The sequence below is a fragment of the Propionigenium maris DSM 9537 genome, assembly GCF_027925155.1.
Taxonomy (GTDB): Bacteria; Fusobacteriota; Fusobacteriia; order Fusobacteriales; family Fusobacteriaceae; genus Propionigenium; species Propionigenium maris.
Genome location: NZ_BSDY01000002.1, coordinates 1 through 57,671, shown reverse-complemented (window position 1 = coordinate 57,671; position 57,671 = coordinate 1). Strand labels below are relative to the sequence as shown.

Below are 57,671 nucleotides of genomic sequence, written 5' to 3'. Positions count from 1 at the left end.
ACCTCCCCCTCTCGAGGATCTGACCGCTGGGGTAGTAGAAGGTGAACTCCCCGTGGGGTTCATTTTCAACAAAGAACTCCCTGGATCTCAGCTGACCGTTTTCATAGTAGAAGAGGAACTCCCCCTCCCTGTTGTTATCTGTAAATTGTCCCCTTCCCTCTATCTGTCCATTTTCATAGTAGGCTACCCAGTCCCCCTGAAGTTTACCCCTGGAGTAGGTTTCAGTTGACTGGATCTGACCATTTTCAAAGAAGTAGATCCACCTTCCCTCCTCCATATCCTGGGAGTAGTTCTTGTGGATAGAGGGGCTGCCGCTCTCATAGTACTCTGTGAAGACTCCCTCCTTCTTACCCCTGTTGTAGTTACCTATGAGCTCCACCTGACCATTTTCATAGTAGCTCACAGCCTCCCCCTGGAGGACTCCCTCCTGGTTTATGGCAGTGGACTTAACTTTTCCGCTCTCATAGTAGATGGTAAACTTGCCGTGGAGCTTTCCCTTCTTGTGGGTGGTCTTTATGCTCAGGTTGCCGCTAGGGGAGTAGAAGAGAAACTTTCCGTCAACTATTCCGTCCCTGTACTGGATGATATCCCTGATACCTCCGTCCTTATAGGAGGACACCACAAGCCCTGAGTAGGGTTTGTTTTCTCCAATTATATAGACCAAGCCCTTCTCTACCCTGGTGTTGCTCTGGGCTTCGCTCCTCTCATCGGTGTGGACCCCCTTAAGGGGAGAGAATATAATAAAAATCATTATAAAAATGGATATTACTCTCTTCATCTTAAAAGCCTCCTTAAAAACTCTCTATATAAAAGGTTTACCGTGTGAAGAAGTGAATACCTCCTTGTTCGTTCTCAAGGGGGTATTAAAGTTTGTTTCTTGGTGGTTTTAGTAATTAGTTGTCTATTTATGCCTGCAATGAAGAAGAGGTTTTGCACCTTTCTCTTGAAAAAAGGGTGCCCAAAGTTCAAGACTTTCGGTAATAGTCTTTCTGAGCAGAGCAGGTTTTCCGTTTCTTCTACGGACTCTGGATAGGACCTAATAAGTCCGACGAAACGAAGTCATATAATTCTGTGGTGCTCGACGACTACCTGCAGTCGACTATAAAAAATCTCATAATCTATAAAAAGCTAGATAAGGAATTGCTTTTACTAAGACTTTGAAAGTAATCCACATAGTTTTGTACTGATATGAAGTTGAATTAGAATGGCTGTCTGCAGGCAGTCGTCTGGCTTCACAACAGCAGCCTACTTCATTGTGTTTAACTACTTTAGGCTCTGTAGAGAGCCCAGGAGGGCAATGGAATATCTGTATTACCTTTAAAGGCAATTGCCGGAAGACTTGATTTTCGTGGAAATCAACGAGGCACCAAGTGACGACTATGATTTGCCGCAACGCAGTGTTTCTTTGCGTTGTGCGGTTACTTTTGTATCAAGACAAAAGTATCGAAGTTCTTTGGAGATTTTCTTACATCATGGCAAGAAAGTACCATAACCAATAAAAAAAGGATGACCATAGGTCATCCTTAAATATCTTTAATTATCCCTTGTTAGTTACAGCCTGTGCTGCTGTATCCTTTTTTAGGTAAAGAGTGTAGTAGATTCCTGGAATGAATAATCCACCAGCAAGAGCGTTACCAATTGTTACTGGAATGAAGTTACCCATAAATGCTTCAGCGATTGTGAAAGCAGAAGGATCTAGAACCCATCCCATAGAGATAACGAACATGTTTGCAACAACGTGCTGGTATCCAGAGAATGCGAACATCATAATTGGGAACCAAGCTGCCATGATCTTACCACCAGCATCTGTAGCTGAGAATGAGATCCATACACCTAGTGCAACTACAACGTTACATAGGAATCCGCTGAATAGAGCAGATGTAAATGTCATGTGAGCCTTGTGTGTAGCAAGGTGAACAGTAGCATCGATCATAGCTTCACTCTTGAAGATACCTGCCATAGAAACAACAAATACAAGGAATAGTGATCCTGCAAAGTTACCTAACCATACAAATACCCAGTTTCTCATAACGTCTGAAAGCTTAGCGTCTCCAGTCATCCAAGCAAGTGTAGCCAGGTTGTTTCCAGTAAATAGTGATGCTCCAGCAAGAAGTACAAGTATTACCGCAGTAGGGAAGATAGCCGATCCGATAAACTTACCTACAACTGGGTTGATAGCAGGTCCTGCGAAAGAAGTAGCAGTGATGTATGCCACATAAGCAAGTCCTACAAACATTCCCGCCATAAATCCAAGGGTAAATACTTTAGAAGGTTTTGTATTTGCCTTCTTTACACCCATCTTAACTACAGCTTCAGCACATTCCACTGTATTCATAAAAGTTTTCATCTTAAAAAAGTCCTCCTGTATAAAATTTATAAAATTAACTAAAATTAAGAACTACTAAACAGTATCTGAAATCCTCGGTAATTCACTTTTAATGAGAATTTAAGATAGCCGATTAATTATATAAAAAATTATTGAGAATGTCAAGGATTTTACAGAATTGTCCAGTTGTGGGAATTTTTAATAGTAAACAAAGGGAAATTAACCTAAAAGAGCCCTTATTACTTGCTCTTTAAGTAAAAACGTTGTATAAAGTATATTAGTGAAATTGTAATGATTACAGATAATACGATATAGAGGGTGGTATGGATGAATTTCAATGTAATAAAGCACATGAATAAGAGTTACGATAAAAATTTAATGCTCTACTTTGAGGGAGAGATAGAGCCGTGCAGATGTATCTCAGAGGAGAACATGATCCTTGTAAATGAGGTGCTTAAAAAAAATGAGTTTACAGGTAAGGAGGGGGAGAAGGCAGAGGTAAGCATCCTTCAGGGAGGTAAACTTCTAAACCTTATCTACCTGGGAGCGGGAAGGAAGGAGGAGTTTAACCCGGAGGTTCTGAGAAGGGTTGTCTTCAAGGCTCTTAAGGGAGAGAAGGGGGATATCCTTATCTCAGCAGATGACTCTGAGCTTCTTCTCACAGATGCCCTTGCAGAGGTGGCGTGCTACCTGAACTACGACTTTGATAAGTATAAGGAGAAGAAGGAAGAGAAGGTTATCAACCTGGATCTCTTCAAACCAGAGGGTGAGGAGACTGGAGATGAGGGAGTTGTCCTAGGGGAAGCTGTGTGTATCACCAGAGACCTTATAAATGAGCCTGCCAATGTTATCTATCCTGAGTCACTGGCTGAGATCACAAGGGAACTCGGGGAAAGATACGGGTTCCTAGTAGATGTAAAGGACGAAGAGGAGATAGAAGCCCTTGGAATGGTTTCCTACCTTTCAGTGGCAAGAGCAGCTGAAAAGAGACCTAAGCTCATCCTAATGAGATATATGGGGGACCCTTCAAATCCAGAGGAGATAAGCGGACTTATCGGAAAGGGACTTACCTATGACACTGGAGGTCTTTCTCTGAAGCCTACAGACGGTATGGTGGGAATGAAGAGTGACATGGGGGGAGCAGCTACTGTAATAGGAGCTATGACTGCTGTGGCCAGAATGAAGGTAAGAAAGAACATCGTAGCTGTGGTGGCAGCCTGCGAAAACTCCATAGGGGGAAATGCCTACAGACCTGGGGATGTAATAGGAAGTATGAATGGTAAGAGTATAGAGGTGACAAATACAGATGCCGAGGGAAGACTTACCCTAATAGATGCCATTACCTATGCCATCAGAAATGAAAAGGTATCCGAGGTAATAGATGTTGCTACCCTTACAGGAGGGGTAATTGTAGCCCTTGGATTTGATGCTACAGGTACATTTACCAACACAGATGAGATGTATGAAAAGATTGAAGGAGCTTCAGGTGATTACGGAGAGCTGGTATGGAGGATGCCTCTCTTCGATAAATATAAAGAGATACTGAAGTCCGATATAGCTGACCTGGTAAACTCAGGGGGAAGATGGGCAAGTGCTGCAAGTGCTGCCAAGTTCTTAGAGGAGTTTGTAGAAGGAAAGCCTTGGATGCACCTGGATATAGCGGGAACATCCTTTGCAAAGAAGGCAGAGGACTACTATCCTAAGGGGGGAACTGGTAGAGTGGTGAGAGCTATCTACGGTTACTTCAAGGGGTAGTGTGGTCAAAATAGTCCATATATGATATACTAGAAGAGTAATAAATTATACGGGGGTTTCATATGGGTTACGGCTACATGTTTCACCTGCTAATACTAATGACAATACTTACAATCTTTAAGGTAACAGGTGGATTAATAAGTTAAAAAAGTTAAAGCTCAATCTTCAGATGAAGGTTGAGCTTTTTTCTTTTCTTACATTCCTTTTTAATTTTTCATTCTCTTGCTTCCTACTGGTCTTCCCACCTCTTAATTATACGGGCAGGGTTTCCTCCCACCACTACATTGGCAGGTATATCCTTGGTCACTACACTTCCTGCTCCTATAACCACATTGTCCCCCACAGAGACCCCTGGCAGGATTATGGCTCCTCCCCCTATCCATACATCATTTCCTATCCTTATCTCCCTGGCAAACTCCATACCGCTTCTTCTTGTAACCGGATCCAGAGGGTGTGCTGCTGTGTAGATCTGTACATTTGGAGCACAGAGGACATTGTCTCCAATAATTACCCTAGCACAGTCCAGGATAGTGAGGTTGTGGTTGGCATAGAACCCCTTTCCCAGGGTTATATTGTAACCGTAGTCGCACCAGAAGTTTGGCTCAATATGAGCGTCGGTCTTCCTTCTAAATAGTTCCTTCAGAACCTCTTTTCTCCTCGCCTCATCCTCAAAGGCCATAAGGTTATATTCACGACAAAGTTTCTTAGCTTTTTTTCTGTCTCCTGCAAGCTCCTCATCCCATGGCTGATAGTCCATCTGAGCTATCATTTTTTCCCTTTCCGTCATAGTTCCTCCTCTTTCCGAAAACGTTTTCGCAGATTTCATTTAGAGGATTATACTTAAAAAAAATCCAGATGTCAATGGAGTTTATCTCGATAAAGGGAGGGTGATCCTCTACCCCTTCTAGTCTTATGAAATGAAATTTTATAGTGGCAATCATCTATAATTTTATGCTTTCCTCAATAATAAAAAAGCAGCCCCAGTGGACTGCTTTCAAAATTACATCTCAGTGAAGTGCTCCTTACCTACAGCACATGGAGGGCATACCCAGTCATCGTTAATATCTTCAAAGGCTGTTCCTGGTGCTACTCCGTTTTCTACATCTCCTACTGCTGGATCGTAAACATATCCGCAGATATCGCATACATACATCTTCATATATCCTCCTACTCTTCATTTTTGTAATGGTTTTAAACTTGTATTGTACTCAGAGTATATTACCTTATCTTAAATTTGTCAATACTTTATATGGAGAATTTTATTAAATAAATATTTATTTAATGAAGGGGGGAGGAAGGTTAATATTTTAAAGGGAGTATAGTAATAGTGAGGGGAGGGATTGCTTTGGAGAATATAATATTATTTTGGTTTATAATTTTCGGACTCATATATATATTTACAAAAGAGGAGAGGGAGGAGCCTGAAGAAAGAGCAGATTCCCAGGATGAACCTACCCTGGAGATCCCCCACAGGAGGGATGAGATAGCCAGCCTTTTAAAGGACGGCCTGGGGGAGGAGGAGAAGAGGACTGAGCTTAAGAGGTTCAGACACAGGTGCTTCAACTGTGAAAGTGAGAAGGATCTGGAGTTTGATCACCACCTGCCACTGTCCAAGGGGTATGCCCTTAGGTCGAGGGAGACGGGATCCAATACAGTGGTTCTCTGCAGAAGGTGCAACAGGGAGAAGGGGAATAAGCTTCCCTATGAGTATTACTCCAGGGATAAGCTGCGAAAGCTTGAGGAGATGGGGATAAGGAGCCACCTCTACTACTCCTCAGCAAGGATAGTGGAGATAGAAAAACTCCTCATAGGAAGGAAGATAGAGAGACTGCAAAGATCCATAGAGAGGGGAGAGAGGATAAGGTTCTCCTACTACGATCAGAGTAAGATAATGTTTCTTATGGAGGAGATAGAGGATGTGCCCCTTAAGGTTTACAGCAGGCGAAGGATAGAGAAGTATAGCTCGGGATGGGAGTGGTATTTAGAAGGAGAGAACGAAAGGCTCTACAATATTGCCTGGATCTACAGGCTTGAGAGGGGCCAGGAGAGAAAGAAATCCTACAACAAGGTAGAGCACCTTAAGATTAAGAAGGGGGGCAATCCGGGATAGATATAATAAAAAAATCCCTGAAACTATAAATTAGTTTCAGGGATTTTGTCTTGGATGGTTGTTTTTTTATCGTAGCTGTAGAAATACCTTCCGATAAGAAAGAATGCTAAAAACACACTGACTATATAGGCTACATAGCTGTAGAAGAGGATCCCCATGGTGATGAGGGCCGTCACCGGAATGAGGTAGCCTCCAGGAAGGCTTAGAGACCCCTTGATTCCACGTTTCCTGAAAATAATCACAGCTATACAGGTAAGGAGATACTGGGAGATCCTTGAAATCACAGAAAATGATGCCAGGGTATTGAAGTTCCCAATAAGAACTATGAGGAGGGAAAGCCCCCCAGTGAGGATAATTGCTGCCCCTGGAGTACCATACTTATTTTTCCTGGAGAGAAACTCCGGCATGGTATTTTTCTCTGAGAGGGCCACTATGGACCTAGGACTTGTAAAGGAGGAGGCAATGTTGATACCTATTACAGACATTATTATCCCAGAGGAGAAGAAGCTTCCTCCCAGGGGCCCAAGCAGGAGGTAGGCTGCATGAAATATAGGATAGGAATCTGGATCGATATTTCCCCTAAGAACTCCCAAGATAACTAAGATAAGTATAGTATAGAGTATTGTTATGGCTGCCATTACACAGATGATCCCCTTGGGAAGGTTTTTAAGGGGGGTTCTCATATCCCTGGCTGCTACTGCAATGGACTCAAATCCTGTAAATGCATAGAAGAGGATGAGGATGGGATCCTGAATTCCCCTGACAAACCCGTCAGACTCTACTCCTGTAAAGACAAGGTCGGTTCTTCCTATATACTTAATCCCTATAAAGACAAATAGGAGGATGGGAACCATCTTTCCCAGGGTAACGATGTTGTTGAGACTTTTGGTCAGCTCCACCCCTAAAAAGTTAACATAGGAGAGGACGAGGATTAGGGCTCCAGCAAGGATTTTCTGAATATAGGGGATGTGACCGATATCCAAAAAGGATACCAGGAGGTTGGCAAAGGCAACGGCCATAGTGGCCCAGGCCAGAAGGGAGATAACCCACTTCATAAACCCCACCTGAAATCCCATGAACTCTCCCATGGCTTCCCTTACATAGATGTAGGGACCTCCATACCCCTCAAAGATTCCCGAGGCCTCTGCAAAGCAAAGAGAGATAGCCAGAACAGTGGCAACAACGATGAGAGGGGAAAGAAATCCCCCTTCATTTAAGGCTATATAAAAGGTTCCAGGAAGGAGGAAGATTCCCGATCCGAGAATGGTATTTATTCCAAGTAATACAATACTCCAAAATCCCAGCTTATTTGTCATCTTCTTCCCTCCCTTCCTAGTTTATTTCAATAATATCTAGATAGTATATCATCTGTATCTGTAATTTGAAAGAGGGCCTCCACTGAAGCCCTCCCCCTTAAAACTTTTATTTCACTCTGAAACTACTTAAGCAGGAACCTGAAGATATTTTCCATCTCATTGTTCCCCTCAGCAAACATCATCTCAGGGTGCCACTGTATTCCAAGGATCCTTCTGTCATCTACAGACTCATATGCCTCGATGATCCCGTCCGACGGAGATGTAGCTGAAACTGCAAGGCCTTCTCCCAGCTTGTTGATAGCCTGATGGTGCACAGAGTTTACCTTCTGCTTTTCTCCGATAAGGGTGCAGAGAGTGGAGTCCTTCTCTATCTCAACAAGGTGAACAGCTTCGTGGTGGCTGGATTTCTGCACATGCTGAATCCTAGTCTCTCCATAGTATTTAAGGTCCTGATGAAGGGATCCCCCAAGGTATACATTCATTATCTGCATCCCCCTGCATATTCCCAGGATAGGGATATCTTTCTCCAGAGCAGCCTCGATGAGCAGGTAATCAAAGGTGTCTCTCTCTACAAAGGGAGCCTCTGTCTCTGCTGCGAACTCCTCTCCATAGAGGAAGGGATTTACATCTACCCCTCCAGTCATTATGAGGGCATCTATCCTATCCACATATGTTTTAGCCACCTCTTTATTGGTAGTGATAGGAAGGATCAGAGGAGCTCCCCCTACCTTTTCTATACACCTGGCGTAGTGATCGAAGACATAGTCTCTGTTAAAACCATCTAGAAACTTTCTGTTTCCAGAGATACCGATTACTTTCATTAATTAGCACCTCCCAGTGCAACCTTTTCATCCATCTTCTGCATCCTCTCCTTGGAGAACCTGTAGAATGGCGCAACTACAACCAGTCCACCTAGACCATAAACTATCTTATGAGGAGTAGCTATACCAGCCTTAATCAGTAGGATAATACTTACAACAAGGGCGATAATAGGTACAGTAGAACCAAATGGAATTGTAAATCCGTCATACTTTATTCCATTTTCCCGATCTCTCTTTCTGAAGATCAGTACTGCAGCACATGTAGGGATATACTGGATAAATCTTACGATTACTCCTATAGATGCAAGGGCAGCAAAACTTCCACTCATTGCCAGGATTATTGTTCCAAACATAGAAGCAAGAACAGCGTTGTAGTGAACTCCCTTACTGTTTGTCTTCAGGAAGAACTCAGGAACAAGACCAGTCTCAGCAAGGGCTACCCCAGACTTAGTAGAGGTATAGGAACCAGCCATATTTATTCCTATTATTGAGATTAAGATTCCAGTCATGATAAATGATTTTCCACCTTTCCCCAGAAGGACACCAGCAGCTTCTGCAACAGGAGCCTTACTTACAGCAAGAGATGGCCCAAGAACCTTCATACAGATAAGAAGGATAGCAATATAAACAGCAGATACAATTAACATTACCACTACAATGGCCTTTGGAAGGTTTTTCTGAGGATCCACCATATCTCCTGCTGCGATACCAATAGCTTCAAAACCTGTAAAGGCGAAGAAGAAGAGGATCGCTGCTTCTACCAGGGTATTTCCATTGGGTGAAGCAATTGCAGCTCCTTCAGCTAGAGTAGCTGTATCAACCTTACCAAAGAGGAAGATTCCAGCAAAGATAAATAAAAATAGCGGCAGAAGTTTTCCAAGAGTTACTATATTATTAACTATCTTAGAGGATCTAACTCCCATTAAGTTAACGACACTCCAGAAGAGAATACTGAAGATTGCAATGGCCATTCTTCCAGTGGGTGTGTCAAACATCGGGAAAACCAGAGCAAGCCTGTTACCTAAAAATACTGCAAAGGTAGCCCAACCTATAATTCCCATAAGCCACTTCATAAGACCTACCTCATATCCAAAGAATGTTCCAAAGGCTTCCTTGGCATAGATATATGGACCTCCATTTACCTTAAAACGACCAGCAGCCTCTGCAAAACAAAGAGCAATGGAAATAACCAGTAAAGCGTCAAAAATAATTACCCCAACACTTGCTTCCCCAATCATAGCATAAGCTTTATTGGGTAATCCAAAGATACCAGTACCAATGATACAGTTGATACCTAAAAGCACAATACTCCAAAAACCTAACTTCTCTTTCATAAATTGCCTCCCTAAATATTATATGTAATGAGTTATCGGGTGCCCTAGGGTGTAGTTCAGACTCCCATAGAGACACTGAATACCATAACCGCCAAAAGCTCCTCCATTACGAATTGTTTAAGAACCCTAAGTTCGAAATAAGTATATTACCCCCTTGTTAACATACTGTTAATTTTGATTTTATTTTTTAAAAAAGCTATAATGCTTCTGAGGGGGAGAAGATGAAGAGAATAATTATGTTTCTATATATAGTGGTATGCATAGGAGTATTGGGGGCAGAGTCTCCAATGGATATAGCAGAGGAAGGGTGGGAGGATCTCCACCCTATAGAGGCTTTCTTTGAAAGGGTGGTTCACCTTCAGCCTGCAGTGGAGAGGATATATCTTTTGGGTTTTACAGGGAAGGAGAGAGCTGCCCTGAGGAAGGATTTTTCCAGAATAGAGTTTTCAGAATTTTCCATGGAGGAGAACGCCGGAGAGGGGGGAGAGAGCAGAGCCCTTGTTGTTAAGGGAGGGAGGAATACCAGGGAATTGAATGATCTGGACTATCCCGTTTACGGTTACAGGCATACCCCTAAGGATGAATTTACCATGGTACTCTACCCTGAGGAGAGGTCAAGTGGTGGAGAGAGGCTTTTCTTTAACTATCCCAAGGCAAAGAAGTACAGGTTGAACTATTTTCTTCTGGAGGGAGGGTACTCCTTCTACAATATGGATGGTCACTTCTTTGTAATAGATAAGAGAAACCTCAATAAGATAATAATCTCCTTTCACCTGACCATAATAGTTTCCTTTATTATGTTCTACCTGATAATAAGCAGAAGAAAGCTTGTGAGGGAGCTTGTGGAGACAAGGGAGAGGGCAGAGGAGGCCAGCCTGGAGAAGGGGCGATTCTTAGCCAATATGTCCCATGAGATAAGGACACCCCTCAGCGGAATAATAGGTACAGTGGAGATCCTTAAGGACCTTCCCATGGAGAGAAAGATCTGGGAGAGAATAGAGGTTATAGGGGGAGCTTCCCACCACCTGCTGGAGATAATAAATGATATCCTGGACTTTTCCAAGATAGAAGCCAATAGGGTAGAGATCCACAGGAAGGAGTTTTCCCTGAGGGAAATCCTCACAGAGGTGCTACAGATATTTGAGAGTCTGGTTAACAGGAAGGGGTTGAAGCTAACCTGCAGGTGCTCAAGAGATCTACCTCATATAGTTGTGGGAGACAGGCTGGCTCTGAGAAAGGTCCTTATAAACCTGGTGGGGAATGCAGTTAAGTTCACTTCAGAGGGGGAGGTTGTAATTGATGTTGAGCTAGATGAGGGAGGAGAGATCCTCTTTAGGGTAAGGGACACTGGAATAGGTATTCCAGAGGAGATCCTTGGCAGGATAACCGAGGATTTTATCCAGGGACAGCAGGGTAACTCCAGGGAGTATGAGGGTACCGGACTTGGCCTTGCAATAACATCTAAGTTCCTCCACCTAATGGGATCAAAGCTTGAGGTCGAGAGTACCCATGGTCTTGGGAGCACCTTCTCCTTTAAGCTACAACTTCCAGAGGGAGAGGAAAAGGTGCACCTGAGCAGCAGAGGCTTTATCCTCTATACGACCTGTAAAGAGATAAGGGATATCTTCAAGGGCTTTGGGGATGACTATATCCTTCCCTATATAATCGTTTCCGACGAAGAGGAGTTTATGGAGCTCATAGAGGATGAGGAGGTAGCCCGAGATTACCCACATACCTTTATAGGGGAGGAGAGCTACTCCCCTGAAAGACATACTATGGAGTGTACAGTGGTGTGCATCTCCCCTGTGGAGATGGAGGGAGTTCCGATTATCTGCCTGAATCCCCTCTTTAACTGGAAGATCTATAGGAGCATGGAGAAGGTAGGAAGGAAGCAGGAGGAGAGTAGTGGAAGGGGCATCAAGGCACTTATTGTAGATGACAGCAGGCTAAACCTGAATGTCCTGAGGGAACTGCTAGAGGGAATGGGGGTATCTGTTATTTCAGCTGAAAGAGGAGCCCAGGCTCTGGAACTCCTCACAGATGAGGTTGATATTGTATTTACAGATATACAGATGCCCGAGATGGACGGGTATGAGTTGGCCAGGAGGATAAAGGATATAGATAGAAAGCTCCCGGTGGTGGCCATAACTGCCAATGCATTCATAGAGGACAGGGTGGAAGCCCTCAAGGGACCTCTGGATGCCTATGTGACAAAGCCCTTTCAGAGGGATGACCTCATAGAGGCTGTGGAAAACCTTGTACCCCAGATAAAGGTCGAGAGACTTGTGGACAAGATGGAAGATGAGGGGATAATAGCCGACTGCCTCAAGGAGATCCCAGAGGGGCTTATAGGGCTTAGAGAGGCCATAGAGGTTAGAGCACCTGAGAAGATAAGATACTACGCCCACAAGCTCAAGGGAGAGTTTTCCTACCTCAGGGAGGACAAGGTAAGGATTCTTCTGGAGGAGATAGAAGGGAACCCAGAAAGCTTTGAGAAAAATATCCGGTATTTAGATGTTATAGAGGTTAGATGGGAGAGTTTAAAGGAGAGAATTGGAGAGGGATTATGAAGATACTTGTAGTAGAGGATAGTTTGGTAACGAGAAATCACCTGGAGAAAAGTTTACAGAGGGAGGGCTTTGATGTGTGTACAGCTTCATCTGGGGAAGCTGCTCTCCAGACCATAGTGAATCAGGGGCCCCAGGTGATCCTGCTGGACCTCTACCTTCCAGGAATAGATGGCCTGGAGGTGTGTGAAAGGATAAGGGAGCACCCCAAGGTATACGGGACCCCCCATATAATAATGCTCACTGGAAAGACGGAGCAGGAGGATATAGTGGAGGGCTTTGTGAGGGGGGCAGATGACTATGTAAAAAAGCCCTTCAATATAGAGGAGGTAATCCTCAGGATAAGAGCTGTAGAGCGTAAGAGTGCTGTTAAGGCGGAGATGCTCAAGATAGGGGAGATAGCCATAAACCTCTCAGCCAACAGTGTGAGGGAGGGGGAAGCGGAGATAAAACTCTCTAAAACCGAGTACAACCTCCTCGTTTTTCTCGCTGAGAACAGGGGGGTAGCCCTTTCCAGGATGAAGATCTATGAGATGGTGTGGAGGGATGAGTTTATCCAGGGGAATAGGATAATAGACGTATATATAAGAAAGCTCAAGAATAAGATATCCACCTTTGAGGATCACATAGAGTCCCTTCAGGGAAGGGGATATATCCTCAGATAGAGAAAAGAAAAAAATTATGATCCATTTGACTCTCTACCAGCTTTAGAGTTTATACTTAAGGAAGATAAATCTAGGAGAGCAGGGAGTGGTAAAATGAAGTTTAAGGTGAGTAGAGAGATATTTGAGATGCAGCCTGATCTATGCTTTGGTGTAGTTGTGGCAAGGGGAGTGGAAAATAGGGAGATCTCCACAGGCCTTGCGGAGGCAGCTAAGACCCTGGAGGAGAGGTATTCTGGGAAAAAAGCAAGGGATATAGAGGAGATAGCTCCCTACAGGGAGGCTTTTAGAGAGATGGGGTATAATCCCAATAAGTTTATGCCCTCTATAGAAGCCCTTGCAAGCAGGGTACTTAAGGGAAGGGGAGTTCCAAACATCCTTCCAGTGGTGGACCTATATAACAGTATCTCCCTGAAGTATATTCTTCCCATAGGGGGACACGATATGGATTCAGGAGAGGGGGATATAGAGGTGAGACTCTCTGGAGAAGAAGATAAATTTACCCCTTTTGGAGGTTTAGAGGCTGAGGAGATGCCCCTGGGAGAGGTAGTCTACTCTGTGGGGAGTGAGGTTAAAACAAGAAGGTGGATCTGGAGGCAGGGGGAGCTGGGGAAGTTGACTCAGGATAGCAGAAATATCTTCTTTCCCATAGATGGTTTTGAGGGAATGAATGATCACAAGGTGAGGGAGGCAGCTGAGGAATTTGCTAGCAAGTTAAAGGAACTTTTTCAGTGTGAGGTCGCAGTGGGTTATGTTAACAGAGAGAATATGGAGATGGAACTATAAAATAAAGCGGTACTCCCAAAGGGAATACCGCTTTATTTTTGTGAAGTTTGATAACATATGGAGCCGGTTATTTTCTAAAAAATAATTTTATAATAAAGTTTTTTTTGTATTAAGTAGAAGTGTAGAGTTGTATTTATCTACCAAAGTTAAAAACACTCCCTTTCAGGATCTACCTCATATACATCTGTCACAAGGAAGACCCTCTCCAGTCCCTCACCGTCCATTTTGGGGGTCATCTCATAGTGTCCTCCGATCTCTACATAGACCTTATCCATAACTTCTTTACGGGCAGAGAGGTATCTTCTTTCCAGCTCTATATTTCCATCTCCCCCTCTTATAAAGATTTTCTCGCCGTTGTCACATGAAAAAAGTATTGCAGCATCGGCGTAGTACATATACATTCCCGTCAATTTTGTTCTATCTTCTCTTAAATTTTCATTAAATGAACACCCGACCAGAAAAACCAACATAGAAAAAACTATAATTTTTTTCATCTTGAAAAAACCTCCCTCATGTATTTTTTTAAAAATTTTTGTTAAAATTCGACGAAATACAGCTTTTTATACTAGGAATCACAATAAAAGAGAAAAAAATATTGATAACTATGACAGCTGTCCTATCTTAAATTTCATTATTTTGATATTATAACTTTGTCTTAAGAACACATTAAATTCTTCAACTTGAAAAAGACGTGAAAACTTTAAAAGTGTTATTAATATTTCTTAATTATAGTAAATGCTGTAACGATTTTCAATGTTAATCTTATGTATTTAACATCAACAACCTTATAAATCCTAAACCTTTAATTAACTTTTCCCCAAAAAGTATAATTAGAATTCTCTTTAATAATAGAACTTGACAAAGTTCATAAATTTTTATAAGATTAAGTTGAAAATTGAAAGACCCATATATACCTCTAATACGGTGAGGAGTTTCTACGGACTACCATAAATAGTCTGCTATGGGCCAGACGGCGTTACAATTTATTCTGAAACCAGTTGGCCCGATTGTAAAGATCAGGGTTTTTTTGATTTTTTGGAAAAATTAGGAGGTTTTAGGATGTTAGAAAAGGTTTTTAGGTTGAAGGAACACAATACGACGGCAAGGCAGGAGATAACTGCCGGGGTGACTACATTTCTTACAATGGCATATGTGATATTTGTTCACCCAGATATGTTGGCTCAGACAGGTATGGATAAAGGAGCGCTGATTACAGTGACCTGTCTTTCTGCATTTATTGGTACTATGATTACAGCACTCTGGGTAAATGCTCCCCTTGCAATGGCACCGGGGATGGGGCTAAATGCCTTCTTTACTTATACCCTTGTGTTTGGTCAGGGAGCTAGCTGGGAGGAAGCTCTGGGAGTTGTATTTATATCTGGTCTTGTATTTTTAATACTTACACTAACCGGTGTAAGGGAGATGATAATTGAGGCCATTCCAAGTCAGCTGAGACTGGCTGTGGGAGCGGGGATCGGGTTATTTATAGCCTTTATAGGTCTTCAAAGTCTTGGTCTTGTTGTGGGGAATCCGGCTACCCTAGTGGGGCTTGGAAAGGTTAATATCTCTGTGGCTTTAGGTCTTGTGGGATTTGCTGTTATCGGCTTTCTTGAGATGAGGGGAATAAAGGGAGGAATCCTTATTGGTATCCTTGTTACCACTATTCTAGGGGTTATACTGGGACAGGTAAGCCTTCCTGCAAGCTTTATATCTACCCCGCCAAGTATTGCACCGGTAGCTCTTAAGTTTGATATTTTGGGAGCACTGAAAATATCTATGATTGGTCCTATCTTTTCATTTATGTTTGTGGACCTCTTTGATTCAGTGGGAACTATCATGGCCTGCGCCCATGAAGCGGAGATGATAGATGAGCACGGCAGAATAGAGAATGCAAGTAAGATACTGGAAGCAGATGCAGTGGCTACAGTTGTGGGATCTGCTCTGGGAACATCTACAACAACAACATTTATCGAATCGGCTTCTGGAATTGCTGATGGAGGAAGAACAGGTCTGACAGCTATGACTACAGCCCTTCTTTTCCTAGTAGCTCCGTTATTTACTCCGATCATCGGTATCGTGCCGGCATTTGCTACAGCACCTGCCCTTATGATAGTGGGAGTTTACATGTTTAAGAACCTTCTGGATATAGATTTTCATGATATAGAGGTAGCTATTCCAGCCTTCCTTACGATAATCCTTATGCCTCTTACATACAGTATATCGGTGGGAATCTCTTTTGGATTTATCTCTTATATCCTGGTATCTATCTTTTCAGGGGATGCAGGGAAGATAAAGCCTATCATGTGGATTATTGGTGCTCTGTCTCTAGTTGAAATAATATTTTAATTACATCTATCCAATAATAAGTCACCTCTTAGAGGTGACTTATTATTTTTTTTTTAGTATACTGTTACTAAAGAGATGAAACAGGAGAGGGAGTAGGAATGACAGCAAATATAGGTGAAAAGATAAAGGAATTAAGGGTAGGAAAGGGGATGACCCTGAAGGATCTAGGGGAGAAGGTGGAACTTTCCACTGGTTTTCTCTCACAGCTTGAAAGGGGCCTTACTACCATCTCAGTAGATGTACTCCAGAGGATATCTTTGGAGCTAGGTGTGGAACTCACCTACTTTTTCAGGGAGATAAAGAAGGAAAAGAAGATAGTTATGCGTGGGTATGAAAAGGAGGTCTATGAGGTCGTGAACTCTCAGTTTATCCACTATCACCTGAGTAATGATCTCACCGACAAGACCATGGTTCCCAGAATAATAGATATTCTTCCCAGGGAGAAGCAGGAGAGGATAAAGGGATACTCCCACGAGGGGGAGGAGTTTGTCTATGTGCTAGAGGGGATATTGACCCTGGTAATGGATGACAGGGAGGAGATCCTCTATCCAGGGGACAGTGCTCACTACAGCTCAGCTTCCCTGCATAACTGGGGAAATGATACCAGTAAGAAAACAAGGATTATAGCTGTGGGAACTCCCAACAGCTATAAGGAATAAAAAAGAGAAACCTGTTATGAAAACAGGTTTCTCTTTTTTTAATAGCTTTAGCTAAAAAAATAATTTAAAGATATAGTTAGCAAAAACTCCAGCGGCTACTCCTCCAATAAGGTGGGTAACCATAGCTTTTCCAGCAAGCTTTCTAGATCCAAGAGCATCCATGAGCCCCACATGGGTGCTCATAAAGCCGGCCCAGCAGATTCCCATAGCTGAAAATACTGCAATATCGTGGGCATCCATGAGTCCCTTATCTAAAAGTCCCTTTGCCATTCCCATGGCAGCTCCCACTGCTCCCAGGGAGGTTATTGGCAATGCCAGAGCCTCGGTACTCTGAAACCCGAAGAGGGGAGTGAGAATAAAGGAGAAGAACTCCCCTATTTTTGGCAGAAGACCAATACCCTCATAGGCAGCTCCAGTGTATACAGCTACCCCGTTCTCCACACCGCTGGGACCAAAGGTGAGCATCATCACTATGGTACATACCACAAGGATACCTGGAATTACACTTAAACCAAGATCCACTCCGCTCTTTCCTCCTTCCAGCATAGCTCCCAAGACTCTCTGGAAGGTGCTGCCCTCACGGATAGTCCTGTACTCGATAAATTCTTCGGTATCAAGGTATCCCTTCTCCTCCTTAAACTCTTTTTGGCCCACAATAAGCATAAGCCTCACACTGATAACTCCCCCAAGGATAGCAGCAATATTTCCCACAATTATTGCTGGAATATATTCACTTCCGAGCCCCAGTACGTAACTTGTAACTATGAGACCCATTCCAAAAACTGTTCCCAAATTCACGAGAGAAACCAGCTGATACTTCTTAAAGTACTTGGAGAACCCCTCGTCTTCAACCAGGGAGAGGATAGCGGGATTATCTGAGATATAGGTGGTAATAGCTCCCAGGGAAGCAGCTCCAGGTAATCCAAAGAGGGGCTTCATTACCGGTGAGAGAAGCTTGTTTACAAGAGCAATTACACCAAATTCTGAGAGGAGTGCAGCCACAGCCCCTGCAAGGACAGCTACTCCCATTATAAATATAGCTGTGTTGAGAATCAGGTCGTGGGCCGTCTTCATCATAATGCTGAACATGATTCCTATTCCCATCTGACTTCCTAAAAAACCAAATATAATACACGTAACACCTAAAAAAATATAAGTTTCACTAGATACTGCCCTTCTTCTTAAGTGGTCCTCTGAGGGGATTCCTTTAGCTGTCTCCATAACTTCCTCCTTTGGATTAAAAAAATGATATAAATAGACCCGTAAACTTATTTTTTTGTGTCTGGATGTTAATTTAAGAGGAGTATACTATTCATATTTATAAAAATCAATTTATTTTTATAAATATTATTATAGACTTAGTGAAAAAAATGTTATATACTCCCATTGAAAAGAAAAAATGTTGAAAAAAATTTATATCTATGAAAAGAGGAGGGGAGAATGGAGGCTACTATAATTAATATTCAAAAATACTCTGTTCACGATGGTCCTGGAATCAGAACGACAGTATTTTTTAAGGGATGTCCCCTAAAGTGCTGGTGGTGTCACAATCCCGAGAGTATAGATCCCCAGGAGGAGATGATGCTCTGTCAGGATAAGTGTACCAGCTGCGGCAGGTGTGTGAAAAGGTGTGCCCAGGAGGCCATTGAACTAAAAAATGGTGACCCCTTTGTAGATCTGGAAAAATGCATCAGCTGCGGGAAGTGTGCTGAATTCTGTATAAGTGAGGCCAAGGAGCATGTGGGAAGAAGAGTTCATGTAGATGAACTGATGATTCAGATAAAAAAGGATATGACCTTTTATGAGGAATCGGGAGGGGGAGTAACCTTCTCCGGTGGAGAACCCATGATGCACTCGGATTTCTTGAGGGAAGTCCTTATAAGGTGCAGGGATCTGAGGATCAATGCCACTATGGATACCTGTGGTTATACAAGCTGGGAAAACTTTGAAAAGATAGCCCACATGGTAGACCTCTTCCTCTATGATCTGAAGATATATGACGATGAAAAGCATATTAAGTATACGGGAGTTTCCAACAAGCTTATACTGGAGAATCTGAAAAAGCTCTCGGATCTGGGGAAAAACATCTACGTGAGGATGCCTATCATCAGAGGAATAAATGATGACGATGAACATATAGACAAGAGTATAGATTTTCTTTCAAGCCTAAATATACTTCAGGTGAATATCCTTCCCTACCATAAGCTGGGAATGGATAAATACGATAAACTTACCATGGAATACAAGCTTTCAGGAGGGGAGAAACCTGAGGCTAAAAGGATGGCAGAGATAGAAGAAAAGTTTAAAGCTGCAGGAATAAAAGTGAAGATAGGGGGATGATAGAGGATGATGACTGAAAGAGTGAGAAAACTTAGAAAGCAGAGTGTAGAGGCTGTTCCCAGGATATCCATGGAGAGAGCTATAATTGTGGATGAGGTATATAAAAGATATGAGGGAAGCATTCCAAATCCTGTACTTAGAGCCCTGGTTCTTAAGGAGATCATGAGCAGGAAGGAACTCTGTATAAATGACGGAGAGCTAATCGTAGGGGAGAGGGGAGAGGCGCCAGCAGCTACCCCAACCTATCCTGAGCTCTGCTGTCATACTATAGAGGATTTTGAGATTATGGACAAAAGGGAGAAGATATCCTTTAAGGTTTCAGAGGAAGCCAAAGAGATCCAAAGGGAGCAGATAATCCCCCACTGGGAAGGAAGATCCATGCGTAGCTGGATCCTGGGTAGCGTGACAGAGAAGTGGAAGTCCTGCTATGAAGCTGGTGTATTTACAGAGTTTATGGAGCAGAGGGGTCCCGGTCATACTGTTGCTGATGAGAAGATATACAAAAAGGGGTTCCTGGAGTTTAAGAGGGAGATAGAGGAAGCTATCTCCAAACTGGACTTCCACTCAGATGATGAAGCTCTGGATAGGAAACACCAGCTGGAGGCTATGGGTATAGCCTGTGATGCAATAATGATACTTGGGGAACGTTATGCTGAGAAGGCCAGAGAGATGGCGGAGGTTGAAGAGGATGAGGTAAGAAAGGCTGAGCTTGAGAGGATAGGAGAGATCTGCAGCAGGGTGCCTGCCCATGCCCCTCAGACCTTTGAGGAAGCTTTGCAGATGTACTGGTTTGTTCACCTGTGTGTAATATCTGAGTTAAACCCTTGGGATTCCTTCTGTCCAGGAAGGTTGGACCAGCACCTGAACCCATTCTATGAGAGGGAGGTAGCAGCGGGAACCCTTACCAGGGAGAAAGCCAAGGAGCTTCTGCAGTGTTTCTGGGTGAAGTTTAACAATCAGCCGGCACCTCCCAAGGTGGGAATCACCCTTAAGGAGAGCGGAACCTATACGGACTTCTCCAACATCAACAGCGGAGGTCTGAAGGCAGACGGCTCCGACGGAGTAAATGAGGTGAGCTATCTGGTGCTGGATGTAATAGATGAGATGAAGCTCCTACAGCCAAGCTCTAATGTACAGATAAGCAAGCAGACTCCCCAGGCATTCCTAAAGAGAGCCCTTGAAGTTGTCAGAAAGGGGTGGGGACAGCCATCACTCTTTAACACAGATGCTGTAATCCAGGAGATGCTCATAGCCGGTAAGGATATAGTCGACGCAAGATGCGGTGGAAACAGCGGGTGTATCGAGACGGGAGCCTTTGGTAAAGAGGCCTATATACTAACTGGATATATGAACCTTCCCAAGATCCTGGAGATTACCCTGAATAATGGTCTGGATCCTGTAAGTGGGAAAATACTGGGGATAGAGACTGGAAAACCTGAGGAATTTAAAACCTATGAGGAGCTCTTTGAGGCTTATAAAAAGCAGCTGCAGTACTTTGTGGATATCAAGGTAGAGGGGAACAGGATAATAGAGAGGCTCTATGCCACAAAGATGCCGGTGCCATTCCTCTCAGTGATTATAGATGACTGTATAAGTGAGGGGAGGGACTATAACTCCGGGGGAGCAAGATACAATACCTCCTATATCCAGGGAGTGGGGATTGGAAATATCACGGATATGCTGACCTCCCTCAAGTACAATGTCTTTGAAAATAACAGATTTACCATGGAGGAGATCCTGGAAGCTATGAAGGCAGACTTTGATGGGCATGAGGAGATCCACCATCTGGTAAAGAACAGGACTCCTAAGTATGGAAATGACGATGATTATGCCGACGATGTTATGAAGGAGATCTTCTATGCATACTACAATGAGGTTACAGGAAGACCCAACGGCAAGGGTGGAGAGCACAGGATAAATATGCTTCCTACCACATGTCACGTATACTTTGGTTCTGTAATTGGTGCTACTCCAGACGGAAGAAGGGCCACTAAGCCCCTGGCAGACGGAATATCCCCATCTAAGGGAGTGGACAGAGTGGGACCTACAGGGGTTATTAAGTCAGCTTCCAAGATGAACCACCTTATAACAGGGGGAACCCTTTTAAACCAGAAGTTTACCCCGTCGGTGGTAGCTGGAGATGAGGGACTTAACAATCTGGCCTCCCTTGTGAGATCCTACTTTAAGATGGACGGACACCACATACAGTTTAATATAATCGGTAAAGAGATCCTCCTTAAGGCGCAGGAGAATCCTGAGGAGTATAAGGATCTTATAGTGAGGGTTGCAGGATACAGCGATTTCTTCTGCAACCTGGACAGGGCCCTTCAGGATGAGATAATAGAGAGAACGGAACAGGAATTTTAAGGAGTGGGGGATGAGATGAAGAGGATAGGATTTATAGGGTGCGGAAATATGGCCCAAGCAATGATAGGAGGAATAGTAAAGGCGGGAAAGTATCCCGGGAGCAGGATAACAGCCTCCGACCTGAATGAGAAAAATCTGGCAGCAGTAGTGGAGAGATATGGGATAGAGGCAGCTGCAAACAATATACAGTGTGCAGAGGGAGCAGATATAGTGATCCTTGCTGTGAAACCAAACCTATATGAGAGGATCATCTCTGAGGTGAGAGATGCTTTCAGGGAGGATGCTATCGTTGTAACTATTGCAGCGGGAAGGAGCATGGATAGCACTGAAGGGGCCTTTGGAAGGAGGATAAAGGTGGTTAGGGTTATGCCAAACACCCCTTCCCTTGTGGGGGAGGGAATGTCCTCCCTCTGCAACAATGATCTTGTATCTGAAGGAGAACTTCAGGAGGTAGTGGAGATATTTGAGAGCTTTGGAAGGACAGAGGTTGTAGAGGAGAAGCTCATGGATGTGGTGACCTCTGTGAGCGGATCTGCTCCGGCTTATATCTATATGTTTATAGAGGCCATGGCAGATGGGGCGGTTCTTGACGGTATGCCAAGGGAGAAGGCCTATAAGATGGCGGCCCAGACGGTACTAGGAGCAGCTAAGATGGTGGTAGAAACGGGGAAACACCCGGGACAGCTGAAGGATGAGGTATGTTCTCCAGGAGGAACTACCATAGAGGCTGTGGCTACCTTTGAGGAGAAGGGCCTGAGGAATGCAGTGATTACTGCCATGAGAAGGTGTACGGAAAAATCACGAGAGATGTCCAGGGGATAGAAAATAATTAGGGGGAAGGAAGATGTTTAAGACAAATGAGTACTTTGAGGGAAGGGTAAAATCCCTCAGCTTTGAGAATAATGAGGGACCTGCAACTATAGGGGTAATGGCTCCGGGGGAGTATGAGTTTGGGACCTCTAAGAAGGAGTATATGACAGTTACCTGCGGAAGAATGGAGATAAAACTTCCAGAAGCCAAGGAGTGGATAGAGGTGGAGGCTGGAAAAATCTTCGAAGTGGAGGCAAACAGATCCTTTAATGTGAGGGTAGAGGAGGAAACCTCCTACCTCTGCCTCTACAGATAGAGGAGATTTAGATATAAAAAAGGGAACTCAGTGGAGCCTGTAGGCATAACTGAGTTCCTTTTTGTTTCTATTTACTTTTTCACTTTTAACCTATTTCTTTATAAGTTTGCTGAAATCACTGGCAGTGGGGTTCTGGAATACTTTAAGGTCAAATTCCGGAAGCACAGCCAGAAGGTGGTCGAAGATATCTCCCTGGATATTTTCATAGTCCCTCCATACTGTTGTGTTGGTAAAAGCGTAGATCTCCAGGGGAAGCCCAAGCTCGGTAGGAGCAAGCTGCCTCACGAGGAGGATCATATTACTGTTTACACCTGAGTGGTTCTTAAGGTAGGAGAGGGCATAGTTTCTGAAGGTTCCTATATTAGTAAGCTTCCTTCCGTTTATGAGAAGGCTCCTGTCTCCGAAGGTTTCCTTGTTGTACTCTGCAATGGCTACTTCCTTCTGGGAGATATACTTGGAGATGTAGCTTACCTCCTTATATTTTTCAAGCATCTCAGGGGTACAGACCTTGATGGAGTTGATATCTATATAGATGGACCTTTTTATTCGACGTCCCCCAGTTTCCGTCATACCATCCCAGTTTTTAAAGGAATCTGAAACCAGGGCAGTTATGGGGATATTGCTTATGGTCTTATCGAAGTTTCTTACCTTTACAGTGGTAAGGTTTATCTCGATGACATCTCCGTCTACATTGTGCTGAGGAAGCTCTATCCAATCCCCTATCTTCACCATATTATTTATATTTATCTGGACTCCCGCCACAAGTCCCAGGATAGTGTCCTTGAAGATGAGCATTATTACAGCTGTGGCAGCTCCGATTCCGCTAAGGAGTATGGCAGGGGACTTTCCAAGGATATCGGATATAATGAGAACAGCTCCAATGAGAAATGTAGTGATCTCCAGCACCTGGATATATCCCCTGATGGGTTTCTTTCTGGAGATATTCAGCTCCTCATAGAGGAATTCAAAGCTCTTTATAAACTTTAATACTATCCTTATCACAGTGACTGCTATATAGATATTCAGAAGCTTTCTGAATAGAGGACCTGTCACAGGAAAGATAGGTGTAAAGGGGTAAAGGAAGATAGCGGGAAGGAGGTGTGAGATATACACAAATCCCTTCTTCTCAAAAAAGATATCGTCCCAACGGGTCTTGGTCTTCTTTACCACTCCCTCTACAAACTTAAGGATGAGGTTTTTGCTTATGAAATCCACAATAAGAGCCACTCCTAAGAGGAAGAAAAAGAGGATGAGCCTCAGGATATATATACTTATCCGGGAATTTACCCCGGCTTCTATTAGAGTGTTATTAAGAAAGTCGATCATCGAGATACCTCCAAAGATATTGTTTATTCTATCCAACTATATCAGAGAAATCAAAAAAACAAAAGAAAAAAGAAGCTGTATAACAGCTTCCTTAAAGTGCAGTTTTCAGATCGTGGGCCCTGTAGAGTCTGGCATAGGTATTTTCATAGGAGAGGAGCTCCTCATGGGTTCCCTCCTCCACTATTCTACCCTTCTCCAGAACTACAATCCTGTCTCTGTCCTTTATGGTGGACAGTCTGTGGGCTATTGTAATGGTAGTTCTCTCCTTGGACAGCTCATTCAGGGAGGTTTGGATAAGCTGCTCTGTTCTGTTATCAAGGGAGGAGGTAGCCTCGTCCAGGATAAGTATTGGAGGGTTCTTCAGGAAGACCCTAGCTATGGATATCCTCTGCTTCTGACCTCCGCTGAGCTTAACTCCCCTTTCTCCCACCTGGGTCTCAAATCCCTCTGGAAGGGACATGACAAAGTCATAGATATTGGCCCTCTTAGCGGCTTTAATAATCTCCTTATAGGAAGCTTCTAGGTTACCATAGGCGATGTTTTCCCTTATGGTACCGTCAAAGAGGAATACCTCCTGCTGAATTATTCCGATATTCTTTCTCAAGGAGTTTAAAGTGACCTCCCTGATATTCTGGCCGTCGATGGAGATGCTTCCCCTTTCTACCTCATAGAACCTAGGAATTATAGAGGAGATAGTACTCTTTCCAGCTCCGCTGTTTCCCACAAGGGCGATATTTTCACCGGACTTTACCCTGAGACTGAAGTTCTTTAATACAGGTTCAGAGGCATTCCTGTAGGTGAAGGAGATATCCTCTATGGATATCTCTCCATTGGTGATCCTTATATCCTCTGCTTTAGGGATATCCTCTATCTCAGGATCGATGGACATGAGCTCCTTAAATCTATAGAAGCCTGCCATCCCCTTCTGGTATGCTTCCATAAGGTTCATCATCTTCCTTATGGGCATAAAAAACTTGTTTATGTAGAGGAGGAACCCTACAAGAACTCCCAGGGATATCTCTCCACTAAATACCATCCTTCCACCAAAGAAGAGGATAGTCAGGTGGAGAAGGTTCATAATCAGGCTGAGGCCTGAAAAGTATCTGGCAGTGACTATAAATACCTTGTTTTTTATGGCTCTGAAATCCATGTTCTTTGTCTGGAACTTCTCTCTCTCAAACTCCTCGTTGGTAAAGGCCTTAACAACCCTTATCCCCCCGATACTGTTTTCAGCCTGGGAGTTTATCTCAGCTATCTTTTTAGCAGATTCCCTGTAGTGCTTCACCATTATATTCTTATTGAAGAATGCAAAACCTATGAGGATGGGGAGTACAATGAGCACTATCAGGGTAAGCTTTATATTCATATACGCCATAAGAGCTAGGGAACCAAAGAGGCTCACAGTGGCTAAGAAGAAGTCCTCGGGACCCCTGTGGACAAAGCCCGATATTCCGCTGAGATCATTGACAAGTCTCGACATGATAGTACCGGTCTTGGTGTTGTCAAAGTATGAAAAGCTGAGCTTCTGTATATGGGAGAAGAGATCCCGCCTCATATCCGTTTCGATATTCATCCCCAGTAAACGCCCCCTGTACTGGACGATGAAGCCTATGAGATATCTGGCTAAAAACACTCCTAAAACTCCTAAAGAGATGAGGTAGAAGCTCCCTATGTCCCTTTTGGGGATGAGGTCATCTATGGAATATTTAACTGCAGCTGGAAATACAAGGTCCAGGGAGGACATTATAAAAGCACAGAAGAAGTTCATTATAAACATCCCTTTATATGGTTTATAATACTTGAGAAAAACTTTCAAATTACTCATAGGTGCTCCTTTTAGATACCATTTGGTTTTAAATTTATCATACACTATTTTATGAGATTATACATAGTTATTTTTATTTTCCTTTTAAGGGAGCCTTTGTTTTCAAGGGGTCTCTATGTAAAGATTGATATTATTTATAAACCTTTGAAAAATAATATCTTAATTATATAAAGGAAGGTTTGATATAGCTGAACGCTTTTATTTACACGAAAATAATAGGATGTAAAAAGAAAGGTGGTTCACTAATATTTACGAATGTTTTAAAAATAAACTTTTTGTCAAATTTTGTTTGATTTTATAGGGAAAAAAAGCTATAATCAAGCTGAAAATGAAGTATTTGGTTCTCTATGAAAAAGGAGATTAAAAGGGAAGAGGAGTGAGAAGCTCCCGCGGTCCCGCCACTGTAATGCTGACTGACCTATCAATATTCCACTGGGTAACCCCTGGGAAGGAGATGGGATCGGGATGAAGCTAAGCCAGGAGACCTGCCAACTACACATAAGCGATATTATCTTGCGCGGACAGGAGTAATATAAGAAACCCCTAGTTTAAATTCAGGCAGGTTTTTTGTATATAAATTTTTAGTCCCTTCAAGGTTGTTGAATGGGGCTTTTTTTATTACAAAAGGGAGGATAAGGGAAATGAAAAAGATGTTAGTGGCAGCAATTCTTCTAATGGGATTGACTACAACTGGAGCAATGGCACACGGAGGAACTACAAGCAGCAAGGGGGAAAATGTATTTGAGCACCTTCACAAGGGGGACAAGAAGGCAATCCTGGTAGTACACTTTGGAAGTACAGTTGATGAGACAAGGGGTAAGACAATCGACGTAATTAACAGGGAATATAAGCACGATTTTGAGGACTTTGAGGTAAGGGAAGCATTTACTTCAAGGGAGATAATAAACAAGCTTTCCAAGAGGGGAATAGAGAAGGATAACCCAATGGAGGCTATGGAGAAGCTGGCAGCAGAGGGGTATACCCACGTGCTGATTCAGACAACAAATATTATGAACGGGATTGAAACTGAGAATCTAAAGAACGAAGTTGAAAAGTACGCAGATAAGTTTGAGGTAGTGAGAATGGGAACACCTCTTCTTACAGATACAGAGGACTACAAGGAAGTAGCTAAGGTTATCAAGAAGGAGATACCAGCAGACAAGGATACAGCAGTGGTAGTAGTAGGACACGGAACTCACCACTATGCAGGAGCAGCTTACGCTAAGATGGACTATGTATTTAAGGCTGAGGGATATGAAAACTACTTTGTAGGTACAGTGGAAGGGTACCCTGCAATGTCAGATGTAGTAAGTAACCTTAAGGCTGAGGGATATAAGAAGGTAGTACTGGCTCCATTTATGTTCGTAGCTGGGGATCACGCAATGAACGATATCGCAGGAGACTGGAAGGATGAGCTTGAGGAGAAGGGATTTGATGTAAGTCTTGCTATAAAAGGACTTGGAGAGTATGCTGATATCCAGCACATCTATATCCACAAGAGCTTCGATGCAATGGTACACGAAGAGGTAGATATGGCTGCTAAGAAGGCGGAACTGGCTAAGAAATAATATTTAGATGGACGGGAGTAGTATATGAAAAGACTGATACTTATATTTATTATCTTAGCTTCAACTGTTTTAGGAAAAACCTATGAGGTAAAGGATGTTTACGGAGAGGTACACAAACTGAATAGAAGCTACAGCAGGATAATATCTCTCTACCCTTCTCATACAGAGGTACTGGTAGGGATAGGGGCAGGGGATGCCCTTGTGGGAACTACCATGAACGAGGATTTGACGGACCTGAAATCTCAAGGGGTGACGGAGTTTAAACTGGGAGATTCTGTGGAGAAGTTCATAGGCCTGAAGCCAGATCTGGTACTGGTGAGACCTATGGTAGAAAATAAGTATAGGAATTTAATAGCTATCCTTAAATCTAGGGGTGTAGAGGTAATTTCTCTGCACCCCAAAACTGGTTACGAGCTGGAGGAATACTGGCTTGCCCTGGGGCGATTATCCGGGAACGAAGAGGGGACCAGAAGATATATAGAGGAGTATAAAGGAAGACTTGCCAGGCTAAGGGAGCAGGGAGAGAGGAGAAGGGTAAAGGCCTTCTTTGAAGCCAGATACAGCAGGGGACTCTACACAAATGCAGAGAATTCCATAGCCTCCTATGTGTTGGAAGTGGCGGGGGTAGAGAATATCCTTGAGGAGAGTAGCGACAGGGGATCCACTATTGTTCCCATAAAACACGAGGAACTCCTCTCAAGGGGAGGAGAGATAGATCTCTATATTGCCCAGAGGGGAGTAATGAACCGAAGGAGCTTAAGGGATATAGAGGCCAGCAGTGGCTACAAGCTCATAAGGGGAGTACGAGAGGGAAGGATCCTTCTTGTGGATGAGAAGACAATGTCCAGACCTACCTCTAAGATATTGGATGCTGTGGAAGAGATCGAGAGATATATAGAGGAATATTATTAAGGAGAAGCAGAAGATGAAGGGGATAGTAATATCGGGAACAAGATCAGGTGTAGGTAAGACAACGATAAGTACTGCAATAATGGGTGCCTTAGAAGATGTGGCTCCCTTTAAAACTGGGCCGGACTATATCGATCCCAGATTTCATGAGTTTATAACGGGGAGAAACTCCTACAACCTGGATATATTCATGTGCGGTGAGGAGAATGTAAGGAGGCTGTTTCAGGAAAAAGCTAGGGACAGGATAGGAGTGGTAGAGGGGGTTATGGGACTCTACGACGGACTGGGACACTTTCTGGACAACGGAAGTACAGCTCACCTTTCAAGGGTACTGGGGCTTCCGGTGATTCTGGTGGTAGATGCCAAGGGAGGCTCTACAAGTGTGGCGGCTCAGGTGCTGGGGCATAAGAACCTGGACCCTCAGGTGAGGATAGGGGGAGTTATATTAAACAATGTGGGGAGCGAGAAGCTCTACAGGATGCTGGCTGAGGGAGTAGAGCAGTACACTGGGATAGAGTGTGTAGGATACTTTCCCAACAATCCAGATATAAACCTGGGAAGCAGACACCTGGGGCTGAAGCAGGCTGAGGAGATGGAGGAGCTCTCTGAAACCCTGGATAAACTCAGAGCCATGGCAAGGGAGTATATAGACCTTGAAAGACTCACCCAGATAGCAGAGGAAACCTCACTAGTTAATGTAGAGGAGGAGACCAAGAAGTCTGAAAGAAGATCTGAAGATATGTATAGAGGAATGAAGGTGGCTGTAGCAAGGGATGAGGCATTCTCCTTCTACTACAGATACAACCTGGAGCTCCTTGAGGAGAAGGGAATGGTAGTGGAGTACTTCAGCCCCTTGGCCAACGAGGAGGTTCCAGAGGGTGCAGAGTTCATCTATATTGGCGGAGGGTACCCGGAAAACTTTGTAGAGCGACTCTCAAAAAATACTCGAACCATGGAATCCCTCAGAAGATGCCACGAAAGGGGTGTGCCTATCTACGGTGAGTGCGGAGGATATATGTACCTTGCTCACGAGATAAAGCTCCTGGACGGAAGTATCCACAAGATGTGCGGTATCCTTGAGGGGAGGATAGAGATGAGGAATCGTCTCAATATAAGGCGTTTCGGATATATAGACATCCTCACCGAGGAGGGAGTCAAGGGAAGAGCCCACGAGTTCCACTACTCCGGGGTAGATGAGACAGAGGACAGAAGATACTACTTTGATGCCATGAAGAGGGACAGAGCCTGGAAGTGCGGAGAGAGGATAGGAAATACCATAGGGGGATATCCCCACATACACTTCCTGGGAAATGAGGAAGTATTTAATAAATTATTTAGCAGGGGGAAGAGATGAGTTATATAAAGGTACCAATGGATATAGAGAAGAGAAGTTTTGAGATTATAGAGGCTGAGATGGGGGAAGCTAAGAACAGGTTCAAGGACTATGAGATGCCCATCGTAAAGAGAGCTATTCATACAACAGCGGACTTTAACTATGGAGATATAATAGAGTTTTCAGAAAGCTTTATGGAGGAAGCTCGTGAAGCGATCCTTGGTGGGTGCAAGATATACTGCGATACCAAGATGATAGTAAATGGTCTTTCAAAGAAGAACCTGGAGAGATTTGGTTGCGAGGCATATTCCCTGGTATCCGATCCAGAGGTTGCAGCAGAAGCCAAGGAAAGGGGAGTAACAAGGTCCATTGTAGGTATGGAGAGAGCAGCTAAGGACCCTTCAACTAAGATCTTCCTTATTGGAAATGCACCAACAGCGTTATTTACTCTTCTAGAGATGATAGACAGGGGAGAAGCTGTTAATCCTAAGCTTATAGTGGGAGTACCAGTAGGATTTGTAGGAGCAGCTGAATCCAAGGAGGAGCTGGCTAAGAGAGGTGAGCTACCATACATCCTTACAGCAGGAAGAAAGGGTGGAAGTACTGTGGCTGTATCTATGCTCCACGGAATCCTCTACCAGCTCTTTGACAGAAAGGATTTCTAATGGAGAGGTACATCTATCAAAATGGTAAGAAGCTCAGGTGTGGCTATACAACGGGAAGCTGTGCCACGGGAGCAAGTCTGGGAGCTCTTTTAAACCTAATGGACAAAAGGGTTGAGGGGGTGGAGATAAGAGCCCTCAACGGCTGGGATATCCCCCTTGAACTCCATAATCAGGAGAGAAGAGGGGAGGAGACCACAGCCTCTGTAATAAAGGATCCGGGAGATGATCCTGATATTACAAGGGGAATTCACATCTTCTCCAGGGTAGCCTGGGGGAAGCCTGAGAATACAGATGGCTACTTTATAAATGAGAGGAAAAACATCTACCTCACAGGGGGAGAGGGAGTTGGAACTGTAACCAAGAAAGGGCTTCAAGTAGGTCCAGGGTACAGCGCCATAAATCCCGGTCCAAGAAGGATGATATTTGAAACCTTGGAGGATCTTATCCCTGAGGGAAGGGAGATAACCATAGAGGTAAGTATTCCAGAGGGAAGGGAGAAGGCAAGAAAGACCTTTAATCCCAAGCTTGGAATAGAGGGAGGCCTCTCAATCCTGGGAAGTACGGGAATAGTAAAGCCCATGTCCGAGGATGCCCTCATAGACTCCCTGAAGATAGAGCTTTCAGTGTGGAAGGAGGAGAGTGGCAGGGAGGATGTGGTATTCACCTTTGGAAACTATGGGAAAAAGTTTATAGAGGAGAATACAGACTACAGCGCCTCGGAAGCCATAGTGACCTCCAACTATATAGGGGTAATGATCGATGAAGCCTACAGGCTGGGATTCAAGAAAATCTATATAGCAGGGCACATAGGAAAGTTTGTAAAGCTTGCAGGGGGAATATTCAATACCCACTCCAAGGTGGCAGATGCAAGACTTGAAGTTCTTACAGCCTGCGCAGTGATAGCAGGGGAGGAGAGAGTAACCCTGGAAAAGATAGTGGGATCCAATACCACAGAGGAAGCGGTGAGTTATATCAAATCACCAGCTGTATGGAAGGCCGTGGGGGATAGGGCCCTGAAGTATCTAAGGGAGCGAACCTACGGAGAGATAGATATAGAGATAGCCTTCTTCTCCTTTGAAGAGGGTAGGCTGTATGGGAGTGAGGGAAGATGAACAGGATAAAGATAGTGGGCCTTGGCCCTGGAAACTTAGACTACCTTCTTCCTATATGCAGGAGGGTAATAGAAAAGGCCGATATCCTTGTGGGAGGAAGAAGAAATATAGAATCCCTGGAAGAGTTAGCTGAAGATAAGGAGATCAGGTATATAGACAGGCACCTCAAGGAACTTATAGAGGGGCTGAAAACTGAGATGAACAGGGAGATTGTAATGGTAGTCTCTGGAGATACAGGGTTTTACAGCATGCTTGAATTTATGAAGAAAAACTTCAGGGATGAGGAGCTGGAAACCTATCCTGGGATCTCATCTATACAGTATCTCTTCTCCAGGTGCAACCTTTCATGGTTTGATGCTCTGGTTAAGAGTATCCACGGAAGGGACTTCGACTTTGAGGAACTTCTTCCCAGGTATTCCCACTTAGGGCTGCTAACAGATAAGAAAAATACTCCCCAGGAGATAGGGAGAAGGCTGTCGGCAGCAGGGTATGGGAATACAAGGGTAGTAGTGGGGGAGGATCTCTCCTATTCCCACGAGAGGATAGAGGTATATAGGGCCAGGGATCTGGCTGAGGTAGGAAGAGAGTTTAACATAAATGCAGTAATAGTAGAGGGTGATCTGAGTGGGACACATTAGAGACAGAGAGTTTATTCGGGACAAGGTGCCCATGACCAAGGAGGAGGTAAGAGCCATCTCCATAGCCAAGCTTGAACTGGAGAGGGATACAGTCCTTCTGGATGTAGGGGCTGGAAGCGGGAGTATAGGTATAGAGGCAGCTACCTACATGAAAAGCGGCCATGTATATGGAATAGAGGTAAATCCCGTGGCAACGGACCTCATCAGAAGAAACCTGGAGAAGTTTCAGATAGAGAACTATACCCTCATAGAGGGACGGGCTCCCAAGAGCCTTCCAAGGCTGAAGCTGGATAGGATGTTTATAGGGGGATCCAAGGGAAACCTCGAGGGGATACTGGACTACTTCCTGGAAAACAGTTCAGAGGATGCCAAGGTGGTAATAAATGCAATCGTACTGGAAACCCTCACAGGAGCCACTGAACTTCTCAAGGAGAAGGGATTCTGCGAGATAGAGACGGTACTTGTAAATATAGCTAGAAATAAAAAAATAGGTGATATGAATATGATGATGGGGGAAAATCCCATCTATGTAATATCAGCAAGGAGAGGAGAAATAAATGGCTAAACTATATGGAATCGGAGTAGGGGTAGGAGACCCTGAGTTAATGACAGTAAAGGCAGTGAGAGCGTTGGAGGAATCAGATGTAGTAATCCTGCCAAGAGCAAACACTAAAAACTATAGTACAGCCTTTGAGATAGCTAAGAGATATATGAAGGACGATATAGAGAAGGTATTTGTAGATTTCACCACTGTGGATGACGACAAGACAAGGGAAGACGACAGAATAGAGTATGCTAAGATTGTAAATAAGTGTGTAGAGGAAGGAAAGACTATGTCCTTTATCACAATTGGAGATCCTATGACCTTCAGTACCTTTGTATACGTGATGGAGCTTCTGGAGAAGAAGATAGAGGTTGAATCTATTCCGGGAATAACATCCTTTGCATCTGTAACTTCAAGATTAAACACTCCCCTTGTAATGGGAGATGAAACTCTTAAGATAGTACCTGTATCCAAGGACACAGATATCGTAAATGAGATAGAGACAGCTGACAATATAATCTTCATGAAGGTTACAAGAAACCTTGAGAGGTTAAAGGAAGCTTTCAGAAACACTGGAAATATGGAGAATGTAGTACTTATCTCTAACTGTGGGAAGGAAAGCGAAAAGATCTTCTATAACCTAGAGGATATAACAAGGGATGATATCTCATACTTCTCAACAATACTATTAAAAAAAGGCGGGGTAAAGCAATGGCAAAAGTATACTTCATAGGAGCAGGACCTGGGGATCCAGAATTAATAACAGTTAAAGGGCAGAGACTTGTAAAGGAAGCAGATGTAATAATCTATGCAGGCTCACTGGTACCGAGGCAGGTAATAGAGTGTCACAAGGAAGGGGCAGAGGTATATAACAGTGCAGGGATGAACCTGGACGAGGTAATAGAGGTAACTGTAAAGGCAGTGAGAGAGGGTAAGATGGTTGCAAGGGTACATACTGGAGACCCGGCTATCTATGGTGCTCACAGGGAGCAGATGGATATACTGGCATCCCATAATATAGAGTTTGATGTAATCCCTGGAGTAAGCTCATTCCTGGCATCAGCAGCAGCTATAAAGAAGGAGTTTACCCTTCCAGATGTGGCTCAGACGGTGATCTGTACAAGAATGGAGGGAAGAACCCCAGTACCTGAGCTTGAAAAGCTTGAGCTTCTGGCATCTCATAAGACATCCATGGCGATCTTCCTGTCTGTACAGATGATAGACAAAGTAGTGGATCAGCTTCTGACTCACTATGAGGCAGATACTCCAATAGCTGTAGTTCAGAGAGCTACATGGGAGGACCAGAAGATAGTAGAGGGGACCCTTGCAAACATTGCAGAGAGAGTAAGGGAAGCTGATATTACAAAGACAGCCCAGATCCTAGTGGGAAGATTTATGGGAGATGAGTACTCAAAGTCGAAGCTATATGACAAGCACTTTACCCACGAGTATAGAAAGGGGATATAAGATTTTGTACCTTTTGTCTTGATACAAAAGGTACCTAAAAAATCAAGGCTTACGATAATTGCCTCGTGAAAAGTAAATAATTTTAAATTATTATACTTTTCCGCAACGTTAAAGGAATTTAACGTTGTTTCATTAGTTTATCAACGTAATTCCTAAATTACGTTGTGGAGAAATATAGTTGCTCAGAAAGAGCTTCTTATTTCTCACAAGTTCTCGTTTCTTATGGAGGCTCTGAATGAAACCGGAGAAGAGGACGAAACGAAGTAAAGGATGTTGTGAAGTTTGACGGCTATCTACAGCCGCTATTAAAAAATAAACTTAACTTGGGAAGCTTCTCAGGAAAGGGAGAAATTATGAAGTGGGCTATTATAAGTGTAACTAAAAAGGGTGTAGAGAGGGGTCTGGAGATAGAATCAAAGCTCGGGGCTGATATCTACACCATCCCTAAATTTCACAGGGAGGGAGCCATCTCTATGAAGGATGGTTTCAAAAAGGGAGTAGAAGAGATATTTTATAAATATGATATGCTTCTCTTTATAATGGCCAGTGGAATAGTGGTGAGGAGTATAGCTCCCCTAATCAAGTCTAAGGATGTAGACCCAGGGGTTCTGGTTATGGATGAGGGAGGAAACTTTGTAACCTCCCTTCTCTCAGGGCACCTAGGAGGAGCCAATGAGGGAGCCCAGAGGGTGGCAGAGCTGACAAAAGCAGTTCCTGTGGTATCCACAGCCTCAGATGTATCGGGGAAGATAGCGGTGGACACCATAGCCATGGAGATGGGAGCAAAGCTGGAGAGTCTGGAATCGGCTAAAAGGGTGACAAGCCTCATCGTTGCCGGTGAGAGGGTGGAACTGAAGGTACCTGAAAATATTGGAGGACCCAACCCTGCCGGGGTGGTAGTGGTATCTAACAGGAAAACAGTGGAGATCTCCCAGATAATCCCAGAAAACATAGTGGTGGGAATAGGATGCAGAAGGGATACTCCCTGCAGGGAGATCATGGAAACCCTGAAGGAGGTCTTTGACGGTCTGGACCTTCACATGAAGAGTGTGAGGTTACTTGCCACGGTGGATATCAAGGCGGATGAGAAGGGGCTTCTGGAGCTCTCTGAAATACTGAAAAAAGACCTTGTGATAGTGGCAAGGGATGAGATAGCTAAGATAGAGGAGAGGTTTGAAACCTCTGAGTTTGTAAGAAAGACAATTGGAGTAGGAGCTGTATCAGCACCAGCAGCTGAGATTGCCTCAGGAAGGGCAGGGAGCTTTTTACTGGAGAAGCATAAAAAAAACGGAGTAACAATATCTGTATATCAAGAGGAGACGCGTTAAGATGGGAAAGATATATGTAGTAGGAATGGGACCTGGAAACAAGGAAAATATGACCTTTAGAGCATACAAGGCGATGGAGGACAGTGATATATTAATAGGGCATAAAACTTATATAGGTCTGGTAGAGGATATGTTTTCACATAAGGAGCTAGTGAGATCAGCTATGAAGAAGGAAGTTGCAAGGTGTGAGGAAACCCTGAAACTGGCTCGTGATGGGAAGATAGTATCCTTAATAAGCAGCGGAGATGCTGGGGTATATGGAATGGCCGGTATAATGCTGGAGGTAGCAGCAGGAAGCGGTGTAGAGGTGGAGATCATTCCGGGAGTAACATCTGCCAATGCTTCAGGATCGGTTGTGGGAGCCCCTATCATGCACGACCACGCAACTATAAGTCTGAGCGACCTTCTTACAGACTGGGAGCTTATCAAGAAGAGACTGGACCTTGCTTCAGCTGGAGACTTTGTAATCTCCCTATACAACCCTAAGAGCTTCAGCAGAACCACTCAGATCGTAGAAGCTAGAGAGATAATGATGAAGCACAAGGGAGAGGAGACTCCAGTGGCCATCGTTAGAAATACCGGAAGGGAAGCTCAGGACTATGTACTGACTACTCTTAAGGATATGCTTAATGAAGAGATAAATATGTTTACCACAGTAATAATAGGAAACTCAAAGACCTATGTAACCGACGGGAAGATGATAACTCCTAGGGGTTACAAGCTATGATATGGATTGTGGGAGGTACCAGTACCTCCCGTGATATATCCAACAGCTTAAGGGAAGCAGGGATAAAGCATATAGTTACCGTTGCCACAGAATACGGAAGGAAGCTATATAGCGATATAGAGGTGGTAGTGGGACGTTTTGACCATCTAGAGATGGTGGAGTTTATAGATAAGAGAGGGATAGATCTGGTTATAGATTCAACCCACCCCTATGCTGTAGAGGTAAGCGAAAACTCCATAGAGGCCTGCAGAGAAGCTGGAATTCCCCACATAAGGTTTGAAAGAAGGATGTGTGACTATGGTCAGGGAAGAAGGTTCAAAACCTATGAGGAGGCAGTGGAATACCTTAATAGAGGAGAGGGGAATGTCCTGGTGACCACTGGGAGTAATAACCTCGCTCAGTTTAAGGGTGAGGATCTTTCCAGATATTACTTCAGGATCCTTCCAGTGGTGGTATCTATAGGGAAGGCCATAGATGAGGGGATATCCCCCAAGAATATTCTGGGGCTGCAGGGACCCTTTACCACGGAATTTAACAGAGGAATCCTGAGAAACTACGATATAAGGTATCTCATTACCAAGGAGAGTGGAGCAGAGGGCGGCGAAGCTGAAAAGGTAGAGGCTTGTATGTTAGAGGGTGTGGAGTTAATTATAATAGAGAGGCCAGAGGTGAAGTTTGAAAGGGTTATCTATGAGATAGAGGAACTTTTAAGGGAAGTTTGGCGCCACCTGTCCTTGCCAGGGCAGAAAAAAAGGGATAGAGTTTAGAGAGAGTTTATTTAAATATTTAGGAGGCCAGGTAATGGATTTACACGGAGGAAATATATACAGGATAGCCAGAGAGAGGGGAGTAAAGGATCTGCTGGATTACAGCGCAAATATTAACCCCCTGGGAATATCTGAAAAACTCAAGGAGAGGGTAGCTAACAGCTGGGAGCTCTTTGAAAGATATCCAGACCCACACTATATAGAGCTCAGGGAAACCCTGGGAAAGCACAGTGGTGTAAAGAAGGAGAATATAGTAGTGGGAAATGGAGCTACTGAGGTTATATTTCTCTACTGTAAAACTGTAAATCCAAAGAAAGCGCTAATAGTTATGCCTACCTTTGCTGAATATGAAAGGGCTCTGAATACAGTGGGATGTCAGGTAGATCACTTTAAACTCCTTGAATCGGAGGACTTTAAGATAGATGTGGACAGGCTCAGAGAGGAGCTAAAGAAGGACTACGATCTGCTCATTATGTGTAATCCCAACAATCCCACAGGTAAGTTTATAAAGCTTGAGAGGATGAGGGAGGTAGTGGCAGCAGCCAGGGAGAGCAATACAAAGCTCATGGTTGATGAGGCCTTTATAGAGTTTGTAGAGGGAGACTACACTGAAAGCGTAGCGACCCTGGAAGAGGAGCATGTATTTGTGGTGAGAGCCCTTACAAAGTTCTTTGCCATCCCGGGAGTAAGGCTGGGATTTGGAATATGCAACGATATGGAGCTCCTTGAAAGGATAGAGGCTCACAGGGAGCCGTGGACGGTAAATACCCTGGCAGAGATATCTGCTAAGGTCCTACTAGAGGATGAGGAGTATATAGAGAGGTCCAAGAGGTGGATAGAAAGCGAAAAGGAATATATGTATAGTGGTCTAAGTGAGGGGCACAAGATAAAGCCCTATAAAACTGAGACCAACTTTATCCTAGTGAAGCTCCTGGGAGGTATTACAGCTGGAGAGCTAAGAGACAGGATGATAGATGAGGGAGTGGTGATAAGAGATGCTTCCAACTTTCCATTTTTAGGGGATAAATTTATAAGGTTAGCCGTTAAGGGAAGGGAAACTAACAGTCAGGTTATTGAAAGGATAGTGAGAGTAACGAATGAAGCTAGATAATTTTTATGTGGTGGGAGTTTCTCACAAGACTTTGGAGATAGAGGGAAGAGAGGAATTTTTTAAGGAGGGTCTGGGACAGATAGGAGCAGATCTTTTTGAGGAGGGAAGGCTGAGGGGATATGTAAGCCTTTCAACCTGTCTTAGAGAGGAATTGTATATTCACAAGGACAGTGAATTTGATATAATGAGCTTGCTGGACAAGCTGAGAGACAAGAACTACATCTACATCTACAAGGGGATGGATGCTCTAGATCACCTCTTCAGAGTAGTATGTGGTCTTGAGTCTGTGATCAAGGGAGAGGATCAGATCCTGGCGCAGATAAAGAAGTCCTACAGCTCTTCCGTGGAGAGGAAGTGCTCCTCCACAATTATAAACACTATATTTCACAGGGCTATAGAGCTGGGGAAGAAGTTCAGGTCTAAGAGCAAGATAGCGGAGAATGCCCTTTCTCTGGAGGCTATCTCTGTGAAGTTTATAAGGGAGAGGGTAGGTAGGTTAGAGGATAAAAATATCTTTATTCTGGGAGTGGGAGACCTGTCCCAGGGGATACTGAATATTATCAAGAAGGATACAATTAAGAAGATAACCCTGGCCAACAGGACCAGGGAGAGAGCCCTTGAAGTGGCGGAGAAGTATGGCTGCGGAGAGGTAATAGATTATGAGGAAAGATACACTGGAATAGAGGAAGCAGATGTAGTTGTAAGTATAACATCAGCTCCCCACCCAATAATTGAGAGGAAGGAGCTAGAAAAGCGTGGCATCTGTGGAGACAAGAAACGTTTCTTCCTGGACCTTGCAGTCCCAAGGGATATAGAGGAGGATGTGGCAAGGGATGACCTAGCTGAGCTGCACAATATAGACTCGGTTTGGGAGGTATACAAGGAAAATATGAAGAACAGGGAGAGAGCAGGAAGCGACTATCTCTACCTTATAGAGAAGCAGATACAGGTACTACTAAAATGGTTTAAATACAAAGAGGAGCTGGAAAAGGTATGTTAAAGAAGATCGTAATAGGAACTAGAGCAAGTATCCTGGCACTGGCACAGACAAAGCTTGTGGCGGGAATGATAAGGGAAAGATTTCCCCATATAGAGGTAGAGTGGAAGGAGATAATAACAAAGGGAGATAAGGATCTGAGAACCAACTGGAACAACTCCAATACATCCCTAAAGTCTCTCTTTACCAAGGAGATAGAGAAGGAACTTCTGGACGGAACCATCCACATAGCAGTACACTCTATGAAGGATATGCCGGCAGTATCTCCAGAGGGACTTATCTGCGGTGCTATACCTGAGAGGGAGGACAACAGAGACGTATTAATAACAAGAGACGGCAGGAAGCTGGCGGAGCTTCCAGAGGGAGCGGTTATAGGAACAAGTTCCCTTAGAAGAACTATGTCCATCAAGGAGCTTAGAAGCGACATCACTATAAAGCCCATAAGGGGAAATATCCATACAAGACTTGGGAAGCTCGACAGCGGAGAGTTTGACGGAATCCTTCTGGCTCTTGCAGGACTTAAGAGAACAGGTATGGAGGACAGGGCTACAGAGATCTTTGAGATAGATGATTTTGTTCCTGCACCAGCTCAAGGATCACTTCATATCCAGTGCAGAGAGGACAACACTGAAATAAGAGAGATACTGGATACCCTAAACGATGAGAAGAGTAGATTAGTAGTGGAAGCTGAGAGGGAGTTTTCCAGAATATTTGATGGAGGATGCCATACACCAATGGGATGTGCTGGTAAACTAGTTGGAGATAAGCTGAACCTCAAGGGAATGTACTACTATGAGGGTAAGGTATATAGAGATGAGATAGAGGGAAGTGTAGAAGACAGAATAAAGTTGGCTGGAGAACTGGCTGAGAAGATAAGGGGGCAGTACAATGGCTAGAGTATATATTGTGGGAGCAGGACCTGGAGATATGGAGCTCCTTACCTTAAAAGCAAAAAGGTGTGTAGAGGAAGCAGATGTAATAGTGTATGACAGACTGGTAAACAGCAGAATCCTCTCCCTTGCCAAGGAGGGATGTGAACTTATCTACCTGGGTAAGGGAAATACCGAGGGGGGAGTAATCCAGGATGAGATAAACAGAACCCTTGTGGAGAAGGCTCTTGAAGGTAAGGTTGTAACGAGGCTTAAGGGAGGAGATCCCTTTGTATTCGGAAGAGGGGGAGAGGAGATCCTTGAACTGGTTAAAAACAATATAAAGTTTGAGGAGGTTCCAGGGATAACATCTTCCATCTCGGTGCCTGCCTATGCTGGAATACCAGTTACTCACAGGGGAGTATCCAAGTCCTTCCACGTATTCACAGGACATACGGAGAAAAACGGGAAGTGGCACAACTTTGATGCCATAGCAAAGCTTGAGGGAACACTGATCTTCCTTATGGGTGTAAAAAACCTGGGAAGGATTGCAGGAGACCTATTAGATAACGGAAAGAGAGCAGATACCCCAGTTGCCCTTATAGAGAAGGGAAGTACCTCTAAGCAGAGGATCGTAACTGGTACCCTTGAAAATATCTGTGAGGTGGCTGCAGAGAACAAGGTAGTTCCCCCTGCAATAATCATAATCGGAGATGTTGTAAACCAGAGAAGGGACTTCAAGTGGTTTGAGGACCTGGAGCTTCAGGGAAGAAAGATCATGGTAACAAGGGACAGAAGACAGGCTGGTGCCATGTCTGAGATGATAGACAGAAGGGGAGGAGAGGCTGTTGAGCTTCCCCTAATAGAGATAGAGGACAGGATGAAGGATTACAACTATGAGGAGATAGGGGAATTCACAGGGCTTCTATTTAACTCGGCCAATGGAGTAAGATCCTTCTTTAACAATATAGATGATATCAGAAGACTTGGAAGTGTGAAGATCGGAGCTGTGGGAGTTAAGACCCTGGAGGCTCTTAAGGAGTACAGAATAGGCGTAGATTTTGTACCTGAGAAGTACCTTGTGGATGAGCTTGTAGCTGGCAGCGTTGAGTTTACTCAGGAGGGAGACAGGGTTCTTCTGGTAACTTCAGATATCTCTCCAGTGGATATAGAGAAGTGGAATACCAAGCATGGAAGAAGCTACAGCAAGGTAACAGCTTACTGCACAAGGAAGGTAGTGCACCCTAGAGAGGAAGTAGTATCTAAGCTCAAGGGTGTGGACTATGTAACCTTCCTAAGTTCATCTACTGTAGATGCATATATGGAATCTCTAGGAGGAGACCTTGCAGGGACAGAGGGAGTAAAGTATGCTTCCATAGGACCTGTAACATCGGAAGCTATGAGGAAGTATGGAATAACAGTGGATATAGAGGCGAAAAGATACACTGCTGAGGGAGTGGTAGAGGCAATAAAAGGAGAGGGTTATGCAATTTAACAGACACAGAAGGCTCAGAAGCAGCCACAGTATGAGAAACCTAGTAAAAAATCTATATTTAGAGGCTACAGACTTTGTACTTCCTATATTTATAGAGGAGGGAACGGGAGTCAAGACCGAGATAGAATCAATGCCTGGTCAATACAGGTTCTCTCTAGATATGCTTCAGGATGAGCTAAAGGAGATATGGGAGTCTGGAATAAGAAGTCTTATGCTCTTTGGAATTCCTGCAGAGAAGGATCCAGTTGGGAGCGGTGGATACGCTGAAAACGGGATAATCCAGGAAGGTATAAGATTTATCAAGAGGATCTACCCTGAGATGCTTGTGATAACAGATGTGTGTATGTGTGAGTATACATCTCATGGACACTGTGGAATCCTAGAGGGAGATACGGTAAATAACGATGAAACCCTTGAGTACCTGGCTAAGATAGCTGTGTCCCATGCTGAAGCCGGGGCAGATATGGTAGCACCATCGGATATGATGGACGGCAGAGTATGGAGGATACGTAGAGCACTGGATGAGGCAGGATATATCAACCTTCCAATAATGTCCTACAGTGTAAAGTACTCATCGGCATTTTACGGTCCCTTCAGAGAGGCAGCAGATTCAGCTCCTAGCTTTGGGGACAGAAAGACATATCAGATGGATTTCAGAAGCAGTAAGGAAGCGATTCTAGAGGCTCACGACGACCTTAAGGAGGGGGCAGACATTATAATGGTAAAACCTGCTCTGGCTTACCTGGATGTAATAAAAACCCTGGACGACAGATTTGATGTACCTATCGCTGCTTACAATGTGAGTGGGGAGTATGCTATGATAAAGGCCGGAGCTAAGATGGGATGGATAGATGAGAAGAAGATAGTTACTGAAAAGATGTATGCACTAAAGAGAGCAGGGGCATCTATAATTATTACCTACCATGCTAAGGAACTTGCCCAGTGGATAGCAAGTGGAGAGATAGAATAGATGAACGTAGTTGGAGGAGATGAGATGATACATAATAGATCGCAGGAAGCCTTTGAGAAGGCTCAGAAATTTATACCAGGGGGAGTAAACAGCCCTGTAAGAGCTTTCAGATCGGTGGAGAGAAGTTACCCTATATTTATCAAGAAAGCCAAGGGAAACAGATTATGGGATGAGGATGGAAATGAATATATGGACTACTTAGGTTCTTGGGGACCTATGATCCTTGGACACAACAATGAAAGAGTTCTTGCAGCTGTGAAGGAGTGTTTAGAGGACGGAAGCTCATTTGGACTCCCTACAAGTATGGAGGTAGAGCTTGCAGAACTTATAGTTAACTCTGTTCCATCTATTGAGATGGTGAGGCTGACTACCTCTGGAACTGAAGCAACAATGGCAGCTGTTAGGGTTGCAAGGGCATACACTAAGAAGAATAAGATATTAAAGTTTGAGGGATGTTACCACGGTCACTCGGATTCACTTCTTGTAAAAGCGGGATCTGGACTACTTACAGAGGGATATCAGGACAGTAACGGGATAACTGCAGGAGTAACCTCGGATACTCTTACCCTTCCATTTGGAGATCTGGATAAGGTAAGGGAGCTTGTGGCAGCTGACAAAGAGATAGCTTGTATAATAGTTGAGCCGGTACCTGCAAATATGGGTCTTATGAAGACTGCCAAGGAATATCTACAGGGCTTAAGAGAGATTTGTGACAGCGAAGGGATAGTTCTGATATTTGATGAGGTAATCAGCGGGTTCAGACTGGCCCTAGGAGGAGCTCAGGAGTACTATGGAATAGAGGCGGATATAACTACTCTAGGAAAGATAATCGGAGGGGGATACCCTGTTGGGGCCTTTGGTGGAAAGAGGGAGATAATGGAGATGATAGCTCCCCTTGGAGATGTATACCATGCAGGAACCCTTTCAGGAAACCCTATTTCAGTAAGAGCAGGATATGAAACTCTGACAATGCTAAGAGACAACCCTAGCATCTACACTGAACTTGAGGAGAAGGTAGATTATCTTACAGGTGAGATAGAAAAAGCTGCAGCAGAGGAGGGAGTAGACCTAGTGATCAATAAACTGGGATCCCTATATACAATCTACTTTACCGCTGCAGAGAAGATAGAGAACCTAGAGGATGTAATGGCTACAGATACATCTAAATATATTACATTCTTCAACACTATGCTGGAGGAGGGAATAATAGTTTCTCCTTCTAAGTTTGAGGCACACATCATGTCTATAGCTCATACCAAGGAAGACCTTGAGAGAACCATAGCTGCAGCAAGAAAGGCCTTTAAAGTAATCGCAGAGCAGGGATAGGGGTATGAGTATTGGTGTAAAGATACTTATAGCGTATTGTCTGGACCTTATCCTGGGGGACCCATACAGGATCCCGCACCCAGTGCAGTTTATAGGGAAATTGATCTCCAAGGTTGAAGATTTAATCTACAGATATGAAAATAAAAAGTTCTGGGGGGGAGTACTACTCTTAGTAGTGACGGGAGTTACCTTTGGAGTAACCTCTCTTCTGGGAATGATAGAGGTAGCGGAGATCTACCTCCTCTACACTATATTTGCCACCAGGTGTCTTGCCAATGAGGGGAATAAGGTCTACTCTATCCTCTGTGCTGAGGATATGGAGAGAGCCAGAAGGGAGCTATCCTACCTTGTAAGCCGGGACACTGGAAGTATGGAGGAGAGGGACGTTATCAGAAGTACCCTTGAAACTATCTCAGAAAATACAGTTGACGGAATAATAGCTCCCATGTTTTACATGGTTCTTGGAGCTCTTATCTTTCCAGGGGCTTCCTATGGAGCTCTTGCCTTTGGGATGACCTATAAGGCTATAAACACTCTGGACTCCATGGTGGGGTACAAGAATGACAAGTATATGGATTTCGGGATGGTTTCAGCTAAGGTAGATGATCTGGTTAACCTGATACCTGCAAGGCTTACAGGGATGATACTCTATCCTCTCACAGCTCTTATAATGAGGTATGATTACAGGTCTGCCCTGAGGATCTACTTCAGGGACAGGAAGAACCATGCCAGTCCCAACTCAGCTCACCCAGAAGCAGCAGCAGCAGGAGCTCTGGGGATACAGTTTGGGGGGACAACAAGCTACTTTGGTAAGATATACAACAAGCCCACAATAGGGGATAGATTAAGGGAGTTTCACAGGGAGGATATCAGGAAGAATATCAACCTTATGTATGGAGCATCTCTTATAGCAATGACACTATCTATGGGAATACTAGTAATATAAATGGAAGGCCTAGGCCTTCCATTTTTTGATGGGTCATCTAATTCTAAAGTCCTATTAACCTTCTGCTATATCTTGGAATAGCTTTCTTTACTGCAGCAGCAGTTATCGCTGATACCAGGGAGATGCCCAGTGTAGTTAGAAGGAGAGTAAGGATATTCCCCTTAGGAAGGCCTCCCAGCCTCTCGCCCCAGAGAATTAAGTAGCAGTGAAGGAAGAAGATGGCAAAGCTGTACTTGGCAGTGAAATCCAAAAAGGGGATGCTCCTCTCCTCAAACCTTCTGAGAAAGACCATGAAGAAGAAGCAGAGGAATACCTTCTGAAGGATCATAAAATCTATTCCATTGTAGACAAGAATATCCTTATGAAAGTTTCCCACATAGCCTCCCTCTACAGCCTGAGGGAAGGTAGTTACCCCCTTCAATGGGCTGTAGGAAGCAAACTCTCCCTGAAAGAATGCCAAAAAGACTGCAATAGTTAGAAAGATCCACTCCCTGTTCATAAGCTTTTCATATATCCTCTCCTTATTTATAGACGCCCACATCCCCATAAGGTATACTGGGGCAAAGTAGAGGAATGACTGAAGGACACTTATATTGTAGAGAGGCCTGTGGATAAGAGCTGAGAGGGCAATTCCTACAACTATAAGGGGCTCCTTGTACCTTGAGTTCATGAGCCTCAGAAAGATCGGGGAAGCCAGGAACAGGATCACTGCAAAGGGGATATACCAGTAGGCAGTGAGGTGAAGTCCCGTAAAGGGATAGAAGAGAAGGGCGTCCCAGGCACTTGCTACTCCCAGGGTACGGCTGAACCTCTCATACTTTATAATATCCCAAATGGGGTAGACAGAGAGAAAGAGGTAGGGAAGAACTACATTCTGTAGCTTCTTTACCATAAACTTTCTGTAGTTAAATTTCTTGGAAAATACATGGTGGAACATGAATCCCGAGATAAAGACAAAGAGGGCAGTTCCCCCAGTTAAGAGATTGGCTGTGGTACGTTCAAATGGATTTGAGGGAGCAAAGCCCGCCAGGGTATAGCTGTGCCCTGCCACGATTAAGAGTATGGCGATGCCTCTGAAGTAGTTGATTGAGTTGATAAACAAGGTAGTTCCTCCTAAAGATGTAGTTTATAAAAATTCTACTATACCAGTATGCCTTTTTGAGGTTTTAAGTTACGGTAGATACTTAAGATTGCATTAAAAAAAACCTGCCTAGGCAGGTTTTTTGAATTTAAAGCTTCCCCTCTTTACTATAGGGATGGAGAGGATAGCTGAGTTTAATATAAATGCAAGGATAATATAGTAGTTTGCATTACCTCCTCCAAGAAGCTTTCCATAGAGGGCAGTAGCTCCTCCCACTACAATGGCTGCAATCACATAGGATTTATGAGCCCTGTATCCAAAGATTCCCAGAAGACATGGGATTATAAAGGCTCCAGAGTAGATAGCCAGCGCCAGGAAGAAGGAAGCCAGGATAAACTGAAGCTTTAAAGCGATTAGTATGGACAGTAGTCCAAAGATCACTATGAAGACCCTGGTAACAGTAATGGCTTTTCTTTCCTTAAGATCCCCTGTAAATATCTGGGTAAATGTAGAAGCCGCCGTAAGAAGGGTTGTGTCTGCTGATGAGATAACAGCAGAGAGCAGCCCGAAGTAGAGAACCACTGTAAGGGGTCTCGGAAGCACATCTGTGGCTAGGTGCATGAGGGCAGACTTCTCACCGATATTGAGATCTGGGAAGATATTTGCTGCATACACCCCCAGAGCAGCCAGGATAAATGCCAAGGGAAGGAGAACTCCTATTGAAAGAAGTATGGATCTCTTGGCAGTTTCCTCATTCCTTGCACAAAATACCCTGGAATATATATCCGGCCCCACAAAAAACGTAGTGGAGTAGGTAAGGACCATTATAATCAGATCACCATATCCAAAGCTATCATTGATTATGGGAGCAGAGGACGTAATCTCAAAGTTAGCAGAGGTATAGAAGAAACAGGCAACTACCCCCAGGAGAATAAGGATAAACTGAAGAAAGTCGGTCTTTAAGATGGAGAGCTGTCCCCCTAGTGCTGTGTAGGCTATAAAGACCAGCCCACTGATCCAGATTCCATGGGTATATGAAAGTCCCGTATAAACTCCTATTATCTTTGAAGCTCCCATGATCTGGGAAGCAACGATACCAGTCCAGGCGATGGGGATGATAACCGAGGCAAGGATCTTGACCTCTTTTCCATAGAAGGTCTCCATAAGTCCTGGAAGGTTGTATCCCTTAAATCTCTTCAGGTGTCCCACAAGGGGGTAGAGGATAGTCAGCCCAAGGGATGCACAGAGCATAAACCAGGCTCCAGCCCACCCATTACCAAAGGCAAAGTTAACGCTTCCCAGGATAGCCGAGCTTCCCAGAATAGTGGCAAGAAGACTACCGGTTACCTCTAGAGTCCCAGCCTTTCTTCCTGCAACAAAGAAGTCCTCGCTCCCTCTAATCCTTCTAAAGGAGACTATTCCCACTATAAGTATTCCCACTATATATAGATTAAGAATCATATTCTGCATAGTATTCACCTCTAATTCCTAGTTATCTTATCTTCCATACTTGAAAAGATCTGTAAACTTCTTTGGAATCCTTGTCTCAAAACGAAGGATCTCATTTGTAATAGGGTGCTTGAACGCCAGTACCTGTGCATGAAGTCCCAGACGTCTCAGTGGGTTTGTAGAAGCTCCATACTTCTTGTCTCCAACTATAGGGTGTCCCAGTTCCTTCATGTGGATACGGATCTGGTTTTTTCTACCAGTGGCGATCTTTACCTCAGCCAGGGAGTATCCCTTGCTTCTCTTAAGTACATTGTAGTGGGTAACAGCCTTCTTACCGCCGTTATCTGTCTTGCTTGAGTATGTAACAAAGGCAGAGTTTTCCTTAAGCCATGAGATCATAGTGTCGCTGTCCTTCTTGATTCTTCCCTCTACAAGGGCAACATATGTTCTCTCCTGAACCTGTTTCTTCCAGTTTGACTGCATAATCTGCTGAGCTTCTGGAGTCTTGGCAAACATCATAATACCAGATGTATCCCTGTCCAGTCTGTGGACGATGAAGATCTTGTTCTCTGGATCGCTTACCTTAACATGTTCCTTCAGGATATTGTAGGCTGTTCTCTCCTGCTGCTTATCTGTTCCCATGGAAAGAAGACCTGTATCCTTTGAGATAATAATAAGGTGGTCATCCTCAAATAGGATCTCCACTCCCTTTGTATTGGATGTAGAGGTACGTACTTTAGCCCACTGAACCTCTACTACATCTCCCTCTGCAAGGAGATGGTTGTACTGACTTATAGTTTTATTTCCAACCCTTACCTGACGGTGGACAAGAAGGGATTTTATATTGTTTCTGCTCTTTCCTGGAAGTTTTTCCATAAGAAAGTTCATAAGCTCTGCAGCTTCAGTTACCTTTAGAGTCGTAACTCTGCTCTGGTTTCCCTTACCGCCTTTATTTAACTTCTTTCTATTGGTTTTTTTATTGTTTTTCATCTTATCCTCCTTAAAAAGCCCTGGGGCTTCACTAACTTAAATATTAAAGATACTTCTCAAATAGTACCAAAATTAATTATATCATATATTAGACAAATTAACCATTAAATATAGGGTAAATAAAAGGAAAGCTCCCATGGCAAAGTGAGAGCTTTCCTATAAAATCAAAAACATAAAATGAGAACTAAGCTTTTTTACCTACCCTTGTGAGAAGGATAAAAAACCTCTCAGGATAGTAGTGTTCCTTCATATACTCCTCTATGATATTTATCATCTTCCCAGTGATATAGAGGCAGATATATGCATAGAGCATAACCTCTATTCCAAAGGTGATAGCTGAGCTCAAGATGATGAGAAGATCCACTATTATTAACGATGTCCCCAGGGGAATATTGAAGTACTTGTTGAAGATCTGAGCTGTAATATCAGTACCTCCAGTGTTGCTTCCAAGGCTCATCACAAGCCCCATACCTATTCCCCCTATAACTCCTCCATAAACTGTGGAGATCAAGAGATTTCTGGCAGCTATCTCCTGAAGTGGAACTATCCACGGAGAAAGCTCCAAGAAGTGGCAGTATACTGAAAGCATTATAATTCCATAGATACCCTTAACTCCATATTCCTTTCCGAAGATCTTTACTCCGGCAATAAATAGGGGAATATTTATAATAAGCATCATAGTACCTATAGGTATCTTAAAGAGATACCAAGTGATGGTAGCTATTCCAGAAACTCCGCCGGCAGCCAGTTTACCAGGAACCAAAAATCCGATAACTGAAAGAGCGGTGAGGATTAATCCTAGGTTAATAAGTAAAAAATCAATAAAAAATGTAGAAACTCTTTTTTTCATGGTAGATCCCTCCTCTACGAAATAAGAATAGTGACCTGGTCACAAGAGAGATAATACCATATATGGGGGAAAAGAGATAATTCTTCTTATTCATCCAACAGCCCTCAATTATGCATTACATTCATCACCGCGATTAATTTTTTAAAAATCCATCTTATTATCTATGAGCCAACCAGTAAAGAAGGTGAGGACAACAAAGATAATGTAGAAGGACATCCCCGTGTAGAGGTCACTGAACTCATAGGAAGCTGACCTTGGTAGGTAGGCAAACTTTCCCATGAAGCTTGTGAGGGATGTAAAGGTGAGGAAGGTGATGAGACCTCCAAACTTAATCCCGTTGAAGATAGTCCTTACCACGGTGATAGAGGCAAAGATAGCCGAGATGATATACAGGAGCCATCCCAGGGCATAGAAGATAGGCACCGGCCCCAGGTTGTAGCTAAAGGTCCCTGTACCATCTGTAAATCCTCCAAGAAGAACTACATTAACTGCCAGAAGTATCCCCAGAAGAGCAGTTATCCCCAGTCCCTCAAGTATTGCAGCCAGGGACTTAGCCAGGGTGATCTTAAAGCCGCTGTTGGGAGTCATATAGATCATATATCCCTCCTTGCTCTTGAGGTCTCTGCTGTAAAAAGTGATAACTCCTATAATATGGGCTATAAACAGTGCCAGAGCCAGAAGAAAGAGGTAACCTACATATGAAAAGGATCCCCTAGTGGTATTCACAAGGAGAAATACCTCCATGGCTGTTGCTATTCCCAGGATAAGCATAATAGCTTTCTTCTTCTTCAATATTTCATACTTAATAATGTTAATCATTGTATACCTCCCAGTACAGATCTTCCAGGGAGGTATTTCTCTCCTCCCTTAATGCTTCCAGGGAATCCTCCAGTACAAGGAGCCCTTTCTTTAAAAATATAACCCTGTCCAGGATAAGCTCGATATCCCCCAGCATGTGGCTGGAGATTATGATGGCCTTCTCCTCGGACATACTTCCTATAATAGTTTCAGTTATCTTCTTCTTGGAAATGATATCTATCCCGTTTAGAGGCTCATCCAGCATATAGAGGGAACACTCCCTGGCCAGACAAAGAACCAGCTTAAGTCTCATCCTCATACCTGTAGATAGACCAGAGACACTGTCCTTAAGATCTATCTGCATATACTCAAGAAGTTCATTGGCTCTTTCAGAGTTGAAATCAGGATACATATCCAGATAAAACTTCACTACCTCCTCTACTCTCATATATGGATAGAAGTAATCCTCAGTAGGCATGTAGGAAACTATATTTCTTATGTCCACTCCTCTTCTTCCGTCGGCTTTGATACTTCCCCTTCCCTTTACCATACCGTAGATACTCTTCATAAGGGTGGATTTACCACTTCCATTGGGACCTATAAGTCCATAGATGTTTCCCCTGGTAAGGGTAAGGTTTATATCTGAAAGGGCCTTCTTCTTAAAAAACCCCTTGGTAAAATTTGTTACTTCTAAAATACTATTCATCCTCTGCCTCCTTTGTTTCCAGCATCTCTTTTTTTAAAATCTTCATTATCTCATCATTGGTCATCCTCATCTCATACATCTCCTGAAGAAAACCCTCGACAGCTGTCTTTGCCAGCTCCTCCTTTATTCCACTGAGCCTCTTCAGGTCATCGGTAACAAAGGTTCCCCTGCCTCTGAGGGTGAAGGTGAGTCCTTCGCTCTCAAGCTCCCTGTAAACCCTTGCTGCTGTATTGGGGTTTATGGACAGCTCCAGAGCCAGCTCCCTTGTAGAGGGAAGTTTCCCCCCGGGGGAGATGATCTTATTTACTATATCCTTCTTTATCTTATTGCATACCTGAAGGTAGATAGGTATGTCTCCTCTAAACTCCATGTGTACCTCCTAACTAGTGCTATAGTTAGATAGTACACTAAGACTATGGAAAAAGCAAATTTATTTTCTTTAAAATAAAAAAGGTGAGGGGAAACTCCCCGCCACCTCTATCTACCTAGTTTTTTACTTTGATACTTTCTCTGGCAGATCTGTCCTACCTAATCTTCTCTATAGTCTTTGAAACTGCTATTGCAGCCACTCCCTCAAGGCCTTCCTCTATCTTGGAGGAGTCTTCTATATACTCATCCACAGAATAGGACGCAGTCCCCCTGCTGAAAGTGGTTATATTCTCAACATCCTTAAAGAGGACCTCTTCATCTTCATCGGTGATCTTTGTTTCCAAGACCATTATAGGGTGCAGTTTCTTAGAGAGTCCGTGCTTCTGTCCAAAGCCATACAACCTCACTGTAAATTTCATCTCCAGTTCTGCATCCTCTTTAACTTTTATCTTAGCTTTATCAAGTTCCCCTAGGGCAGCCCTTAGAACGATCCCTTGGATATCTACATTGTTATCGATCATGGTTTTAGAGAACTGTTCCTCCTTATCCTCCATACCATTAGCCACTATATCCCCTAAAAGACTTCCGATTCCCCCTCTAACGCTGCTCTGCATATCGCTGTAGAACATATCATCCAGGACAATAACTTCTTCAGATATCCTTAAGGACAGCTCAGATCTATCCTCCAATCTCATCTTATTGGATGAGCATCCAGCCAGGGTCACAAACACAATAAAGGCTATAAAAAATTTCTTCATACTTTATCTCCCTACTTTTTTTATCTGTCATTATACCATAAAATCAACGGAAAGTTAGTAGTATATAGTAAAGAACTCTCACTCAGTCTACCACTAGGAAGTTTTGCAGAAGCCTGCTGCTTAAACAGTAAAAAGGAGCTCCGGATATTCCGGAACCCCTTTAATTATCCCTCTAAGATATTTACCCTTAACACTCCCTCCACACTGGAGATAGTCTCAACCAGATCGCTGAGCTCCTTGTACTTTGGAAGAGAGAGGATATAGTTTCTCTTTATCTCATTTTGCCCGTTGACACTCTTTTCAAAAACTATCCTCTTGGAGATAATCTTAATATTTTTATACTGGAAGAGCTCCTTTATGAGGGAGTCCACCTCCTCACAGTGCAGCTGGCTTATGGATATCTTCTTCTTGGTCCTCTTCTCTAGGAAGGACACCTCTATGGTCCTTACTATAAAGAGGCATAGGATAACCATAAAGGTTGCTGCTATGGCAAAGCGGTAGTAGCCAGAACCTATGGAGATTCCCAGTACAGCTGCCAGCCAAAGGGTTGCAGCTGTGGTAAGTCCCTTTACCTTATCCTGTCCCCTCATGATAACTCCGGCTCCCAGGAAACCAAGTCCTGAAACTACTGGAGCAATGAGTCTTGTAGGGTCGGATTTCACCACTCCTCCAGCTGCATCAGCAAGGCTGATTGCACTGTAGTATATCTGCTGCTGGGTAATGGCCACTATGGCAGCTCCTCCGCATACAAGGAGGTTGGTGCTCATTCCAGCCGGCTTTCCCTTGGACTTTCTTTCATACCCAATAAAGCCTCCTACCATACACGCTACAAATACTCTGAATACAAGTTCCTTTAAATCTAACATATATCACCCCAATCGGTTTACGCCTAGTTATTCTTTAAAACATCATATAAACTCCTAACAGAATCTATTATATAACTTGGTTTAATCTCGCTTGTGTTGAGGTCTTCCCTCTTAGCATCTCCATGAGAACACTCTCCTAGCCCAGCAGGTTCGGCACAAACATCGCCAGTGGTGCTGAATAGGTAAGGAGGATCAGTACCAGTAGAAGAGCCATTATAAATGGGATGATCTCCTTAACAAAGTCATCCAGTTTGACCCCTACAATGGTACATGTGGTAAACATCATAGATCCAAATGGAGGAGTTATTCCACCTATCATAATATTAACGATGAGGATAACCCCAAAGTGGATAGGGTCCACTCCCATACTTGTTACTGCTGGTACAAGTAGAGGTGCCAGGATAATCAGTGCAGCTCCTCCCTCGATAAACATTCCGATGAATAGCAGCAGCAGGTTTATAATTATCAGAAGAATAAACTTACTGTCTGTAAAATCCATTAAAAATGCTGTAATAGTCTGTGGAATTCTCTCTAGAGTCAGGTAGTATCCAAATACCTTGGCTCCAGTTATAAGGAACATAACAGACCCAGTACCATATACTGTATCCCTTAGAATAATTGGAATATGCTTCCACTCCAGCTTCTTGTACACAAATACTCCGATGATTATACAGAAGAATACAGCAATTCCTCCAGCTTCAGTAGGAGTAAATAGTCCGAAACGCATTCCCAGGATGATTCCAAAGGGAATAAACAGTGCCCAGATGGAATCTATAAACTGACGAGCTATCTCCTTAGGCCTTGCTATCCCACTTCTCGATGGCTTATAACCTCTCTTCTTGGAGATAACATGAACTGTGATCATAAGAGCCAGTGTCATAAGTACCCCAGGTGTATATCCAGCCATGAACATCTTGGAAACTGAAACATTGGCTATAAGAGCATAGATAATAAGGTTTGTACCAGGTGGTATTACTGGGCTGACAGAGGATGAAGCTGCAGTAACAGCTGCTGAAAATGGAGCACTAAATCCTCTCTTTTTCATCTCTGGTACCAGTATCTTAGATTGCATTGCAGCATCTGCATTGGCTGATCCTGAGATACCACCCATCATCATACTTAAAACTACATTTACCTGAGCCAGTCCTCCGGCCATGTGCCCGGCAAGTACCTCAGCCATAGCCATCAAGCTGTTACTGATTCCAGAGTAGTTCATTACAGATCCTACCATTATAAAGAATGGTACAGCCAGATACGGAAATGATTCAATTGAAGTAACGAATCTTTGCATTATCATGTTCATAGACATAATATTATCCACAAAGATAAAATAATACATCGATGCACCCATTAATGCAAAGGCTATTGGTATATTAAGGAAAAACAATGTAAATAAAATTATTATCGGATAAAAACCTTCCACTTTTCTACTCCACTCCTCTCTCTTGTTCGATTATAGTCTGTCCCTGACCTCTATGCTCATCTATAAATAGCTTTATATCCTCAATTAAAAACATCAGAGAATAAAATGTCATCAGTCCGAAGGAAAATACTATGGATGAGTTGATATATACATAGGATATCTCCAGTGCTGAGGTGATCTTATCCGATCCAGCTGTATAGTTGTAGCTTAGATAAAAGAGAGTTGCATTTAAAGTTAATAACAGTGTATAGACTATCAGCTCTAAAATTCTTTTTCCCTTAAATGGCAGTACCTGAGTTAAAACCTCTACCCCTATAAGGGCTTTGTCCTTATATGCTGCTGTAGCCCCTAGGAATACAGTCCATATAAAACATCCCACCGATACTTCTTCGATCCACGGAAACTGGATTCCGAAGAGATATCTTAAAAACACATTTGTTATTACAGATATTACTGTAACGCTTATTGTAACACTCCCTAGAATTACTTCTATATTTCTAAAGAACTTTTTCATACTCCACCCCATATTCAATTATCTGCAATTCATAAAGGATAATCGTGAGTAGCAGACGGGAGTTACCATCTAGCTAATCACGACTATCAAATTACATCTATATTTTTATTTTGATCTAATTACTTCTAGCTCACTCATGATCTCATCGTAGATTCCAGGAGTCCACTTAGGGAACTTAGAGAATACTTTAGAAGTTTCCTTGTTAAATGCTGCTAAGTCTACCTCGTTAAACTTAACTCCAAGCTCTTCTAGCTTAACCTTGTACTCCTTCTCTAACTCAACAGTAACATCGTTGTTGTACTTAGCTCCTGCATCAAACTCCTCTTGGATGATAGTTCTCTGCTCCTCAGTAAGCCCCTCCCAAACCTGCTTAGAGATAGATACTGCTGATACTCCAAGAAGGTGGTTAGTAAGGGAAACTTGCTTTCTTACCTCGTAGATCTTAGTTCCGTAGATAGTCATTAGAGATCCCTCAAGTCCGTCAACTACTCCCTGCTGGATTCCGCTGTATACCTCTGTAAATGGTAGTGGAGTAGGGTTAGCTCCCATAGCTTCTAGTGTGTACATGTAAAGTTGGCTAGTTGGCACTCTTACCTTAACTCCGTTAAGATCCTCAGGTACCTTTACTTCCTTATCTGTAAGCATGCTTCTGAATCCAAATAGGTAGTCTAGTGACAGTACCTTGATCTGTTTCTTTTCAGCTTCAGCCTTTAACTTCTTAACTAGATCCGACTGAGTCATTGCAAGATACTCATCGAAGTTTTTGTATAACATAGGTCCGTTTATAGCGTTGAAGTCAGGTACATAGTCTCCAATGAAGTTAAGTCCGTCAACAGATATCCAGTTTGCTCCGCTAACTACCTGCTCCATACTGTCCTTACCAATTGGAAGCTGTCCTCCAGGGTATACCTGAATCTCAATATTTCCATTGGATCTTTCAAGGATCTTCTCTGCTACTCTCTTAAGAGATTTTGCAGTTTGCTCATCCTCTACAAACTTAGTACTAAGCTTGATAACAACCTTTTCCTCTCCCTTTGTTGCTCCCTCTTCCTTCTTACCGCAGCTGGCAAATAGCATGATTGCAGCTAACATAAGTGTTAACATCTTAAAGATCTTTTTCATTTCATTCCTCCCATTGTTTTTTATCTATTTTCTATAAATTTAACAGCACGATCAGGGAAATCGGTAAAGACACCGTCTACTCCCGCTTTATTGTAGAAGATATCTAGCATATCCTCGAAGTCAGAGGCATAGGCAGGGATCCTTCCGTTATCCAGTCTGAATGTATATGGATGAACCTCCATATTGGCTTGGTGAGCTTCACTTACCATATCTGTAACAATTATATTGTCCTTAGTGGACTCGTTACTCACAACCATAGGCTTCCATGGACCTATTCCGTCTGCATACTCAGAGATTCTCTTCATAGCTCCCTCTTCAAACATCCAGTCATAATCATATGGCTTTGCTGTTCCATTCTCATATACCATAGTTTCATTCCAGCTAGTCTCTGCAATAAGCTGAACCAGTCTTATATCCATCCCCATCTCTGGCATAAGCTCATTCTTAACTCTCTCCAGTTCATTTGGATCGAAGCACTGGAAGTAAACTAGGTCTGTTTTTTCAGTATATCCATACTTCTTAAGAACCTTTAATACAGCTACACTGATATCCTTTCCTTCGTTTCTGTGGAACCATGGTGCTTTAACCTCTGGATAGATTCCGATATTTTTACCTGTACTCTTATTTAGCCCCTGGATCAGCTCGATCTCTTCAGCCAGGGTATGTACCCTGAAGTCGGACTTCCAGATAGGGAACCTGTCTGGGAACCCTGCCACAGTCTTACCATCTTGGATATTGAATCCCTCTGTCATTCTAAGACCCTTTATCTCCTCTAAAGTAAAGTCGATGGCATAGTATCTTCCGTCCTCTCTCTTTCTCTCAGGATAGACCTCAGCCACATTTGTTACCCTGTCCAGGTAGTGGTCGTGGAGTACCACCAGCTCATCGTCCTTGGTCATAACCACATCCTGCTCAATATAGTCTGCATTCATAGCATAAGCCATGGATTTAGCAGCCATACTGTGCTCAGGCAGGTATCCGCTGGACCCCCTGTGGGCAACTACGATCTTCCTCTGAGCTTCTGTCTCCTCCTTGGTAACAGTATTTGCACTACATCCAATGAGTGCTCCAAGGAGCAACACACCTAAAACCTTTTTCATAAATCTCCTCCCCTTGCTATATTAGTTTTGTATCTTTCCTTACATATAACAACAAGCGGCATCAAACCTATTCCAGGACCTCTTTAGCTCCTTGAAGTTACCTCTGGTTTTAGTCGGTGCTTTAGCTCTTGTGCTCCTCCTGTCAAAAAAAAAGAGAACGCACTTAACCCAGGGGTTATAGTTCGTGCAGCTTCTCCAAGTCTTTAGCTTTTATTATTAAATTTAACTACTTTAATACCAAGTTTTCATAAGTGATCAGTTCCTAAAAAGAAATGCATAGTAAAGTTTAGCCCCACTTTTGCTCATTGTCAATTGAAATGTAAAAAAATGTTAAAATTATGTAAAAAAATGTTAAAAAAGTCTGAGAAAGGTACGAAGAGTTTAAAAACAGGAGCTGCCGTGGCAGCTCCTAAAGTTTTTAGCAAGAAACCTTTTCCTGAGCCATGAACTCTGCTTCTACAAGTATTGCAGTGGCCTTCTCCAGGTTCTTCTCATTTACAAGAACGATAGGTCCTGTACAACCCATTCCAGACTCAGCGTAGATACTGCTTCTCATCAGTCTCTCCACTGCATCGTCAAGGTCCATAATATCTATTCCAGAAAGCTGTCCAGTTACTACTTCCTTAGCTGGTGCTACAAAGTCATCTGCAGCTGCCTTTGGCGCTTCCTTCTTGAATCCCTTACAGATCTCATCAAACTTTGCTGCCTTTACTGCTGCAAATTCTCTCTTAGCAACTTCCTTGAAGTTCCCCTTAGCAAGCTGTGCTGCATACTGAAGTGCGTTAGCTACTACAGGTACTCCAGAAGCTCTTGATAGGATAAGGATCTGTCTTTCATAGTCAAAACCTATTCCAGGTCCGTATCCGTATCCTGCTGCCTCGTAAGATCCACCAGTTGAGTAAGATGAGAACATCTTCATGAGGATGTTTCCAGTTAGTGAATCAGTTACCATTACGTCGATACTTCCCATTAGAAGGTCGTTTCCTCTCATGATAGATCCACCGTCTGCTCTTCCAGACTCTCCGAAGTTTACAGGGTATCCATTCTCATCTAGCTTCTTAAGAGCTCTCTCTACTCCTCTTGCGTTATCTACATTTAGTATTCCCACTGTAGGCATCTCGATTCCGCATGATTTTGCAGCGATGATTCCATAGATTGTGTTCTTGAACATAGCCTCAGTTCTCTCTGTAGATGAAGTTCCAGTAGT

55 protein-coding genes and 2 riboswitches (1 of these 57 running past the window's edge) are annotated in these 57,671 nt (G+C 43.4%); of the genes, 30 read left to right on the top strand and 25 right to left on the bottom strand.

Features of this window, described 5'->3' with window-relative positions:
* Both QMG11_RS02160 and QMG11_RS02155 read right to left on the bottom strand, forming a co-directional pair.
* Positions 1-778: the 5' portion of a toxin-antitoxin system YwqK family antitoxin gene (locus QMG11_RS02160; RefSeq protein WP_281833082.1), read on the bottom strand. 500 nt of this gene lie to the left of the window's left edge; only the first 778 of its 1,278 coding nucleotides appear in the window; its start codon is at positions 776-778; its stop codon lies off the left edge, out of view.
* A 759-nt stretch (positions 779-1,537) separates the two neighbouring features.
* On the bottom strand, positions 1,538-2,347 hold the full coding sequence (locus QMG11_RS02155; RefSeq protein WP_281833079.1) for a formate/nitrite transporter family protein: 810 nt from the start codon (positions 2,345-2,347) through the stop codon (positions 1,538-1,540).
* Between the two features lie 306 nt (positions 2,348-2,653).
* Here QMG11_RS02155 and QMG11_RS02150 point away from each other — a divergent pair, with 306 nt between their 5' ends.
* On the top strand, positions 2,654-4,081 hold the full coding sequence (locus QMG11_RS02150) for a leucyl aminopeptidase (RefSeq protein WP_281833077.1): 1,428 nt from the start codon (positions 2,654-2,656) through the stop codon (positions 4,079-4,081).
* Between the two features lie 229 nt (positions 4,082-4,310).
* Here QMG11_RS02150 and QMG11_RS02145 read toward each other — a convergent pair whose 3' ends face one another.
* Both QMG11_RS02145 and rd read right to left on the bottom strand, forming a co-directional pair.
* On the bottom strand, positions 4,311-4,868 hold the full coding sequence (locus QMG11_RS02145) for a sugar O-acetyltransferase (protein WP_281833075.1): 558 nt from the start codon (positions 4,866-4,868) through the stop codon (positions 4,311-4,313).
* A gap of 213 nt (positions 4,869-5,081) precedes the next feature.
* Positions 5,082-5,240, bottom strand: coding sequence for a rubredoxin (rd, locus tag QMG11_RS02140; RefSeq protein ID WP_281833073.1), 159 nt, complete (start codon positions 5,238-5,240; stop codon positions 5,082-5,084).
* A gap of 186 nt (positions 5,241-5,426) precedes the next feature.
* Between rd and QMG11_RS02135 the strand changes: the two genes are divergently transcribed.
* On the top strand, positions 5,427-6,191 hold the full coding sequence (locus tag QMG11_RS02135) for an HNH endonuclease (RefSeq protein WP_281833071.1): 765 nt from the start codon (positions 5,427-5,429) through the stop codon (positions 6,189-6,191).
* Positions 6,192-6,214: 23 nt separating this feature from the next.
* Here QMG11_RS02135 and QMG11_RS02130 read toward each other — a convergent pair whose 3' ends face one another.
* From QMG11_RS02130 to QMG11_RS02120, 3 genes are all read right to left on the bottom strand, one after another.
* Positions 6,215-7,507 (bottom strand): APC family permease, encoded by a 1,293-nt coding sequence (locus QMG11_RS02130; RefSeq protein WP_281833069.1) that lies wholly within the window; start codon positions 7,505-7,507, stop codon positions 6,215-6,217.
* A gap of 122 nt (positions 7,508-7,629) precedes the next feature.
* Positions 7,630-8,328: a gamma-glutamyl-gamma-aminobutyrate hydrolase family protein gene (locus QMG11_RS02125; protein ID WP_281833067.1), complete on the bottom strand. Its 699-nt coding sequence runs from the start codon at positions 8,326-8,328 to the stop codon at positions 7,630-7,632.
* Positions 8,328-9,662, bottom strand: coding sequence for an APC family permease (locus QMG11_RS02120; protein ID WP_281833065.1), 1,335 nt, complete (start codon positions 9,660-9,662; stop codon positions 8,328-8,330). The genes QMG11_RS02125 and QMG11_RS02120 overlap by 1 nt, the downstream gene beginning before the upstream one ends.
* A 221-nt stretch (positions 9,663-9,883) precedes the next feature.
* Here QMG11_RS02120 and QMG11_RS02115 point away from each other — a divergent pair, with 221 nt between their 5' ends.
* From QMG11_RS02115 to QMG11_RS02105, 3 genes are all read left to right on the top strand, one after another.
* The gene (locus tag QMG11_RS02115; protein WP_281833063.1) at positions 9,884-12,232 is read left to right on the top strand and encodes a response regulator; all 2,349 of its coding nucleotides are present in this window, start codon (positions 9,884-9,886) and stop codon (positions 12,230-12,232) included.
* Positions 12,229-12,894, top strand: a complete 666-nt coding sequence (locus QMG11_RS02110; protein ID WP_281833061.1) for a response regulator transcription factor — start codon at positions 12,229-12,231, stop codon at positions 12,892-12,894. Before QMG11_RS02115 ends, QMG11_RS02110 begins: the two co-directional genes overlap by 4 nt.
* A gap of 93 nt (positions 12,895-12,987) precedes the next feature.
* The gene (locus QMG11_RS02105) at positions 12,988-13,677 is read left to right on the top strand and encodes a B3/B4 domain-containing protein (RefSeq protein ID WP_281833059.1); all 690 of its coding nucleotides are present in this window, start codon (positions 12,988-12,990) and stop codon (positions 13,675-13,677) included.
* Between the two features lie 146 nt (positions 13,678-13,823).
* Here the strand turns inward: QMG11_RS02105 and QMG11_RS02100 are convergent, their stop codons facing one another.
* A complete protein-coding gene (locus QMG11_RS02100; RefSeq protein ID WP_281833057.1) occupies positions 13,824-14,171 on the bottom strand; it encodes a hypothetical protein in 348 nt (115 codons plus the stop codon).
* 390 nt (positions 14,172-14,561) lie between these two features.
* Positions 14,562-14,659: riboswitch (purine riboswitch) on the top strand.
* Between the two features lie 77 nt (positions 14,660-14,736).
* Between QMG11_RS02100 and QMG11_RS02095 the strand changes: the two genes are divergently transcribed.
* On the top strand, positions 14,737-16,023 hold the full coding sequence (locus tag QMG11_RS02095; protein ID WP_281833056.1) for an NCS2 family permease: 1,287 nt from the start codon (positions 14,737-14,739) through the stop codon (positions 16,021-16,023).
* 98 nt (positions 16,024-16,121) lie between these two features.
* Positions 16,122-16,682 (top strand): helix-turn-helix domain-containing protein, encoded by a 561-nt coding sequence (locus tag QMG11_RS02090; RefSeq protein WP_281833055.1) that lies wholly within the window; start codon positions 16,122-16,124, stop codon positions 16,680-16,682.
* A gap of 51 nt (positions 16,683-16,733) precedes the next feature.
* On the opposite strand, the gene QMG11_RS02085 is transcribed toward QMG11_RS02090, so the two are convergent.
* The gene (locus tag QMG11_RS02085; protein WP_281833053.1) at positions 16,734-17,903 is read right to left on the bottom strand and encodes a CD0519/CD1768 family membrane protein; all 1,170 of its coding nucleotides are present in this window, start codon (positions 17,901-17,903) and stop codon (positions 16,734-16,736) included.
* Between the two features lie 219 nt (positions 17,904-18,122).
* On the opposite strand from QMG11_RS02085, the gene QMG11_RS02080 reads away from it, so the two are divergent.
* The 4 genes from QMG11_RS02080 to ppnP are packed head-to-tail and all read left to right on the top strand — an operon-like array spanning position 18,123 to position 22,515.
* Positions 18,123-19,022 carry a trans-4-hydroxy-L-proline dehydratase activase gene (locus tag QMG11_RS02080; RefSeq protein WP_281833051.1) on the top strand — a complete coding sequence of 300 codons (900 nt, stop codon included), beginning with the start codon at positions 18,123-18,125 and terminating at the stop codon, positions 19,020-19,022.
* Between the two features lie 6 nt (positions 19,023-19,028).
* Entirely contained in the window at positions 19,029-21,389 is a 2,361-nt protein-coding gene (gene hypD / locus QMG11_RS02075) for a trans-4-hydroxy-L-proline dehydratase (RefSeq protein ID WP_281833049.1), read from the top strand.
* Positions 21,390-21,404: 15 nt separating this feature from the next.
* On the top strand, positions 21,405-22,211 hold the full coding sequence (proC, locus tag QMG11_RS02070) for a pyrroline-5-carboxylate reductase (protein WP_281833047.1): 807 nt from the start codon (positions 21,405-21,407) through the stop codon (positions 22,209-22,211).
* Between the two features lie 22 nt (positions 22,212-22,233).
* Positions 22,234-22,515: a pyrimidine/purine nucleoside phosphorylase gene (ppnP, locus tag QMG11_RS02065; protein ID WP_281833045.1), complete on the top strand. Its 282-nt coding sequence runs from the start codon at positions 22,234-22,236 to the stop codon at positions 22,513-22,515.
* 90 nt (positions 22,516-22,605) lie between these two features.
* Here the strand turns inward: ppnP and QMG11_RS02060 are convergent, their stop codons facing one another.
* Positions 22,606-23,841, bottom strand: a complete 1,236-nt coding sequence (locus tag QMG11_RS02060; RefSeq protein ID WP_281833043.1) for a mechanosensitive ion channel family protein — start codon at positions 23,839-23,841, stop codon at positions 22,606-22,608.
* Positions 23,842-23,932: 91 nt separating this feature from the next.
* Positions 23,933-25,666: an ABC transporter ATP-binding protein gene (locus QMG11_RS02055; RefSeq protein WP_281833042.1), complete on the bottom strand. Its 1,734-nt coding sequence runs from the start codon at positions 25,664-25,666 to the stop codon at positions 23,933-23,935.
* Between the two features lie 323 nt (positions 25,667-25,989).
* Positions 25,990-26,173, top strand: a riboswitch (cobalamin riboswitch).
* Positions 26,174-26,307: 134 nt separating this feature from the next.
* Here QMG11_RS02055 and QMG11_RS02050 point away from each other — a divergent pair.
* The 19 genes from QMG11_RS02050 (at position 26,308) to cbiB (ending at position 44,438) form a co-directional block, all read left to right on the top strand.
* Complete coding sequence (locus QMG11_RS02050) at positions 26,308-27,234, top strand: sirohydrochlorin cobaltochelatase (protein WP_281833041.1); 927 nt, start codon at positions 26,308-26,310, stop codon at positions 27,232-27,234.
* 24 nt (positions 27,235-27,258) lie between these two features.
* Positions 27,259-28,146 (top strand): ABC transporter substrate-binding protein, encoded by an 888-nt coding sequence (locus tag QMG11_RS02045; RefSeq protein ID WP_281833039.1) that lies wholly within the window; start codon positions 27,259-27,261, stop codon positions 28,144-28,146.
* Positions 28,147-28,159: 13 nt separating this feature from the next.
* Positions 28,160-29,497 (top strand): cobyrinic acid a,c-diamide synthase CobB, encoded by a 1,338-nt coding sequence (locus QMG11_RS02040; protein ID WP_281833037.1) that lies wholly within the window; start codon positions 28,160-28,162, stop codon positions 29,495-29,497.
* The gene (locus QMG11_RS02035) at positions 29,494-30,141 is read left to right on the top strand and encodes a precorrin-8X methylmutase (RefSeq protein ID WP_281833035.1); all 648 of its coding nucleotides are present in this window, start codon (positions 29,494-29,496) and stop codon (positions 30,139-30,141) included. The genes QMG11_RS02040 and QMG11_RS02035 overlap by 4 nt, the downstream gene beginning before the upstream one ends.
* Positions 30,141-31,253: a cobalt-precorrin-5B (C(1))-methyltransferase CbiD gene (cbiD, locus tag QMG11_RS02030; protein WP_281833033.1), complete on the top strand. Its 1,113-nt coding sequence runs from the start codon at positions 30,141-30,143 to the stop codon at positions 31,251-31,253. Before QMG11_RS02035 ends, cbiD begins: the two co-directional genes overlap by 1 nt.
* Positions 31,250-31,891 (top strand): precorrin-6y C5,15-methyltransferase (decarboxylating) subunit CbiE, encoded by a 642-nt coding sequence (cbiE, locus tag QMG11_RS02025; RefSeq protein ID WP_281833031.1) that lies wholly within the window; start codon positions 31,250-31,252, stop codon positions 31,889-31,891. The genes cbiD and cbiE overlap by 4 nt, the downstream gene beginning before the upstream one ends.
* The gene (cbiT, locus tag QMG11_RS02020) at positions 31,878-32,456 is read left to right on the top strand and encodes a precorrin-6Y C5,15-methyltransferase (decarboxylating) subunit CbiT (RefSeq protein WP_281833030.1); all 579 of its coding nucleotides are present in this window, start codon (positions 31,878-31,880) and stop codon (positions 32,454-32,456) included. The genes cbiE and cbiT overlap by 14 nt, the downstream gene beginning before the upstream one ends.
* Entirely contained in the window at positions 32,449-33,168 is a 720-nt protein-coding gene (gene cobI / locus QMG11_RS02015; RefSeq protein ID WP_281833028.1) for a precorrin-2 C(20)-methyltransferase, read from the top strand. The genes cbiT and cobI overlap by 8 nt, the downstream gene beginning before the upstream one ends.
* Positions 33,147-33,902: a precorrin-4 C(11)-methyltransferase gene (gene cobM / locus QMG11_RS02010; RefSeq protein WP_281833027.1), complete on the top strand. Its 756-nt coding sequence runs from the start codon at positions 33,147-33,149 to the stop codon at positions 33,900-33,902. Before cobI ends, cobM begins: the two co-directional genes overlap by 22 nt.
* Before the next feature lie 353 nt (positions 33,903-34,255).
* On the top strand, positions 34,256-35,230 hold the full coding sequence (gene cbiG / locus QMG11_RS02005) for a cobalt-precorrin 5A hydrolase (RefSeq protein ID WP_281833026.1): 975 nt from the start codon (positions 34,256-34,258) through the stop codon (positions 35,228-35,230).
* Between the two features lies 1 nt (position 35,231).
* Complete coding sequence (gene cobJ / locus QMG11_RS02000) at positions 35,232-35,957, top strand: precorrin-3B C(17)-methyltransferase (RefSeq protein ID WP_281833024.1); 726 nt, start codon at positions 35,232-35,234, stop codon at positions 35,955-35,957.
* Positions 35,954-36,724, top strand: a complete 771-nt coding sequence (gene cobK / locus QMG11_RS01995) for a precorrin-6A reductase (RefSeq protein ID WP_281833022.1) — start codon at positions 35,954-35,956, stop codon at positions 36,722-36,724. The genes cobJ and cobK overlap by 4 nt, the downstream gene beginning before the upstream one ends.
* Before the next feature lie 34 nt (positions 36,725-36,758).
* Positions 36,759-37,835: a threonine-phosphate decarboxylase CobD gene (gene cobD / locus QMG11_RS01990; protein ID WP_281833021.1), complete on the top strand. Its 1,077-nt coding sequence runs from the start codon at positions 36,759-36,761 to the stop codon at positions 37,833-37,835.
* Positions 37,822-38,835, top strand: a complete 1,014-nt coding sequence (gene hemA / locus QMG11_RS01985; RefSeq protein WP_281833019.1) for a glutamyl-tRNA reductase — start codon at positions 37,822-37,824, stop codon at positions 38,833-38,835. The genes cobD and hemA overlap by 14 nt, the downstream gene beginning before the upstream one ends.
* Positions 38,829-39,728: a hydroxymethylbilane synthase gene (gene hemC / locus QMG11_RS01980; protein ID WP_281833017.1), complete on the top strand. Its 900-nt coding sequence runs from the start codon at positions 38,829-38,831 to the stop codon at positions 39,726-39,728. The genes hemA and hemC overlap by 7 nt, the downstream gene beginning before the upstream one ends.
* Positions 39,721-41,196: a uroporphyrinogen-III C-methyltransferase gene (cobA, locus tag QMG11_RS01975; protein WP_281833016.1), complete on the top strand. Its 1,476-nt coding sequence runs from the start codon at positions 39,721-39,723 to the stop codon at positions 41,194-41,196. Before hemC ends, cobA begins: the two co-directional genes overlap by 8 nt.
* Complete coding sequence (gene hemB, locus QMG11_RS01970) at positions 41,186-42,166, top strand: porphobilinogen synthase (protein ID WP_281833014.1); 981 nt, start codon at positions 41,186-41,188, stop codon at positions 42,164-42,166. Before cobA ends, hemB begins: the two co-directional genes overlap by 11 nt.
* Before the next feature lie 24 nt (positions 42,167-42,190).
* Entirely contained in the window at positions 42,191-43,492 is a 1,302-nt protein-coding gene (hemL, locus tag QMG11_RS01965; RefSeq protein WP_281833473.1) for a glutamate-1-semialdehyde 2,1-aminomutase, read from the top strand.
* A 4-nt stretch (positions 43,493-43,496) separates the two neighbouring features.
* Complete coding sequence (gene cbiB / locus QMG11_RS01960) at positions 43,497-44,438, top strand: adenosylcobinamide-phosphate synthase CbiB (protein WP_281833012.1); 942 nt, start codon at positions 43,497-43,499, stop codon at positions 44,436-44,438.
* A gap of 43 nt (positions 44,439-44,481) precedes the next feature.
* Here cbiB and QMG11_RS01955 read toward each other — a convergent pair whose 3' ends face one another.
* The 14 genes from QMG11_RS01955 to grdD all read right to left on the bottom strand — a co-directional run.
* Complete coding sequence (locus tag QMG11_RS01955; protein WP_281833009.1) at positions 44,482-45,540, bottom strand: acyltransferase family protein; 1,059 nt, start codon at positions 45,538-45,540, stop codon at positions 44,482-44,484.
* A gap of 108 nt (positions 45,541-45,648) precedes the next feature.
* On the bottom strand, positions 45,649-46,989 hold the full coding sequence (locus QMG11_RS01950) for a sodium:solute symporter family protein (RefSeq protein WP_281833006.1): 1,341 nt from the start codon (positions 46,987-46,989) through the stop codon (positions 45,649-45,651).
* A gap of 27 nt (positions 46,990-47,016) precedes the next feature.
* Entirely contained in the window at positions 47,017-47,958 is a 942-nt protein-coding gene (locus QMG11_RS01945) for an RluA family pseudouridine synthase (RefSeq protein WP_281833004.1), read from the bottom strand.
* Between the two features lie 184 nt (positions 47,959-48,142).
* On the bottom strand, positions 48,143-48,808 hold the full coding sequence (locus tag QMG11_RS01940) for a YitT family protein (protein WP_281833002.1): 666 nt from the start codon (positions 48,806-48,808) through the stop codon (positions 48,143-48,145).
* A gap of 141 nt (positions 48,809-48,949) precedes the next feature.
* Positions 48,950-49,627, bottom strand: coding sequence for a hypothetical protein (locus QMG11_RS01935; RefSeq protein ID WP_281833000.1), 678 nt, complete (start codon positions 49,625-49,627; stop codon positions 48,950-48,952).
* Positions 49,620-50,312, bottom strand: coding sequence for an ABC transporter ATP-binding protein (locus QMG11_RS01930; RefSeq protein ID WP_281832998.1), 693 nt, complete (start codon positions 50,310-50,312; stop codon positions 49,620-49,622). Before QMG11_RS01930 ends, QMG11_RS01935 begins: the two co-directional genes overlap by 8 nt.
* Positions 50,305-50,682, bottom strand: a complete 378-nt coding sequence (locus tag QMG11_RS01925; protein ID WP_281832996.1) for a GntR family transcriptional regulator — start codon at positions 50,680-50,682, stop codon at positions 50,305-50,307. Before QMG11_RS01925 ends, QMG11_RS01930 begins: the two co-directional genes overlap by 8 nt.
* Before the next feature lie 154 nt (positions 50,683-50,836).
* Positions 50,837-51,439, bottom strand: coding sequence for a hypothetical protein (locus tag QMG11_RS01920; RefSeq protein ID WP_281832994.1), 603 nt, complete (start codon positions 51,437-51,439; stop codon positions 50,837-50,839).
* Between the two features lie 164 nt (positions 51,440-51,603).
* Positions 51,604-52,305 carry an MgtC/SapB family protein gene (locus QMG11_RS01915; protein ID WP_281832993.1) on the bottom strand — a complete coding sequence of 234 codons (702 nt, stop codon included), beginning with the start codon at positions 52,303-52,305 and terminating at the stop codon, positions 51,604-51,606.
* Between the two features lie 136 nt (positions 52,306-52,441).
* Complete coding sequence (locus QMG11_RS01910; RefSeq protein WP_281832992.1) at positions 52,442-53,728, bottom strand: TRAP transporter large permease; 1,287 nt, start codon at positions 53,726-53,728, stop codon at positions 52,442-52,444.
* A 4-nt stretch (positions 53,729-53,732) separates the two neighbouring features.
* On the bottom strand, positions 53,733-54,242 hold the full coding sequence (locus QMG11_RS01905; protein WP_281832990.1) for a TRAP transporter small permease: 510 nt from the start codon (positions 54,240-54,242) through the stop codon (positions 53,733-53,735).
* Positions 54,243-54,347: 105 nt separating this feature from the next.
* Complete coding sequence (locus tag QMG11_RS01900; RefSeq protein ID WP_281832987.1) at positions 54,348-55,364, bottom strand: C4-dicarboxylate TRAP transporter substrate-binding protein; 1,017 nt, start codon at positions 55,362-55,364, stop codon at positions 54,348-54,350.
* Positions 55,365-55,384: 20 nt separating this feature from the next.
* Entirely contained in the window at positions 55,385-56,464 is a 1,080-nt protein-coding gene (gene glpQ / locus QMG11_RS01895; RefSeq protein WP_281832984.1) for a glycerophosphodiester phosphodiesterase, read from the bottom strand.
* Positions 56,465-56,882: 418 nt separating this feature from the next.
* Positions 56,883-57,671: glycine/sarcosine/betaine reductase complex component C subunit alpha (gene grdD, locus QMG11_RS01890; RefSeq protein ID WP_281832979.1), on the bottom strand; the 789-nt coding region annotated here is incomplete at its 5' end.

What these genes read in the sequence shown, in the direction of transcription:
- ppnP (WP_281833045.1), top strand. Translation starts at nt 22,234, where the DNA reads ATGTTTAAGACAAATGAGTACTTTGAGGGAAGGGTAAAATCCCTCAGC.
- QMG11_RS01915 (WP_281832993.1), bottom strand. Translation starts at nt 52,305, where the DNA reads ATGTTAGATTTAAAGGAACTTGTATTCAGAGTATTTGTAGCGTGTATG.
- QMG11_RS02040 (WP_281833037.1), top strand. Translation starts at nt 28,160, where the DNA reads ATGAAGGGGATAGTAATATCGGGAACAAGATCAGGTGTAGGTAAGACA.
- QMG11_RS01940 (WP_281833002.1), bottom strand. Translation starts at nt 48,808, where the DNA reads ATGAAAAAAAGAGTTTCTACATTTTTTATTGATTTTTTACTTATTAAC.
- QMG11_RS01950 (WP_281833006.1), bottom strand. Translation starts at nt 46,989, where the DNA reads ATGCAGAATATGATTCTTAATCTATATATAGTGGGAATACTTATAGTG.
- cobM (WP_281833027.1), top strand. Translation starts at nt 33,147, where the DNA reads ATGGCAAAAGTATACTTCATAGGAGCAGGACCTGGGGATCCAGAATTA.
- QMG11_RS02115 (WP_281833063.1), top strand. Translation starts at nt 9,884, where the DNA reads ATGAAGAGAATAATTATGTTTCTATATATAGTGGTATGCATAGGAGTA.
- QMG11_RS01925 (WP_281832996.1), bottom strand. Translation starts at nt 50,682, where the DNA reads ATGGAGTTTAGAGGAGACATACCTATCTACCTTCAGGTATGCAATAAG.
- QMG11_RS02050 (WP_281833041.1), top strand. Translation starts at nt 26,308, where the DNA reads ATGAAAAAGATGTTAGTGGCAGCAATTCTTCTAATGGGATTGACTACA.
- QMG11_RS02045 (WP_281833039.1), top strand. Translation starts at nt 27,259, where the DNA reads ATGAAAAGACTGATACTTATATTTATTATCTTAGCTTCAACTGTTTTA.
- cbiG (WP_281833026.1), top strand. Translation starts at nt 34,256, where the DNA reads ATGAAGTGGGCTATTATAAGTGTAACTAAAAAGGGTGTAGAGAGGGGT.
- QMG11_RS02120 (WP_281833065.1), bottom strand. Translation starts at nt 9,662, where the DNA reads ATGAAAGAGAAGTTAGGTTTTTGGAGTATTGTGCTTTTAGGTATCAAC.
- QMG11_RS02055 (WP_281833042.1), bottom strand. Translation starts at nt 25,666, where the DNA reads ATGAGTAATTTGAAAGTTTTTCTCAAGTATTATAAACCATATAAAGGG.
- QMG11_RS02035 (WP_281833035.1), top strand. Translation starts at nt 29,494, where the DNA reads ATGAGTTATATAAAGGTACCAATGGATATAGAGAAGAGAAGTTTTGAG.
- QMG11_RS02130 (WP_281833069.1), bottom strand. Translation starts at nt 7,507, where the DNA reads ATGACAAATAAGCTGGGATTTTGGAGTATTGTATTACTTGGAATAAAT.
- hemB (WP_281833014.1), top strand. Translation starts at nt 41,186, where the DNA reads ATGCAATTTAACAGACACAGAAGGCTCAGAAGCAGCCACAGTATGAGA.
- cobD (WP_281833021.1), top strand. Translation starts at nt 36,759, where the DNA reads ATGGATTTACACGGAGGAAATATATACAGGATAGCCAGAGAGAGGGGA.
- QMG11_RS01920 (WP_281832994.1), bottom strand. Translation starts at nt 51,439, where the DNA reads ATGAAGAAATTTTTTATAGCCTTTATTGTGTTTGTGACCCTGGCTGGA.
- hemA (WP_281833019.1), top strand. Translation starts at nt 37,822, where the DNA reads ATGAAGCTAGATAATTTTTATGTGGTGGGAGTTTCTCACAAGACTTTG.
- cobJ (WP_281833024.1), top strand. Translation starts at nt 35,232, where the DNA reads ATGGGAAAGATATATGTAGTAGGAATGGGACCTGGAAACAAGGAAAAT.
- QMG11_RS02155 (WP_281833079.1), bottom strand. Translation starts at nt 2,347, where the DNA reads ATGAAAACTTTTATGAATACAGTGGAATGTGCTGAAGCTGTAGTTAAG.
- QMG11_RS01930 (WP_281832998.1), bottom strand. Translation starts at nt 50,312, where the DNA reads ATGAATAGTATTTTAGAAGTAACAAATTTTACCAAGGGGTTTTTTAAG.
- cbiB (WP_281833012.1), top strand. Translation starts at nt 43,497, where the DNA reads ATGAGTATTGGTGTAAAGATACTTATAGCGTATTGTCTGGACCTTATC.
- rd (WP_281833073.1), bottom strand. Translation starts at nt 5,240, where the DNA reads ATGAAGATGTATGTATGCGATATCTGCGGATATGTTTACGATCCAGCA.
- QMG11_RS01945 (WP_281833004.1), bottom strand. Translation starts at nt 47,958, where the DNA reads ATGAAAAACAATAAAAAAACCAATAGAAAGAAGTTAAATAAAGGCGGT.
- QMG11_RS01935 (WP_281833000.1), bottom strand. Translation starts at nt 49,627, where the DNA reads ATGATTAACATTATTAAGTATGAAATATTGAAGAAGAAGAAAGCTATT.
- glpQ (WP_281832984.1), bottom strand. Translation starts at nt 56,464, where the DNA reads ATGAAAAAGGTTTTAGGTGTGTTGCTCCTTGGAGCACTCATTGGATGT.
- QMG11_RS02145 (WP_281833075.1), bottom strand. Translation starts at nt 4,868, where the DNA reads ATGACGGAAAGGGAAAAAATGATAGCTCAGATGGACTATCAGCCATGG.
- QMG11_RS02095 (WP_281833056.1), top strand. Translation starts at nt 14,737, where the DNA reads ATGTTAGAAAAGGTTTTTAGGTTGAAGGAACACAATACGACGGCAAGG.
- QMG11_RS01900 (WP_281832987.1), bottom strand. Translation starts at nt 55,364, where the DNA reads ATGAAAAAGATCTTTAAGATGTTAACACTTATGTTAGCTGCAATCATG.
- QMG11_RS02110 (WP_281833061.1), top strand. Translation starts at nt 12,229, where the DNA reads ATGAAGATACTTGTAGTAGAGGATAGTTTGGTAACGAGAAATCACCTG.
- cbiD (WP_281833033.1), top strand. Translation starts at nt 30,141, where the DNA reads ATGGAGAGGTACATCTATCAAAATGGTAAGAAGCTCAGGTGTGGCTAT.
- QMG11_RS01905 (WP_281832990.1), bottom strand. Translation starts at nt 54,242, where the DNA reads ATGAAAAAGTTCTTTAGAAATATAGAAGTAATTCTAGGGAGTGTTACA.
- QMG11_RS02080 (WP_281833051.1), top strand. Translation starts at nt 18,123, where the DNA reads ATGGAGGCTACTATAATTAATATTCAAAAATACTCTGTTCACGATGGT.
- cobK (WP_281833022.1), top strand. Translation starts at nt 35,954, where the DNA reads ATGATATGGATTGTGGGAGGTACCAGTACCTCCCGTGATATATCCAAC.
- cobI (WP_281833028.1), top strand. Translation starts at nt 32,449, where the DNA reads ATGGCTAAACTATATGGAATCGGAGTAGGGGTAGGAGACCCTGAGTTA.
- QMG11_RS02125 (WP_281833067.1), bottom strand. Translation starts at nt 8,328, where the DNA reads ATGAAAGTAATCGGTATCTCTGGAAACAGAAAGTTTCTAGATGGTTTT.
- cbiE (WP_281833031.1), top strand. Translation starts at nt 31,250, where the DNA reads ATGAACAGGATAAAGATAGTGGGCCTTGGCCCTGGAAACTTAGACTAC.
- cobA (WP_281833016.1), top strand. Translation starts at nt 39,721, where the DNA reads ATGGCTAGAGTATATATTGTGGGAGCAGGACCTGGAGATATGGAGCTC.
- QMG11_RS02090 (WP_281833055.1), top strand. Translation starts at nt 16,122, where the DNA reads ATGACAGCAAATATAGGTGAAAAGATAAAGGAATTAAGGGTAGGAAAG.
- proC (WP_281833047.1), top strand. Translation starts at nt 21,405, where the DNA reads ATGAAGAGGATAGGATTTATAGGGTGCGGAAATATGGCCCAAGCAATG.
- hemC (WP_281833017.1), top strand. Translation starts at nt 38,829, where the DNA reads ATGTTAAAGAAGATCGTAATAGGAACTAGAGCAAGTATCCTGGCACTG.
- hypD (WP_281833049.1), top strand. Translation starts at nt 19,029, where the DNA reads ATGATGACTGAAAGAGTGAGAAAACTTAGAAAGCAGAGTGTAGAGGCT.
- QMG11_RS02060 (WP_281833043.1), bottom strand. Translation starts at nt 23,841, where the DNA reads ATGATCGACTTTCTTAATAACACTCTAATAGAAGCCGGGGTAAATTCC.
- QMG11_RS02100 (WP_281833057.1), bottom strand. Translation starts at nt 14,171, where the DNA reads ATGAAAAAAATTATAGTTTTTTCTATGTTGGTTTTTCTGGTCGGGTGT.
- QMG11_RS02150 (WP_281833077.1), top strand. Translation starts at nt 2,654, where the DNA reads ATGAATTTCAATGTAATAAAGCACATGAATAAGAGTTACGATAAAAAT.
- QMG11_RS02105 (WP_281833059.1), top strand. Translation starts at nt 12,988, where the DNA reads ATGAAGTTTAAGGTGAGTAGAGAGATATTTGAGATGCAGCCTGATCTA.
- QMG11_RS02085 (WP_281833053.1), bottom strand. Translation starts at nt 17,903, where the DNA reads ATGGAGACAGCTAAAGGAATCCCCTCAGAGGACCACTTAAGAAGAAGG.
- hemL (WP_281833473.1), top strand. Translation starts at nt 42,191, where the DNA reads ATGATACATAATAGATCGCAGGAAGCCTTTGAGAAGGCTCAGAAATTT.